The organism is Staphylococcus coagulans (assembly GCF_002901995.1).
Lineage (GTDB): Bacteria > Bacillota > Bacilli > Staphylococcales > Staphylococcaceae > Staphylococcus > Staphylococcus coagulans.
Window position 1 is genome coordinate 1 of the sequence record NZ_PPQN01000033.1, and the last position, 46,231, is coordinate 46,231.

Here is a 46,231-nt window from a genome sequence, read left to right on the forward strand (position 1 = left end):
ACCAAATATTATTCTAGCATGCTGAGGTGCCTATTTTAATACAACGGTAGAACCTTTCCGGAACCATACGCATAGCGCATGGTTTACTTTTATTCAAAAAGAAACGAGATTGGGATACCATTCCCAACCTCGTCTAGTGTCTGATATTTTATAGCCTCTCAAACGAAGCCACTTGTCATTACTCTACATCGTTATACGTAACTGTAAATAATTTTTGTCCTTTTTTCACTTCTTGATCAGCTTCAAATTCAAGTTTTCCACCGTCTAAATTCGTGACAATTAATGGTGTGACAATGCTTGGTGCGTGTTGTTCAAGATACGGAAGATCAACTTTCATAAGTGGCTGACCTTCTACAACTTCTTCATCCACTTGGACTAACGCTTCAAAACCTTCACCATTTAATTTAACTGTGTCGATACCAATGTGAATCAACAATTCCACACCATCTGTTGATCCCAGACCAATGGCATGCTTCGTTGGAAAAATAGTTTTTACTGTTCCATTGAAAGGCGCGCAAATTTCTGAATTCTGCGGAATCAATGCGACGCCATCACCCATTAGTTTTTGTGAAAATACTTGGTCCGGTACATCTGATAATGGGATGACTTTACCATCGCCAGGGGCAACAACTGAGACATTCCGTGTACCTTCAATTTGAACGACATCCGTATCGATATCATCTGTAACGGTTGTTTGAGTCGGACTTGTAATTTCACCTTTCATAATCAGTGCCATATCATGTTTAATTTGATCAGATTTTGGTCCGAAGATCGCTTGCATGTTATTGCCGACTTCCAACACCCCTGCTGCACCTAATCCTTTAAGTGCGTTGACATCGACTTTTGCTTTGTCATTTACTTCTACACGTAAACGCGTAATACATGCATCTAAATGTTTAATGTTTTCTTTACCTCCCATTGCATCTAACACATCGAAAGGTAAACGCTCTACAGTTGTACTTCTTTGCTCTTCCACTTTGTCTTCGCGCCCTGGTGTTTTTAAATTCATACGCTTAATAAGGAATGAGAATACAAAATAGTAAATAAATGCATAAGCAATGCCCACTGGAATTACACGTAAGGCATGTGTTCGATCCCAATTCAGTAAACCGTATAAAACGTAGTCGATAAAGCCACCCGAAAATGTCATCCCGATTTTAACATCTAATAAATGCATAATGAGGAATGAAGAACCTGCTAAAAAGACGTGTACTACGTATAAAATAGGTGCAACGAATAAAAATGAGAACTCAAGTGGTTCTGTAATCCCTGTTAAGAAAGCAGTCAAACCAGCTGATAACATTAAACCCGCTACTATTTTTTTACGTTCTGGGCGCGCTTGACGGTAGATTGCATAAGCAGCTGCTGGTAATCCAAACATCATGAAAGGATATTTCCCTGTTGTAAATGCACCAGCTGTAAATGCAACCCCGTCTTTCAATTGCTCCATCCAAATTCGTTGGTCCCCACGAATCGTTTCACCTGCGTGGTTCACGTAATGACCAAATTCAAACCAGAATGGCGCATAGAAAATATGATGTAAACCAAATGGAATTAAGGAACGCTCAATTATTCCAAAAATAAATGTCGTCAATACAAGGTTTTTATTTAATAAGAAGTTCGATAAACCATTTAAACCTTCTTGGATTGGTGGCCAAATAAAGCTTAGCAATATCCCCGTAATAATCGCTACAACTGATGTCACGATAGGTACAAATCGTTTACCTGCAAAGAACCCTAAAAATTGAGGCAATGTAATATTATAAAATTTGTTATAACACCATGCTGCTAATGCCCCGATAATAATCCCACCAAAAACACCCGTTTGAAGTGTAGGAATCCCTAAAATCAGTGCATGTTGTGGTAACTTATTCGCTTGGCTTAAAGTTGATGCACCATCTGCAAATGAGTAGATTTGATCGATCGTAATATGCATCACTTTTCCCATTGTTGCATTCATAATGAGATAACCGACTAATGCCGCTAGCGCTGCTACACCGTCACCGCCAGCTAATCCTAAAGCAGTCCCCACCGCAAATAACAGTGGTAAGTTATCAAAAATAACTTGCCCCGCTGACTCCATGATTGACGATATCATGACAAAGACATCATACTTTAACCATGGTGCAAGTGCGACCAACTGTTCATTGTGCATCGCATTCCCAAGTGCAAGAAGAATCCCCGCAGCTGGTAAAATCGCAACAGGCAACATCAACGCTTTACCAATACGTTGAAGTTGACCAAAAAAACGCTTGAATATCATTTAAAACACCCCTATATGTAAAAATTAGTAAATAAAAAAGACATGAGCAAATAAAGCCATATCATTATGGCTGATATTTTGCTCATGCCTGTTTTCACAGTAACACGCTATTCATTTAACCGCTTTCATTATATACGAAGTCATTCCTCTTGACAACAACATTTTTATAAATGTCACACTTTATTTTAAGCTTTATTAAGCAAGGAATAAGAGATTTTTAACGAATAATTAATAGTATTTTTGCAGGGTGCTCGGTAAAATTTGAATATAACTATCTATGAAAAGAGGAAACATCTATGAAATTGAAGCAACTTATTCTCTCAAGCGCTGTCGCAGCAAGCGTTCTAAGTTATACAAGTACGACCTTTGCAGCTGAAACCTCATCTACGCCAGCAATAGAGCACGCTACACAAAAAACGCAAGTTCAACAGTTATTTGAAAGATATAGTCAAGATAAAATTAATGACAAAGAGAACATTAATAACAACTGGGTTCTTTCTAATCATGCATTACAAGAAAATGAAATCCGCTTAGAATTAGAAGGTAAATTCGCAGTAAATAATCAGGTTTTCACACCAAAACGTACAATTACTTTAGATAAAGGGACGATTACACTTAAAGAATTAGATCATATCGTTCGATTTGCGAATGTTTCTTACGGTTTATATGAAGGCGATCAATTACCAACAGGTACGATTGTCATTCATACAAAAGACGGTAACCGCTATACATTAGAGGTTGATAAAGCATTACAATCTCATCGTGAAAATGTCAGCATCAACACAGAAGATTTGAAAAATATCACATTTGATATTAAGGCATAAAATAGAGACACACTGTCATAAAAACAAAATCCGAGATTATTTCGTTTATATTTACGAAAAATCTCGGATTTTATTCTTACAAACTATGACTTGAATTGATGCACACGTCCTTGCTTAATGGTTTGATAAACAGCAATTTCATCGTCAACGATGACCAAATCAGCGTCTTTATCTACAGCAATACTGCCTTTACGGTCATCTATTTTCAATGCTTTCGCTTGATTCAAACTCGTCACTGGCCATAAATGAGCTAATGTGTCACCTGTAAATTGCATTAAATTTTGTAAACCTTTATTCATTTTCAAAATACTGCCTGCAAGTGAGCCCGTCTCCAGATGTGCTTCGTTATCTTTAACGATAACTTTTTGACCCCCTAATTCGTAGTCGCCATCCGGCATTCCTTTCGCACGCATTGCATCGGTAATTAAATACATTTTTTCAGCGCCTTTATGTTGATATGCAATCGCAACGGACATCGGATGAGAATGCACACCATCAACAATCAGTTCCGTACTCAGTTTTCCATTCGTCCAAGCCGCACCAAACATACCTGGATTTCTATGATGGAAACCGACACCTGCGTTATAAAGATGTGTGACATGTTGAACCCCGGTATCGGCCGCTTGATTTGCCGCGTCAAAGTCTACTTCTGTATGTCCCATTGAAAAAATGATGTCGTCTCTCAATGTCTCTATCACCTCAGTAGCGCCCGCTACTTCTGGTGCAATTGTAACAATCTTAATCAATCCTTTTGCTGTCTCTTGAAATTGTTGTAACAATGCAACGGTCGGACGTTGAATAAAGGACGGGTTTTGCGCACCAATTTTGTTTTCAGAAATAAACGGTCCTTCTAAATGAATCCCTGCAATTTCGGCAGCATTTTCACGATCTTGTTGTTCATAATACGTGCGAATATTTTTTAAAGCTTTGTCGATGGCTTCTTGCGATTGTGTCATTGTCGTTGCCAAAAAGGACGTTGTTCCTTCAGATAACAACTGTTCAGCTAAATGTTTTAAGCCGTCATAAGAAGCATCCATGGCATCTTCGCCATAGCCTCCATGAATATGAATATCTATAAAGCCCGGTAAAATATGGTGCCCTTTCGCATCTATAACTTCTAAATCGCCATCATAGGATCCTTTCTCAATTGCACGAATTTTACCTTCTTCTATTACGAGATACCCGTCAGAAATGATTTCGTCTTCTGTATAAATGACGCCATTACTAATTACATATGCCATAGTATACCTTCTTCACTTAAATTTGATGCGTTTATTCATCATCGTCGTCATCATCTTGATTTAACAATGTGTTCACATTAACAATACCTTCTTGCGCTTTATTAACGTAATCTGGTTGTTCTCCAATCATTTGACCATTGATATAACTGATAATCATTGGTAGATTCATCCCAACGTATAAATCATAATCCGCACCATTCATAATCTTTTTTGCTACAGTATTAGATGGTGTACCGCCTAATAAATCCGCAAAAACGGTCACTTTATCGCCTGCTTCAATATGCGCCATAAAGTTTTTTTCAAAGTCTTCCGGCCCTTCTTGGGGTAATAAGGCGACGGTATAAAGATGGGCTTGAGGTCCAAGAATCATTTCTACACTGTTTTTAATGCCTTCACAAAAAGTCCCATGGCTAACCAGTATTAATTTTTCCATTTCCAAGTGCTCCTCTCGCTTTAAATGTTTGTAATCACACCGAGTGCAGATAATACAATTGATACAATAATTACAATAAAGATGGCACGTGTTGAGTTCATATTTTTACGACCTAACAACCAGTAAACCCCAAAAACGATAACTAGCGGTAATAATCTTGGTAAAATCATGTCCGCATTATCTTGAACCTTAACAGTGAGATCCCCGATTTTAGGTTCCCATGCAAATTTAACACGTATCATCGTTGCAACTAAAGCACCCACCATAAACACACCAAGGAGTGTGGCTGCATTCGTTAGTGATTCCAAACGATGTTGCATTGTTGTAACGAGCGAAATCCCTTCTTTATAAGCAAATTTCAGTTGTTTCCAACGAAACACGATAATCGCTAACATCGCTACAAACCAGAGTAATGCACCAAATGGATTTCCATCTTGCGCCATATTGGCTGCAATCGCACCAAATATAGTAGGCACTAGCGAACCAAAGATTGCATCCCCTACAGCAGCGAAGGGGCCCATTAAGCCGACTTTAATCCCTTTGACAGATTCTTTAGCTGCGAATTGTTCTCTTTCTTCCATCGCAATATCGATACCCGTAATAATTGTATTAAAAAAGTTACTTGTATTAAAGAATTGTGCATGCGTTTTCATCATTTCTTGAAGTTCAGGAGAATCATCTCCATAAATTTTACGCAACTGAGGTAAGATGGTAAATAAATAGCCACTTCCTTGCATACGTTCATAGTTCCAACCCCATTGAAAGAAGAAGAGACTACGCATATTGATTTGTCTAAAGTCTTTATCCGTTAATCGATACGGTGTTTGTGGTGGACGTCCTGTGAGCGGTTTGCCTGATTTAGTTTGCGTTGCTTCTACTGTATCAGAAATATGTTCTTGCGATTTATTATAATTCGTCATCGTCAATCTCTCCTTCCTCGTCCGCATCTGTCTCATTGGATACTTTCTGACTACCTGATGCGACTTTAGGTTGTGATGTGCGCTTATATTCCATCGCTGCGAGTGCAAAACCAATAGCAGCAATTGTAAGCATCGGTAATGATGAGAACGTCATATCAAATTTCTTATCTAACGTTGCAACGGATGTTCCTAAACCGCTCAATCCGCTAAAGACTGTCACAGCTAAAGCAGTGATAATAAATCCTAAAATGAAATATGGAAAGTGCTTTTTCAATGGGAGATAACGTAATAAAATCGCAAAACCTACTGCAGGTAAGACTGCACCCGCAACAGTCAGACCGTCACCTAACCATTTCAGATCACCATTCAAGTAATTCACAATATTTCTAACGACACCGCCACCAAATACAAGTGCTAAACAAACTGGAATGGCACGTGATAATGCCCATGGTATTGCACCATATAAGAAGTTACGTTCCACCCCTTTATAATCCATCTGTTCAATTTTTCGATCAATACGATGTGCAAAAAACGTATTCGTAAAGCGTGCTAAAATATCCGTTTGAATCATTAAACTTGCAACCGGTACTGCGAGTGTTGCAAGTGCTTGTTGTGGGTTCATTCCGAGTGCAACAGAGAACGCAACCGCAAGTACTGTTCCCGAGTTAGCATCAATTCTTGAAGCACCCCCGAATGTCCCAACACCTAAAATCGTTAACTGCATGCCACCACCGATAATTAAACCCGTCGTGACATCGCCCATAATTAATCCTGAAATAATCCCCGCGAAAACAGGATGACCAAAAATATTAAACTGTAAATCATCTAATATTTGATAACCTGCATACAAAGTTAATAATACGATTTGCCACCATAATATTTCCAAAGGAAACACCTCCTATTTTTTCTCTTTAACTAATGTAAAGAAGTCTACTGCCTTATCGTTTGGAACCATTTGAGAAACAATTTTTACGCCTTGTGCTTCTAACTTTTTAAAATTCTCAATATCTTCATCTGTTATATTGATTGAGTTTGTAATGGAACGTGTTTCATCTGTTTGTGACATGTTTCCTACATTTAATGTTTCAATCGCAACACCTTGATGGACCAATTCAACAAAACGATCAGGACGTTTTGCAATAATCATGACACGCTGTGAATCATATTTACCGTTTTTGATATTATTTGCAGCCTTTTCAATAGGTAAAACACTTAATTTAATCCCTGCAGGTGTCGCCAGCTTTAAAGCTTGCTTATCAATATCGCTTTGTGCCACTTCATCATCAATCACTATAAAACGACTAATATTTAATTTTGTTGCCCATAAATTTGCAACTTGCCCATGAATTAATCTACCATCGATACGAGTTCCTATAATTGCCATAATGATCTCTCCTTATATATCAGAAAATTGAGGTTTTTGAATCAGATCAATGGATTCTGCGTATTTCCCTTCAGAATCAAAGACTATGATTTCATTCTTACCTTGTTTTAAAAATGCTTTTGAAACATACAATGATTGAGAAGGGCCGACCTCCCAATAACGACCTATGTTAAACCCATTAACAAGAACAACACCCTTTCCGAAACCGCTTACATCAATGTGCGTATTATCCGGCGTTTCTAACTCAAATTCATAACGATAAAATGCTGGCTGTTGTGCTGACCATGCACGTTGAAAATGTTCATCCTTCAATTTATAAAAATCAATGTCAAATTGTTCCCAATTTTGCACAAAATGAAGATCTTGCATGAGGCCTTGTCCTAAGCCTTTACGCTGAGTCGCAGCCAATAATTTATAGCCGTAATTAACACGCCCCATATTTTCAACGAGTACATCAATTTGTGGTCGGCTTGATGCTAAAGTGACTTCAAATTGATCTCCAATTTCTTCTTGATACGCTTGATACACACATTCTTTATCAATGAAACAATGCACGCGATCTCTCGCATCAACAATTCTTAACTTTTCTTGTTCTGTTGCTTTATGAATTGTTGTTCGGTACATCATATAACCGTAACCCGTGCCCGCTTCTTCCATAGATTGCGGATAAAAACTGGTCGACTTGTTTGAAATGTCCTCCAATACTTCAAAAAGATTGACCTTGCTTTCAAGGGGTATCCCTTTCCGCGACATAAATGTTTTGACTTTCGGTTCGCGCTGTTGAACATCAGGTATGACCTCTTTTAGCATCTTTTGTAACGCAAAATATTTAGGCGTCGGGTTACCAGCTTCATCTAATGGGGCATGGTAATCATAAGATGTCACTTGTGGTAAATCTTTCGTTCCCCTTGCTGAGCAACCATTCCAAAAACCAAAATTCGTTCCACCGTGAAACATGTACAAATTCACTGAACCTAACTTAATAGCTTCTCTCACTTCTTGCGCAAGATCATCACTATCACGTTTAATAACGGCTTCACCCCAGCGATTAAACCAGCCATCCCAAAATTCCATACACATTAAAGGCCACTTTTTACCATATTCTTCTTGAAAAGCTTTCAGATTTTGGAAATTTTGTGTAGTTCGTGAACCAAAGTTTCCAGTAGGTAAAATATTGTCGGCTATCATACTCCCTGCGCGTAAACATTGATCCCATGCACCGTCTGAAGTAAAGAACGGAACCGTCACGCCTTCCTCACGCATCATATTGCCGATTGCTCGAAGATATTCATGATCTTCCCCGTATGAACCATATTCATTTTCAATTTGAAACATAATGATAGGCCCATTTTGATCAATTTGAAGTGGCGTTAATATTTTAAACAACACTTGATAATAACGACGCACATACGCTAAAAATTGAGGATCTCGAGAACGAATACGCATCGTTCGGTCGTTCAGTAACCATGCAGGTAAGCCTCCAAATTCCCACTCTGCACAAATATAAGGAGAAGGTCGCACAATGACATACAATCCTTCTTGTTGTGCAAGTTCGATAAAATGTTTTAAATCTCTATTGCCATCAAAGAGAAATACCCCTTTTTCAGTCTCATGAAAATTCCACGGCACATAGGTTTCTACTGTATTGAAGCCGAGCGCTTTCAAATTATACAAAGAATGATGCCAATCTTCTTTAGGTATTCTGAAATAATGAATGGCTCCCGATAATATTTTGAACGGCTTTTTATCTAACACAAACGTCTCATTGATTTCGAAACGACTCACATCATCACCTCATTTATAATTGAATAGATGTTGCTGTTTTCTGATTCACTTTATTGAGTGCTTTTAAATTGTTAAGTCCTTCATTTTCCAACCATGCTTTTGCTTCAGCTTCACCTTTTTCAACGAGTACACTTGTTGCTCCTTTCCAAGTAGCACGACCACAAAGTATACCGTTAAAGCGGGCACCATGATCTGCTGCAAACTGTAATGAGTCCATAAACAGTTGTGCTGACACACCACCGCTCAAATAAATATAAGGCAGGTCCGTCGCAGCGTCTTGTGCTTTAAATGCTTCGGCTGCTTCACTTTGTGAGATTAAATTTTCTGAACCAAAGCCCTCTACAAAGTTCATATTAACTGGAATTTCAACCTTCAATGTGTCCACTTGGAATCTAGGTTCACTAAACACACGCATCGCTTCATTAACTTTATGTGGCCGTACTTTGGCATATTCAGCTCCTTTTTCATCACCAATCGTGTCATCGTAAGTTAAAATTTCAAGTAAAAATGGTATATTTTCTGCTTGGCATTCTGCACCAATTCGCTCAATCACTGCTTGTTTTTTCGTATTGATATCATCAGGTTCATCTACGTCGTAGTACAGTAAAAATTTAACCGCATCTGCACCTGCATCTTTGAGGCGTTTCACACTTGCATTTTCAATTAAACGTGGTAAGCGGCCCGGTCTTGTCACGTCATAACCGGTTTGCTCATAAGATAAGATTAAACCTGACGTCGCAGCATTGGCCTGTGCTGCTTCTATGCCAAACTCTGGATCCACCAAAAAACTTGATCCGTATGGTGTTAGAACTTCCGATACCAGTTTTTTAAAAAGTGATAAATTGTGATCACTCGCTTGATCTCCAAGTAACTTTCTTAATGCGCCGCGTTGGTCCACCGCAATGGCTGCATATATCCCCTTGTCATCCACTAACCGACTTAAATCTTTTCTTCCCATTCATATCTCTCCACTTCTATTTCAGATTTAATTTGATTGACTTGTTCAATATCAATATGTCCAGTGGCTTGTTGTAATGCGTTTGACGTTCCACACGCTAAAGCTTGACGGATTAAATCTTGTGGCTCTAAATTTTCATAGACACCGTATGCAATACCTGCAACGGTTGAATCCCCAGAACCTACAGGATTGATGACTTCTTTATGTGGCAGTGTCGCGCGGTAAATTGTGTTTCCCCATTTGACCAGTGCCCCCGCTGCACCTAACGTGAGAAAAACATCCATCTTTGTAAAATAGGCATGTGTTTGTAACATTTGTGCACATTCTGCAATCGTGAGCTGTTCTTTACCAACTAACATTTCGAATTCTGTTTGATTCGGCTTAATGCACTGCACCGGCAACTCGGCTTCCAACAATAATTTGAGTTCACTTGCGTGCGTATCCACAATGTTATAACTATGTTGAAAAGCACTCAGGATGTGGGCGACATGTTCAAATTTTGAGCGCCCTTCAAATTGAGGCGAGCTCCCACTCACTGTCATCACTTTGACCTCTCGTGCGCGCTCGTTCAAAATTTCATAATAACGTCGCTGATCGTATTCAGTTATTAACGGCCCCGCTTCCAATATTTCTGTTTGACCGTTACGATCATTGATCGCTAGACTTTGTCTCGTTTCTCCATGAATTGAAGTAAATGCCGTAACGATGCCCATATCTTGTAATGCTTTAGCAATCCAGTGGCCATTAGCACCCCCTAAATAACCATATGCACAGTAATTTGCACCTAATTGATGTAAAACTTTAGTGACGTTAATCCCCTTCCCACCAGGGTTTTTGATTTTCTGTTTGACACGATTGACGCCCCCTATTTCAATAGGATCAATCATATAAGTGATATCAACAGAAGGATTAAAAGTATGTGTTGCAATCATAGGCTCAACCCTCAACCGGATAAATCGTGACACCTTTAACAACACGGTTGATAAAGCCGTCAGGACTAGGATTATCAGGATTTAAACCGAGTGCCACAGAACGTTTAGCTGCAAGCAATTGTCCAAAAATCAAATATTGTAGTGCTAATTCCATATCTGTGAGCTCTTCAGACTGAGGTAATTTGACTGTATTGTCCTCATTTGCTTGCCCATCTAAAATATAAGTTTGATAGCGATCTTTGACTTGTCCAACTTCTTGGATTAAATCTTTTTCGTATTGACGACGATAAGGCTGATTACTGCGCAACATAATAAAAATGGCGTCTGCACTCAATCCAGCTTTCGGACCATGTCTAAAGCCAAGTGTCGTTTCACGTGCAATCTCAGTTTGACCTGCCGTTAATTCATTGAGTTTCAAACTGACTTCTTTTGTGAGTTCGCCAATTAAACCTGTTCCAACATAGAACACTTTCGAAAAATCCAACTGACTCACTGTTTCAGCTTGAGATTCTAACCAATCAAAATTAGATGACGCAATGTCAAAGAATTTTGGACTTACTTTGCCACCGAATAATAAATAACTCGCGAATAACATGGATGAAAAACTTGAAGTCATCGCTAAAGACTTGTCATTCGTTTCGTCAGGTAAGATTACTTTAAAAACGTTGTTAACGCTTTCATTATAGACTCCTAAAAATCCATCTTTATTATTTGTGATAAACAAATGATAAACATGGCTCGAAAGTTGATTGGCAATCTCGACTGTCGCTTTTGTTTCTGGGCTGTTACCAGAACGCGCAAAGGACACTAACAGATATGCCGTTTGTTGATCAATATAGAGTTGTGGGTCCGTAACAAAGTGCGTTGTCGGAACTGACTCAAATTCAAAATTCGGTAAGACATCTGTATTGCGTGCCATGCGGGCTACGTCCCCCACATAAGCACTTGAACCTGCACCCGTAAAGAGTACCTTTAGTTTTTTACCTTGATTTTCTTGCTCAATTTTGGCAATGAAATTTTTAAATCGTGCTTGTTGTTCTTGTACTAAATCATATGTTTTCTTTAAAGTTGCTGGTTGTTGCTTAATTTCACGATAAGTATGTGTATCATGTAACACAACAATCCCTCCTTCACTCATTCTTTTACATTAACTTGACCGTATACTTGTATTTATGACCGCTTGCGACACTTTGTGTAAATTCAATCACCGCATCGTCCATATAGCTAAAGCGTTCAATAAACATACAACTATCTTCAACGACGCCATTCAACAGTTTGGCATCTTCGCGACTTAATTTACTCGCTGTTAAATTTTCATAGGCGTTCGTAATTTGAATCCCATAATGTTGATTGAGCGTTTCATATAGCGAAACTTCATTGAAGTCAAATTGCTCTAATCCTTCACAATAACGCATCGGCAAATAGCTAATTTCATAGATTAAAGGCACATCATTGGAAAGACGTATGCGCTTTAACTCATAAACATATTGATAAGGCGTTAACTGCATTTTCTCTTGTAAAAAAGGCGTAGATGGGATGAGCTTAATACTTAACATTTTCGTACTCGCCTTATCACCATTCTTCTCAATTTCATCTTTAAAGCTATACAGCTCATTTAAAAATTGATTATATTGACTTCCCAGTACAAATGAACCCTTACCATGTTCGCGCTTAATAATACGATCTTTTTCTAAACGCTCTAACGCTTCACGCACCGTAATACGGCTTACACCAAATTGCTCACACAGATTGCGCTCTGAAGGTATCTTATCTCCCTCCTTAAATTCTCCTGATTTTATACGCTCGTGTATCCCTTGATAAATTTGATAATACAAGGGCATTTTCTCTGACATCACTTTCACCACCTACTGGTTATAACCACTTAAAGCATAAATGTAAATTTGCTATTTTGTCAAGACTATTATGATAATCATTCACTTCCAATAATCACCCTGTGCCTTATTATTATTGTTAAATAGACATTTTTAAAATTTTACTTATCTTTCTATGCTAAAATTTTTAAAATTTTAAATATTTTTTAAGATGTTTTTCTGGTTATAACCACTTGTTATTTTCCAATTATAATTCTCACGATATAAAACCATTCAAACAAGCGTTATTGTGCAATTTTACATCTTTCATAATCTTTCATTTCCCTCAAAAACTGGTATTATTTCTCGACTTACAATAATATTAAAACGTTGTCACTACAGCGTTGGAAGGGTTTACAAAAAACAAAATAAATTATATATTCAATTCGATTACTAAAGATTAGGAGTGCTTAAAAAATGACAAATAGACAAAAACAAAATTTTAGTATTCGTAAATATGCCATTGGAACCGCTTCAGTTTTATTAGGGTTTACTGTTTATATTTCTGCGTCATCAACAGCGTCTGCATCAGAATCAACAAATAATACACCATCGTCAGAAACGCAGCCCCCCCATCAAACCTCGACTCCTTCATCATCATCTGAAGACGACACCTTCGCTACTAAACAGTTAGATGATACCGTTAATGATGATGCTACTATTCATACGCAGACAATACCTGAAGTTGCTCAAACATCAAAGAATGATACACCACAAGCATCAACAGACTCTCCTTCTCAAACAGCAAGTCAAACTCATGATAAGCCAACAGATGCACAATCAGCTCCAACAACACATTCCAACGAAGCACAATCACAGACTCAAATTAACAACGTTACATCACAACCATCGACTTTTAAGCAAGTTGAAAATGCTCAAAGTGAAGATAAAACAGCACATCCGTTTGAAACCAAACAACTAGACAAGACATCACCTACGGAAAAAACGCAAAATCGGACTGTTCAAAACGTCAAACAATCTGATGTCATTCAAGCCCAACCTTTAGTCATACATGATGCCCCTAAGCCAACTACACCTCAGAACGTCAGTACTATTGATAAACTTACTGCAACAGCACCACGACAAACACAATCAGTGGCTCAGACTAAACAAAACAATACGTCATCAAAAATGATGCAAGCTGAACCAACTGTAGATTTGTTACAGTCCAATCAAATGACAGTGAAAATTGATAAAAATTTCCCTGCTGTAAAACAATACCAATTAAAGAATGGCAAAACGGTTGACGGTCAAGTAGTAGATAACCGACAAATCATCGTAAATGGTGAAATCGTAACGCCAACCGTCTCCTACAAAAAAGTCAACGCCCATACAGCTGAATATGAATTGAGCGCGTTAGACAAAGCACATGCGATAGATGTTCATTTCACATTCCAGTTGTCTGTAGTGGATCGTACAATTGACTTAAAAATGATAGACTATAGCAACCATAATCCGAATGAGATTGTGCGTTCGTTCGGTTTTGCAGATCAATCCCTTGTCTCAGTCAACAATCAACAACGAGATGCACACCTTCAAACAACAAAAATGTCGACAAACACAATGGTCAGTGGGGATAAATCATACGACATAGACGATCAATTTGATTCTGACTTTAACGATTTAATGATGTATGGCTTTGTTTCAAATGACCAATACAGTGCCGGATTGTGGAGTAATGCGCAAATTGGTGTTGGCGGTAGCCAAGATTTTTTACGTGTGGCAGCAACTAGTGTCAAAACAGATGACGGCGTGTCAGTTGGGTTAGGTGCCGCACCATGGATACTTCAACCTTCACCAGCACATCAGGATGCAAAAACACAAGGGTTATTACCACACATTAAAATCGCCATTGCTGAAGATGAAAATCAAGATGGCAAAATCAATTGGCAAGATGGGGCTATTGCCTACCGCAATATTATGAACAATCCTTATAAGTACGAAGAAGTCCCTGAACTTGTAGGTTATCGCATCGCAATGAATTTTGGGTCACAAGCACAAAATCCATTTTTAAAAACATTAGATGGGGTTAAAAAGTTTTATTTGAATACAGATGGCTTGGGTCAATCTATTTTATTGAAAGGTTATAACAGTGAAGGTCACGATTCTGGTCATTTAGATTATGACGATATCGGACAACGTATCGGAGGCGCTAACGACTTTAACACGTTACTATCAAAAGGAGCAGATTATGGTGCACGTTTTGGTGTGCATATCAACGCTTCAGAAACGTATCCAGAATCTAAAGCATTCAATCCTGATCTATTAAAGAAAAATGAAGATGGCACTTATAGTTATGGATGGAATTGGCTCGATCAAGGTTTTAACATTAATGCTGATTACGATTTGACACATCAACGTCAAGCACGTTTTCAAGCCCTTAAAGAGATTGTCGGCGATCGCCTAGATTTTATCTATGTTGATGTATGGGGCAACCAACAATCCGGTGATAATTCCGCTTGGCCTTCTCATCAATTAGCCAAAGAAATTAATGACTTGGGCTGGCGTGTCGGCGTTGAATGGGGACACGGTATGGAATACGATTCGACTTTTCAACACTGGGCAACAGATATTGCATATGGGACTTATGAAAGTAAAGGTATCAACTCAGAGGTCGCACGTTTCATCCGTAACCACCAAAAAGATTCTTGGGTTGCTAATCATGCGCCACACTCTGGTGCAGCAGATTTTCCACTGTTAGGTGGCTATAATATGAAAGACTTTGAAGGCTGGCAAGGACGTAATGATTACAGTACTTATATTAAAAATATATTTGATGTTGATTTGCCTACTAAATTTTTACAGCATTATAAAGTGATGCGTATTGAAGATGGTCATCCTGTCAAAATGACAGCGAACGGCAAAACAATCAATTGGACACCTGAAATGACCGTAGATTTACAAAATGATGCAGGCGACAAAGTCACTGTTCAACGCAAGTCAAATGACTATGAAAACGATATTAACAACTATCGTTCACGCACAATTTCACTCAATGGCCACACTGTATTAGACGGAGAGCAGTATCTCATTCCTTGGAATTGGGATGCAAATGGGCAACCGCTCACAGGAAGTCAACAAAAGCTCTATCATTGGAATAAAAAAGGCGGCTCATCAACTTGGCAACTCCCTGATACATGGCACACGGACCAAGTCATTTTATATGAATTGACTGAAACAGGGCGAACAAACATGAAAACAATCCCTGTCGATAATAATAAAATTAAATTGGATCATATCAAAGCAGAAACACCTTATGTGATTTATCAAGTTCCACAATCTCATCAACAAGATGTCAATTGGAGTGAAGGCATGCACATTAAAGATGCTGGGTTTAATTCTCAAAAACTTGATGCATGGCAAATCAGTGGTGATGTCGAACAAGTAGGTATATATCAATCTGTAGCGCACAATGACCTACTTAAGATTGATAGCTTGAAACAAAAGACGCAGTTGACACAGCAACTGACAGATTTAAAACCCGGTCAACGTTACGCGCTATACGTTGGTGTCGACAACCGAAGTAAAGCTCAAACACAAATTGCAGTTTCAAACCATGGTCGAGTTTTAGCGACAAACCAAACGCAACAATCGATTGCCAAAAACTATGTCAAAGCGGATGCACATAATACAAGTAAAGTGTCAGAAACTTATAAAGACGGCGGTAGCTACTTCCAAAATATGTATTTGTATTTTGTCGCACCTCAAGACGGGCAAGTTGATTTCACTATCAGTCGCGAAGCAGGAGAAGGCGCCACTTATTTAGATGATATTCGTATCGTAGAAAACTCTTCAATACTCATGCATGATGGCGTTTTCCAACAAGACTTCGAAACTGTACCTCAAGGATTATTCCCATTTGTTGTTTCTGAAATTGAAGGGGTAGAAGATAACCGCACACATTTATCCGAAAAAAATGCGCCTTATACACAAAGAGGATGGAATAATAAACGTGTTGATGATGTCATTCAAGGTCATTGGTCGCTCAAAGTGAATGGTCAAGCGGGCAAAGATAAAATGGTTATTCAGACGATTCCACAAAATTTCTATTTCATACCCGGCAAAACATATGAAGTCTCATTTGATTACGAATCTGGTTCTGACGGTAGTTACGCCTTTGCAGTTGGTCACGAAGATATTTCAAAAAATCGTAATTTCAAGATTACACCATTAAAAAATACAATCGATTATCCCCATGCACAACGTGTGACATTCCGAGTTACAGGAAATGAAAATGGACAAACATGGATTGGCATATATTCGACAGACGTTCAACCTGATACAAAAGGTGTCAAAGATAACGGGCAAGTCAATTTTGAAGGCACAAAAGATTTTATTCTCGATAATTTGATTATTCGACCAGTCGATGATGTTATCGATGATACCCCTTCATCAGACAGCCCTTCACGACCGAGTGGCGATGGTTCTACTGACAACACAAGTCTTCCTGAAAACCCGACTGATCAGCAAATAAAACAGAAACCTATTGGAGGCACAACTCAAACAAGCTCACCATCCCACAACGCAACACCAGATCAACATGAATCGACATCAGACAAAGCACAATCATCAGCTTCAACAAATACTGAAAATTCATCAACACAACAGATACAAAACGGTGTCGCAACAATTTCAATGGATCAGCCTTATATCAGTACATCAACAACCATCTCATCTGAAAAACATGGGCAAGTTGCAACACTTATGACGCAAGGTACAAATACAATGATTAAAGCATCAGCTAATCAAAAGCGTGTTGAACAACTTCCAGATACAGGTGCATCATCGAAAACATCAACGACACCATTACTCATGGCAATGATTGGCTTTTTCACTACTGTATTTGGACTCCGCCACACACGCCGTAAAAAGCCAACACAGCGTTCTTAAACATTTTTAGACACGGGATGGGGCATCCAGTTCCTTTCAAAAATGGCACTTATCTTGCTAGTATTCTAATATTTACTGCCATAAGTGCTATCTCAAGGTAGGTTTGTCCCTGACCCTTTCAGAAATTCAATTCAGCCTAATTAGTCTGAATACATGTTTTGCATTTCTTTGCTAATCACTGTTAAAACGAATTTAACAAAGATATCTGCATTTGATGCATAACCCCCTCACTATGGCAGTAGTGAGGGGGTTTTTAGTGCGGCTATACCGCCTGTTTGTCGTTGCGCTTACGTAACCCATGTGTAAAAAATGCACTCTTTTTTGTATCTAATCGTAAAGTTGTCATTATCATTTATCCTAAAAACATCCCTTTGAGCAAGACACTTTCATTTTTATACGCAATATATTATCGTACTTAACAAACGGAATTAGTTCCGTTTTCAAATCTGCTTTGTTGGATATTTAGATCATCCATATGATATTGACGTTTTTTAGCGTCATCTGTTAAATATGTGTGTGTCATTTTGAAGGGAGTTAATGAAGATGTATGATTTTACGAAGTTAGAAACATTTATCGGTTTGAATAAGCCCGCTCATTTTGAACCGACATTAGAGCATTTGAATCATTATATTCGTCAATATGTGTTACATGTCCCGTTTGAAAATATCAATGTTCAAAATCGTTTACCTCTTGCTGTGAATAATGCATCCATGATTCAAAAAATAACAGAACGGCATCAAGGGGGAATCTGTTATGAAAACAATCGACTCACATACGAGTATTTGAGTCAACACGGCTATGATATGCATTTCATTGCGGCTACTGTTAATCAAGGTGAAGAAAAAGGATGGGCTGCTGAAAATGTTCATATGACAACCATTGCAACACTCAATGGAACACGTTATTTAGTTGAAACCGGCTTTGGCGAATCCCCATTAATGGCCGTTCCACTTAATGGCGAAATTGTAGAAGATACAGCAAAGCGACAAGTCTATAAAATCAAATATATTGATAATACAACATTTGACTTACTTAAAAAAATGAATGACCAATGGGTAATTCAATATCGTGCGGTTGATCGTTATTTAAAATTTAGAGACTTTGAAAATGCAATGGTTTATAACCAAACAAGTTTAGATTCACATTTTGTAACGGACCCTTTACTTGTCAAAAATTGGGAAACAGGTCATGTAACGATGACTGGAAGAAATTTAACAGTGACTGACCAAGGTAAAAAAGAAAAACATCCCGTAACTCGAGAAAATTATCGTCAATTTTTAGCTGATTATTTTAACATTACGCATACACCAATTTTATTTTTTGAACCTGAGGAAACAGAGTAGAGAGAAAGGAAGCCTTAAATATGGAATTGCCTTATATTGATAAATTGGATCGTGACTTACGTGACTTCGCCTCAACAATGTATGGCACCACACTTTCAACCGAAACTTTACAAGCTTATCGTCAACAAGTCCTTCGCCATGCCAAGACCTCAGTTGACGCTGACTTGGATGTAACGATTGATAAGCAAACTTTATCGACTGAAGCAGGAGAGGTCGATGTGTTGCTGTTCAACCCCCATCAAAGTCAACAACGACGGCCTGTTTATCTCTATATGCATGGCGGTGGCACAATCTCTGGTGGTGCACATTTGGATAATCAAGACAATGCACGTCTTGCACATGACCTCAATTGTCTCGTTGTGTCTATTGACTATCACCTTGCCCCTGAGACCGTATTTCCCGGGCAATTAAATGAATGTTATGGTGTGTTGAAATGGGTCGTTCAACATGCGGATGCGCTATATATCGATGTGTCGCGCATTGCCATTGGCGGTAGTAGCGCAGGTGGCTTACTCTCTGCTAGCTTGGCACAACTCGCACAAGACCGTCATGAAATCAATATCGTATTCCAAAATCTGCATATTCCAATGTTGGACATTGCGACAACCTATCAATGGCCCACTAATCCTTATGTAGGTCATTACGGTTGGACATATGAAATGAATGCATTTGCGTGGCAACAATATCTCGGCGAAACATTCGAGAAAACAACGCTTCCACCTTACGCAGTCCCTGCGCAACGACAAGATGTGTCACAATTACCTGCGACGCTGATTACGGTAGGTAGCTTAGATTTATTTGTCGATGAAGCAATTCAGTATGCACAACGTTTGATACAAGCAGGTGTATCGACTGAACTGCATATATACCCTGGCTTATTTCACCTTGGTGAACTTATTCCTGAAGCACGTGTGGCACGCCAAATCTATCATGATCGTGTCAATGCGTTGAAACGGGCATTTTATGACTAAAACGTGCTAAGCGTCTGAATCTGGATTGTAACTATACTTTTCAAGTGACATGCCAATGATTCAGACGCTTATTGTTTATCTCTTATATTATGTGATACTGAGCATACGATCTAAACTTTGTTTCGCATACTTCGCAGTTTCTTGGTCTACCTTAATAATTTGATCTCGGTCTCCATCCATAATCTTATCTAAACACCACGCAAGATGAGGTAAATCAATGCGATTCATTGTCAAACACGCACACATCAGTGGGTTTAACGATTCAATATGCAGATCCGTATACGTCTTTTTCAATCGCTCTACGAGATTCATCTCTGTCCCAATGAGCCAATACGACCCCTTTGGTGCATTTTTAATCTTATCGATAATATAACGTGTTGAACCTGCATAATCTGCTGCTTGAACCACATCAAACGGACATTCTGGATGCACGAGCACGTTTACTTCTGGATTTTTTTCACGCCCAATTTCAATATGCGCTTTATGAAATTTCTCATGAACAGAACAATGTCCTTTCCACAATACAATACGTAACTGATCATCACGTCCGTCGTAATCTAATTGTTTTTTAATCGGATCCCAGACTGCCATATGTTCTAAAGGTACACCTAATTCATAGGCAGTATTACGACCTAAATGTTGATCAGGCAAAAACAAAATCGTTTTACCTTGTTGCAACGCCCATTTAACAACTGATTTTGCATTACCACTTGTGACACAAGAACCTCCATGTTCACCCACAAATTTCTTAATGGCTGCTGTCGAATTAACATAAGTGAGTGGCAAAATATCTAGATGATATTGTTGTGTAAGAACATCATAGCTATGAAGCGCTTGTTGAATATTCGCCATATCCGCCATGGAACATCCTGCAGATAAATCGGGCAAATAAATATCTTGATGGTCGTCTGTGAGTATATCTGCCGTTTCTGCCATAAAATGCACACCGTTAAATACAAAATATTCCGCTTGCGTGTTTGCTTTACAAATACGTGCTAACTCTAATGAATCACCCGTAATATCAGCAAATTGAACCACTTCATCTTTTTGATAATGATGTGTCGGCATAAACAAACGGTCTCCCAATGTGTCTTTAATCGATTGAATATGATTTTCCAACTCTGCTTGTGTCATTTTCAAATAGTGTTCAGGAATAGATTTTGTCGCTGTTAACATCGGATTAAACAATTACATCACAACCTTTGCAGAAATATCAAGCGCTTTTGAAGCATAAAATAAAGCACCCATAGAAATAAAATCAACACCCGCTTCGGCATACGCGACAATATTCTCTTCGTTGATATTGCCCGAAGCCTCCGTTTGAATAAAATCTGGAACGAGATGAATATGCTGCTGTATCCACTCTGGTTGTTGATTATCAAACATAATGACATCTACACCTGCTGCTATCGCTGTTTTCAACATCGTTTCATTTTCGATTTCAACTTCTAGCTTATCCATTGGGCCTAAAAAGCCTTTAGCTTTTTCAATCGCTTCTTTCATTGAACCACTAAAATCAATATGATTGTCTTTTAACATCAAACCATCATTCAATGAACGTCGATGATTCAATCCGCCTCCAACAGTTACCGCATACTTTTCAAAGATTGCTAGTCCAGGCGTTGTTTTACGTGTATCGACAATACGTGCATCGGTATGGGCAATTTGTTGTGAGATGCGTTGTGTCATCGTCGCAATTCCAGACATGCGCTGTATCAAATTTAATACGATACGTTCCATCGTTAAAAGCGTCGGAATCGTGCCTGTAATTTCTGCGATAATCTCTCCAACCTGCACGGATGCACCATCTTTAATCTTTTGATCCACTTCAGTCGTTGGATCAAGTAATGCAAAAGCTTCTGCAATGATGACTTCTCCACAAAATATGCCCGCTTCTTTCGCTTTAATCATGAGTGTGCCTTCTGAATAGCGATCAAAAATGCGCGTCGCCAAATCTCCCTGTTGGTTATCTTCAATGTAATATTGATTGATTTTTTCTCTGACGGACAACCGATTTAACATGTTCTTGACCTCCCCTATTCATTTCTATCACTTTGTCTTGCCATTCTGTTTCACGTGTTGGATAATCTTTTCGATAATGTACACCTCTTGACTCTTCTCGTCTTAATGCGGAATGGCATATCGTCTGTAACAACTTAAGAATACTGTAATTTTGCCATGTTTCATGAGTGACTGTGCTTGTTTGGGGTGCATCATCTAATAACGTTTCAATCATTTGCAAATAGTGTGCCATCGCTTTTTGTTCACGCTCGACACCTAAAACTTCAAAGCTATATTGTTGTACTTTTTGCACATGCTGCCGCTGAATGATTGGAATATGACACACCCGTTCTTGTGGTTCCCAATTTACATGCACTAAATGCTGATTAATCACTTCCGCGCAGTTCGCTCCCATGACTAAGCCTTCTAACAATGAATTACTCGCTAAACGATTCGCACCATGGAAATTAGTACAAGCGGCTTCCCCAATCGCAAACACATTCTCGATTTGCGTTTGGCCATGAATATTTGCTTGAATCCCTCCAACCGTATAATGCGCACCAGGCGTAATAGGAATTCTTTTTTCTGCTAATGCTTGAGGCATGTCTCGTTGAATTGCTTTAAAAATGGTAGGGAAACGTTGTTCAAAATGTGCCACTTCACTGATGTCGATGTAACATTGGTGACCTTGCTGTTGTTGTTGAAAAATAGCACGACTCGTCACATCTCGAGGTGCCAAACTTTTCATAGGGTGGATATCATCCATGAATGCAACATTCTCATCATTGATTAACACGCCTCCCGCGCCACGTACAGCTTCTGAGACGAGACCATAAGCTTGATCAGGTGTCCCTAGCAATGTTGGGTGAAATTGAATCATCTCCATACTTTCTAGTGTCAATTGATGACGTAAAGCAATCACAGCACCGGTCGCCACACTCTCAGACACATTCGAATGTGTTGTAAAAACATTACTCACACCTCCAGATGCAAATACCACAGCATCTGCTTCAATCGTGCGCTGGATTTGATTTTCATCGATAGCTAAAACGCCACACACTTCATTATGACTATTTTTGACAAGGTCGATGACTTCCATCGCTTCGTGTATTGTGAAACGTGGATGACTCAAATGATGCACCATATGTTGCGCGATGTAGTAACCTGTCTGGTCCCCACCAGCATGTAAAATTCTAGGTTTCTGATGTGCGCCTTCCATACCATAAAGCAAGTGTTGTATTTCGTCTCTATCAAACGGCAAACCTTCATCTATCAACTGTTCGATAAGCGGATAACTTTGTTGGATGACCGTTTTAAGCATGTGAAGATCTCCCATTTGCGCCCCTGCTTCAAATGTATCACGTGCATGCTGTTCACCTTGATCTTCTTCATATTTTGAAAAACAGATGCCTCCTTGTGCAAAGTAACTATTATTTTGACTCAGACGGTCTTTAGTGACACAAATCACTTCAATGTCTGACTTCAAAGCGCGTATGAATGATAAAGCTGCAATACCACTACCGACAATAATAACACGCAATTTATTTACACCTCTATTTACACTAATATATACATATATGTTAACATTTATATACGCACTGATTTTGTCACAAAAAAACGATAAATGCAAGTGGAGGAAAAAAATAATGATTTATTTAGACAATGCGTCGACAACTAAACCTGATTCTGAAGTGCTATCGCTCTATCAAGAAGCACAAGCCTCAATGTACTTTAATAGCGAAAGTCTACACATTGGCGGAGAAATGATAAAAGAAACACTCCATTCATGTCGGACTTATATTCAACGCTACTTTAATACGACGAAAGAGATACTTTTTACGACAAGCGGTTCACACGCCAACTTAATCGCGATACAAAATTATTTAACGTCACACAAACAAGGGACCGTCGTGGTCTCCCCTTATGAGCACCCTTCTATATGGGCTGCACTTGCGCAATACGAACCTCAAATTACGGTCGTTCAAATGCCATTAAACGACCAAGCTGAAATTGATATCGCTGCGCTCGAACAGTTGCTCAATCAAGACACTTTATTAGTCATCGCACAGCACGTTAATTCTGAGACAGGCTACATCTTACCTATTGAAGCGATAGCGACACTGGCACATCAGTACCATATTCCTTTTCATGTGGACGGTGTTCAAGCCGTACAAAAGATTGAACGCACATCACTCGATCAAATCTGTACTTCCTATTCGTTTTCTGGGCATAAATTCCATGGGACAAAAGGGAGCGGTGTAGTCGCCATGTCTCATGCTTATGTCCGTCCTTTAAATCAACATTATTTTCATGAACAGGGAACACGTAATGGTACACTAGACTTGCCTAGTATTATTGCGCTGACGAAAGCTTTGACCTTAACATCGCATTTCGACCATTTACAACGTCTCCACCACTATGCAAAACAGCGCGCTGAAATGATTGGTTTCACAGTCTTAACGTTCACACAGCAAGCACCCCATATTTTAGGTTTAATGACACCTCACTTTGAAGGTCAATGGTTAATGCAGTCACTGTCTAGTCGGAATATATGCATTTCCACTGGAACAGCCTGTGGTCATGGGGTATTATTGAGTCAAGGCCTGATTCATAAAATCCAACATGACCAACTACAACCTGATCAATATATTAGAATTTCATTTTCAAAAGAAACGACAATCGATGAAATTGATCAGTGCTTTAGTCAAATTGATCATATTTTTAAAGGGGTGGCCACCAATGAGTCCAGCTGAAAAAAGACGCAAAAAAATAGTCGAGCTTCTTAAACAATCGGATAGACCCATTAAAGGTGGGGATCTGAGTGAAATGTTTGACGTTTCTCGACAAATTATTGTTAAAGATATTTCTCACTTAAAAACACAAGATTATCCAATTCACTCTACTAGCAAAGGTTATTTCTTCAATGATAAACCTCAAGGTAGGCCGTTTAAACGTGTCATCATGTGTGAGCATGACCACACGCAAATCGAAAAAGAATTAACATCCATTGTTGAAAATGGTGCCATGATTGATAATGTCTCTGTCGAACACCCTATTTACGGTACGATTCAAGCTGAATTGATGATTGAATCCATTGAAAACATTCAATCCTTTGTTGAGGATATGGCAAAATATCAAGGCACAATGTTAGCAGAATTAACAGACTTGATTCATTTGCATACCATTTCAGCAGATTCCGAAAAAATACTTGATAATGCCGTTCGAGACTTACAACAACAAGGTTTTATCGTTGACGTTCAATCATAATAAAAGATGACGCATTGATGATATGCGCTCAAAATAAAACCATCATGAGTTGTCACAACTTCAAACACGCGTTGTAGCTCACTTATCTATAAAAAATATGCTCCTTTCAAAGTTTCCATGCTTTCAATGTCCACTTTGAAAAGAGCATATTTTCATTTTCAAGCTCATTAAGCTCGAGGCATCAGCTGAAGACACATCTTCAAGTGCTGTATGATGGGTATCCTAAGCCTCAACTTACATAATGCCAATCAGTTTCATCCAAAGCGAGCCAATACCTAACCAAATGATAAAATAAACAATACTTAATATAAAGTTCATCGTCCACCAACGCTGTTGACTGACATAGCCTGATGCAAAAAGAATAGGTGCAGGCCCACTACTATAATGCGTTGTGGATGCAAGTAAGTTACCAAAAAAGCCAAGCATCAAAGCACTGAACAATGGTGGCGCACCCGCTGCTATTGCGATACCCAATAACGCTGCGTACATCGCACTGACGTGTGCGGTCGCACTTGCAAATAGATAATGTGAATAAAAATAGAAAATGACTAAAATTACCAATACAATCGGCCAACTGAGTCCACCTAAGCTGTGCGCGATCGCATGACTCAACCAAGGAATGAAGCCTAATTCATTCAATTGACCAGCCATAAGTACCAGTACTGAGAACCATATTAAAGTATTCCATGCCCCGGTTTCATTAAGAATATCTTTCCAATTCAACACACCTGTTAAAAGTAATAAAGATAATGCAATAAAAGCAGTGAGTGTTGTATCAATATGCACAAAACTTCCAATAATCCACAGAACAAGCGCAATGAAGAAAATTCCGATCATAAACTTTTCTTGTAATGCGATATTCCCCATTTTTTCTAATTCTTTTTCCGCCCAACTTTTGGCGTTTGGTGTTTCTTTAATCGTTGGGGGATAGATTTTATAAATAATAAACGGTACAACAATTAAAGAAATCAAACCCGGTACTAAAGCGGCTAAAAACCAGTTCATCCATGTAATTTGTACTTTAGCTGTACTCTCTGCAAGATTCTGTGCTAATGGGTTACCGGCCATAGCTGTTAAAAACATTGCTGCTGTAATCAAATTACCTTGGAACTCTGTAAAAATAAGAAAAGCCCCCATTTTGCGCTCCGTATGATCTTTCGGCGACGAACCAAATGATTCCGATAAGGATTTAATGATGGGATACATAATTCCACCTGCACGTGCAGTATTACTCGGCGTCGCTGGTGCCAAAATCAAATCCACACCGACTAATGAATAGGCTAAGCCGAGTGTTTTCTTACCAAATATTTTAACAAAATGTAATGCGATTCGTTGTCCTAGCCCTGTTTTCACAAAACCCCTTGAAATAAAAAACGCAATCGCAATCAACCAAATGCTATTGTTGCCAAACCCTTGCACAGCCGTTTTCATATCAACAATGCCACAAGCGACCATCAGTGTAAAACCGATAATTGAAACAGCGCCAATCGGCATCGGCTGTGTAATACAAGCAATAATCGTTGCTACGAAAATCGCCAACATATACCACGCTTGAGGATCCACTGCATCAGGCTTGAAAGGCATCAACACCCAAATCAATAAACCTACCACAATTGGAATAATAAATTTATGATACTTTACATTATTTTCCATAACCATCTTCCTTTTATTTTTTTAAATGATTATTATATACCAATAGTAACATAGCCCGTTCTCATAAATAAATCGACACTCTTAAAATATTCACAGTTTTTTAACAAATATAAAATTAAGAATAAAAGTGCTTATATGCTAACGTTTTTCTATACATATTATAATAATAATTCACTGATTTTCTATTAAAAATTTATTTTCTTTATATGAAAAACCTTTACCTTTTTATAAGAGTATACTATAATGATTGTGAAATTATTCACAATATAGTGGGAGGTATTCAATATGACTACAGTAGTAAAAGAACAGAAACAAGAAACAGATGTTTTTGAAATGATTCATCTGCTGGCTCAAAACGGCCAAGCTGCCCTTGAAGGACTCTCAAAAAAATCACAGGCTGAAATTGATCACATCGTTCATGAAATGAGCATGGCTGCGGTGGATCAACATATGGCACTTGCTCGCCATGCTTGTGAAGAAACAGGACGTGGTGTATACGAAGACAAAGCCATTAAAAACCTCTATGCATCTGAGTATATTTGGAACTCCATTAAAGATGATCAAACTGTCGGTATCATTGATCAAGATGACCAAAGAGGTTTGACATATGTCGCTGAACCTGTCGGCATCATTTGTGGGGTAACACCAACAACTAACCCAACATCAACGACTATCTTTAAAGCAATCATAGCAATTAAAACAGGTAACCCGATCATCTTCGCTTTCCACCCAAGTGCACAACAATCTTCAAAAGCAGCAGCCCAAGTTGTTTTAGAAGCAGCCATCCGTGCCGGCGCACCTGAACATTGTATTCAATGGATTGAACATCCATCAGTTGAAGCAACAAAACAATTAATGAACCATGAAAGCATCGCATTAGTATTGGCTACAGGTGGTTCTGGAATGGTTAAATCTGCTTACTCAACAGGTAAACCTGCTTTAGGTGTTGGACCAGGTAACGTCCCTGCTTATGTTGAAAAATCCGCTAAAATTAAACGTGTTGTCAACGATATCATCGGTTCTAAAACTTTTGATAATGGAATGATTTGTGCAACAGAACAAGCCGCAATAGTAGATAAAGACATCTATCAAGAAGTTAAAAAAGAATTCGAAGCACATCAATGTTATTTTGTGAAAAATAATGAGCTCAAAAAATTAGAAGCAGCTGTGATGAAGGAAGACCGCTCTGCAGTGCGCCCTGACATCGTAGGACGTCCAGCTGTAAAAATTGCTGAAATGGCTGGAATTAAAGTACCGGAAGGCACAAAAATGTTAATCGCTGAACTAAAAGGTGTCGGTGAAGACTATCCTTTATCAAAAGAAAAACTCTCACCTGTACTTGCTATGGTCAAAGCCACTTCAACAGAGCACGCCTTTGATTTATGTGAAGCAATGCTACATTTAGGTGGCTTAGGTCATACAGCTGTCATTCATACTGAAGATGAACAACTCCAAGAAAAATTTGGTCTTAGAATGAAAGCTTGTCGTATTCTTGTAAATACACCATCATCTGCTGGAGGTATTGGTGATATGTATAATGAATTAATTCCTTCCTTAACTTTAGGTTGTGGTTCATATGGTAAAAACTCAGTTTCCCATAACGTTTCTGCAACAGACTTAATTAATATTAAAACGATTTCAAAACGCCGCAACAATATGCAATGGGTAAAATTGCCACCAAAAGTTTATTTTGAACAAAATTCACTTCTTTATTTAGCTGAAATGGATAAAGTAGAGCGCGTTGTGATCATTTGTGACCCAGGTATGGTGGAATTCGGCTATACATCTTTAGTGGAAGGCGTCCTCAGACGTAGAAAAATTGAACCTCAAATTAAAGTATTCAGTGAAGTTGAACCGAACCCTTCTACAGATACTGTATATAGCGGTCTCGATATGATTACAACTTTTAAACCAGATACAATCATTGCGCTTGGTGGGGGTTCTGCAATGGATGCTGCGAAAGCAATGTGGATGTTCTTTGAGCACCCAGAAACATCTTTCTTTGGCGCTAAACAAAAATTCTTAGACATACGTAAACGTACGTATAAAATTGGAAAACCTGAAAACACAAAATTCATTTGTATCCCTACAACTTCAGGTACAGGTTCAGAAGTGACACCATTTGCTGTTATCACAGATAGTGAAACACATGTTAAATACCCTCTCGCTGACTATGCACTTACACCAGACATTGCAATTGTTGACCCACAATTTGTAATGAGTGTGCCAAAAAGTGTAACAGCAGATACAGGGATGGACGTTTTAACACATGCCATTGAATCTTATGTATCTGTTATGGCATCTGATTATACAAGAGGTTTAAGCTTACAAGCGATTAAACTTACTTTTGAATATTTAAAATCATCTGTCGAAAAAGGTGATAAAATTTCAAGAGAAAAAATGCATAACGCTTCAACAATGGCAGGTATGGCATTTGCCAATGCATTTTTAGGTATCTCTCACTCAATTGCACATAAAATCGGTGGAGAATATCACATTCCACACGGACGTACGAATGCAATCTTATTGCCACATGTTATTCGCTATAATGCTAGAGATCCGCAAAAACATACACTTTTCCCTAAATACGAATTTTTCAGAGCGGATACAGACTATGCAGACATCGCTAAATTCTTAGGACTCAAAGGGGATACAACAGAAGAACTTGTGGAAGCACTGGCTACGGCTGTCTATGAGTTAGGTCATTCAGTCGGAATAAAAATGAACTTAAAATCACAAGGTGTGACAGAAGAAGTACTCAATGCAACGATTGATCGTATGGCTGAATTATCTTACGAAGACCAATGTACAACTGCCAATCCAAAAGAACCTTTAATCAGTGAACTGAAAGGTATCATTCAAGCCGCTTATGATTGTGAAGCATAACGATTTTTCAGCATCACCTATTCAAATTTAAAATTCGGGGCGCCTGGGACATCGCTACACCTTTATCCGTAAACGACTCTTAACCCTCATAAAACCAATGAGGGACGCAGCCCAATTCAACTATACCCAAACTGCATTGTCCCGGGCGCCCCATTATTGTCGATGTATCAATTATCTTGCGCATATATATGTTTTTTTATAAATGATAAAATGCTACTCATATCTTTTAAAATATAATCAGCTCTATTTTGATTTACAGGCATTCTTTCTTCTTTATAAGCAATCGTTTTTATAAATGCATTTTTAGATGCTTCTATTCCATAATGGGAATCCTCAATAACAATGACTTCTGAACTTTCTAATTTCAAATAATTTAAAGCAGTGATATATATTTCAGGATTTGGTTTTGATTCTGAGAAATCTTCACCACTAACAATTAAATCGAAATAATCTAATATTTCGCACTCATTCAAAACATTTCTAATGCGTTTTTTTGTTGAAGAAGAAACAACTGCCAACTTTATATTATGTGATTTAGACCATTCTAATAAATTAATCATTTCTTTCCTGAATAAATTTTTATACGATATTTCATTGTGATGCTTTTCTTCCAATTCTGTATACTCTTTTTTAATTGACTCTATAGGTTCAGTATAATCTAAGTATTCTGCCATTTTAGAGAAAAGTCTATTATACGATAAACCAACTAATTCCGAAAAATAACTATAATCCTTGCTCTTTAGCTTTGGGTTTTTGGATTTTAAATACTTAATTTGCAGGTCATAATCTATAATTTCAGTATCTACTATGACACCATCCATATCAAAAATAATAGCTTGCAATAAAATCACCTCTCATTATTTTAAATCACTTATATCATATGATATATAGTTTGGTTCAGTCTTAAATATATTATTTCTAAACCAATTCAGGACTATCTTTTCAATATCTTCAATATTCATTTTAAGTTTAACAAAATAGATTTTTATTTCAAAGTTTCTTTAGAATTCAAACGGATGAATATCGGTTACAAATTAAATAAAAATCCGAGACTTTTCCCATTAGGTTAAAAAGCCTCGGATTTTAAATACTACAATCTAATCGTTAATCTAATTCTGGTAATTTTGAAACTAATGCTTCACGATTTGCTTCAAATTGCGGTGGTAACATTAATTTTTGACCTAATTGATCTTTAGGTTCATCACGGTCGAAACCTGGTCCAACAGTCGCAAATTCAAAAATGATATGACCACGTTCTTTAGTGTAAACTGCTTTAAAATAATTTCTATCTTTTACTTCAGTCACGTGGTAACCTTCGCCCACTAAATAGTTTTGCCAATCTTTTTGTACATTTTCATCATCCACAGACCACGCGATGTGATGTACTGTGCCTACACCCCATCGACCTTCTCTCATTGGTGTTTTTGGAATAATGATATGATGTTTGAGTTCGCCTACTGTTTCAAAGTGGAACGCATCTTCAGTATGTTCAAGCTCTACTAAGCCTAAATCGTCTACTAATTCTTTTAATGTTTCAATAGGACGAAGTGATAACAATACGGAACCATGAAAACCTAAAATACTATTCGTATCACTTTCTTCATCGCTTTCCACTAATGCTAAATCAAGACCATGTATATCTTCAAATTCAATTGTTGGTCTTTGGAATAAAGATGTTTCTGTCACTTCTACACGATGGTCTTTAAGACGTTGAATCCAATAGTCTTTAGAATTTTTAGGGATTCTAAATGCAATACGACCTACTTGGCCACTTCCGACACGACCTTCTCTGGCATTAGCCCATGGGAAGAACGTAATCACTGTACCTGGGTCTACATTATCATTTGAAAAATATAAATGATATGTGCCTGGATCGTCAAAGTTCACTGTTTTTTTAATCAAACGTAAATTTAAAACTTCTTGATAAAATTGTTTATTTTCTTTTGGATGTCCTACAATTGCTGAGATATGATGGATGTTTTTAATTGCTTCCATTTTGTCTTCCTCCTCTTTCTGTTCACAGTATTTTGTCATTACTTTTCATTGTCATCTTGAATTGATTTGTAGTAACGAGACTTATCCGATTGTCCTTGAAAGCTCTTCGTATAAAAAGGCGGATCATCTGTTTTAGTCTCATCTGTTGTTAAAATGGCTCTATTTAAATGCATGACTTCCCCGTCTTTAACAAGAGAAAAATCTCCATATAAGAAAATCTCTCCATTATCACCATAAGTGACTCTCGTTTCGTCGTGTGATTCTAACTCATTTGAAGCCAGCTCATAAGTTAACGCACCGCTTGGACAACGCTCAACCACTTCAGCGATATGTTCTGCAGTATCGTTATCCGGATTAATCCACGGTCTTTGATTGACATCGAACACATGACTTAATCCACGTACACACTCCGTCGCATGTACACATCGTTTAGGCTCAAAATAGACATTGATATCTGATCCGGTATACTTTTTCGCCAATGCAAACACTCCATTCTTGAGTTTTAAAACAACATACCTGTATCATTTCATAATTGACAGTCATTTCATTCAATACCTAGTATAATAATTATACTACAACGAATTGTAACGAAAGTAAAGCAACATGTTCTCGCTGTTAATTTTGATAACACAACACCTATACCCGAATTGCATCTAAATACACTTTACGTATAAAATGAATCTTATTTTCATTCCAAAATATAGCGTCCAATGATGATTGATGTGATCTCATACTGATCATTACCCCTCAATCCATCGCACAAGGAAAGTAAAATCAAACAAATCTTACTGACTACTGAAAAAAGAATAAGGCTCTATATATTGCTTATCAGTATATTTTGAAAGTGAGATTCATAAATAAAAGAAGTCTTATGAATTTTATATGCTCGACTGAGGTAACAGTATATTACAAAATGATAGTTATGATAAAAATATGTATTATTTAAAAACTATTATTTATTTAAATAAAGTGACATTTAGGAACGAAAATACAACACTTAAGAATTTTAGACCAAGTAAAGTTTTAAGTTTGATAATATGTGAGCGAATTCAAATAACAGGTAAAGATAAGTCAAAAAGGTCATTACTATGATAAAGAATTTAAAGTTACATCTAAAGATAAAATCGAAGAAGCATCCTTTAAAAACCTACCTCCTAAAGAACGTGGATGGTGCAAATGGGCAGTCGGTGCGTTATGTGGTACTGGTGGCGCAAGAGGATGTTGGGCAGCAACTACTGCATTAGGTATCACAACCGGTTGGGGAGGATTTACTTTAGCCACAATTTGCGATCTAATAACATCCCTGGGTGGTACCGGTGCAACTAATTACATCTGTAAATAGGGAAGGCGATTACATGACAATGTTTATAATGATATTTCTTTTTGTATACTCTATTGTAATTACGTTAATGTATTTTAATAAGAAGAAATAATAATTTATGAGATTAAAAGACTCTGAGTAACTCGGAGTCTTTTATATTATAGAACAAATGAGATGAGTTCCTTCTTAGCCTCAATAATGTATAGAAATAACTCAGCAATATAAAATATTCTTAGGATTTGATAAAACAGCAATTTCAATTTTTTAGTTTGAGAAAAAATTTTGACAAAAAACCCAGTAATTAGATAAAGTTTCAAGATAAAGTCCAATACTAGAATTTTGATCTTTTGTGTAACTAAAACTGTACAATTGTTAGTATTCTGTTATGCATATTCGTTATACAATTTTTAAAATCAAGATTGCAAAATCATAAAAGATAACAGTAAAAATTGAAAAAAGCTTCCTTAAGAATGGAGATAAAAGACTCTGTACTAAATAAGAAACAAGATTGATTCACCAGTTCCAGTTAGGATAGAGTCGCAATGTTTGGATGTACTCATAATTATAAAATAGGGTAACTTGTCCTTTGAGATTTCATTGCATTTTAAAAATGACTACTAACATCGCATAGACATTATACTATGGATGCTGTAGCCATTCTTAAGATTTTATTTACTTATTTTTAGGTATATGTGAAGCAGACATCGAGCATGTCCTAAACCCATAGTGCATGTCCCACATACACTGTCTTTCATGACTCATAACCTTTAATTAATATACAAATGATAGATGTCACACGTGAAACATTTTCTCTCTCTTTGGTTGTCTCATCCGTGCAATTTCAGTCATTTTTATATGCATTTAATTAAAGCATCATCGCTAATTTCAATTGATCTAACACACCACTTGAAGAACCTGGGAATGCAAAGATCATTTGATTTAAGTCTCTTGCAGTTAGTTTTTGGTTAACAATGAATGTTAGCAAGTTGATCAAATCAGGTGCGTCGTCACCATAAATAGCCGCACCAACTAGGCGTTTTTCGCTATCTAATACGATTGTCATTTCTTCTTCTGTTTCATTTTTGTATTCAAATACCATTCTTTTACCAAATGGAATGTCGATCACTTTGTATTCGTCGTTATTTTTCGCTTCTTCGATACCTACACCGATATTAGATAATCTTGGAAGTGAGTATAATACAGATGGAATTGCAGGGTATTGGATTGGCATTTCATTCATTTTTAAAATGTGTGATGCGATGTAATTAGATTCGAATGTCGCAGTTGGTGTCAATTTTGGAATCATTTTTTCAATAACGTCACCACTTGCGTAAATGTTAGGTACATTTGTACGTAAATATTCGTCAACTTTTACACCGAATTTAGAGTATTCAATACCTACTTCTTCTAAACCAATACCTTCAACGTTTGGCATACGTCCAGTTGCATCTAAAACGTAGTCAGATTGGATTGTTAAACCTGATTGTGTCACAACATCGTAGTTTGTACCATTTTCTTTAACAGCAACTACATTTTCGCTCATGTGGAAATGAACGCCTTCTTCTTTTAATTTGTCCATTAATTTTTCAACGTGTGCTGAGTAGAAGCCTCTTAATGGTTGATCATCCACATGAATCATGTGTGTTTCAACACCTGCTTTAACTGCGATTGAAGCGAATTCAATACTAATAATACCTAAACCAATGAAAGTAATGCTGTTTGGCATGCTTTCAAGTGATAAGAAATCTCTACTATTTTTTGTGAATTCTTTACCTTCAATATTTAATTCGTTGCTATGTTGACCTGTAGCAATAACGATATTTTCAGCTTCATAGCTTTCACCATTCACTTCAACAGTATGAGCATCTGTAATTTTACCAGCACCTTCAATAATATCGATACCCTGTTGTTCAAGTATGGCTTTCATTGTGCCTGCCATGGGGTCAATCACTGAATGTTTATAATTCATAAGATTTTCCCAGTTTACTTCTAAGTTTTCTGTATTAATAATGTTTGGGTAGTGAGAAGCTTGTTCTAATACTTCAAATGGATTTTCTAACAAGATTTTTGCGTTACAACCATAGTTTGTACATGTTCCCGCAATACGATCTTTTTCAATGATTGCGACAGATTTACCTGCATGTCTTAACGCAATTGCACCATGCCATGCAGCGTGACCACTACCTAAGTATACTACGTCATATTTTTTCATTCTTATTCATCCTTTGTAATATTTTTTAAAGTTTCCTCTAGTTTGTCCATTGTTTCTTTTGCTTTTAAGTATTCATCTAAATCAAATTTTGAGGCAATACATTCTGAAATGGCTTCATGTACCGCTTCTTGTTCTCTACGCCCTTTTTCAGTTAAACTCACCAACAAATGGCGTTTATCTGTTTCGGACTTTTCTCTCTTTATCCATCCAGCAGATTCTAAACGCTTCAACAACGGTGTCAATGTATTACTCCCTAAATCTAACCTTCTCCCTATAGACTGTAGATTTTGGGGATTTTCTTCCCATAATGTTAACAAAACGAGATATTGAGAAAATGTTAACTTAAACTGTTTGAGCTGATGCTCATAAAATTTTCCAAACAATCGATTAACGTTATAAGCAGAAAAACAAAGTTGATTTGCTAGCTTCATCTCCTCACTAGACAATTGATCTCCCCCTATTCCAATCGTGCACGATTGATTAAAGCTTAAACCATCCCCAATAAGAAATCAAATAAAAGAACTTCGTTTATTATAATTTTTTTATTGTTTTGATATATAGGCTTGTCATGACACCTGTCCGCGCGATTAATAAAAATATGACATGTTTTAATTCAATAAATAAAAAACAATGCTTGTGTGAAAAATGTCATCACATAAGCATTGTTTTGGCATTAGCACGATACAACGGAATTATCTTTGATGTAATCAATCATTCGTACAATCAGTAATCATTATAAATACTTTTCCATAATCACTTTATTCGATTCGGTAAAAGCTTCGTTATGGCTTGATACGTAACCTTCTTTTCTAGCTTCAGGATCAATGTATTGCTTTGCTAAATTCGCAGCGTTCCCAGCATCACTAAATGCACTTGCGATCAAATGGACTTTCGCATCGTGATGGACAATATCCCCACAAGCATAAATACCGGAAATGCTTGTTGACGTATTACCAAATCCTTTGATGCGATAGGAATCAAACATATCTAATTGTGCTGTCGATGCCTCTAACAACGTACTTTCTCGATCAAAGCCATGACTAATAATCACATCATCAACACTTTTTATCGTCGTGTTCCCTGTCTCTAAATTTTCAAGTTTCACTTCTTTGATTCGTTGCTGTGCTTGGTCCCCGATTAATTGTTTGATGTGTGTATTCGGCATTTTTTCTACATCTAATTTTTCTATGATTTCATTCATCGCTTCATAACCACGGATTTCATCTTTTCTATAAACTAACGTGACACTTTTCGCATAACCTGACAAATCACAGGCCCAATCTAAAGCCGAATTACCTGAACCTGAAATCAGCACATTTTTATTTTTAAAATGTTTCAAAGCTTGAACCGTATAATGTAAGTTTGTCAGTTCATATCTAGACGCATCTTTAATATCTAAATGCTTCGGTTTAATGATACCGCCGCCTATTGCAACAATAACCGCCTTTGAAGAATAAATGTGACCTTGTTCTGTAGTCACTTCAAAATGCTGCTCCTCTTTTTTAGTAATATCTATTACACGTTCTTCCAAACAGACTTCTGGATTAAAATGAAGACCTTGTTGAACGATATCTTTAATAATTTGAAAGCAAGGCTTTGGAGCAAGACCGCCAATATCCCAAATAATCTTTTCAGGATAAATATTCATTTTTCCACCTAATTTATCTTGAACATCAATGAGCCTTACCGTTAATCCTCTTAAACCCGCGTAAAAACTAGCATATAATCCTGCAGGTCCCCCACCAATAATAGTCACATCTTTCATCATAGACATCCTCCTGTTTAGTACATAAACTTCTTATATGAACTAAGTATGCTACAATTGATAATAATTATCAATATCAACGATGGCTAGGCGTGTTCAACCTTGAATGAAAAGCATGGACGTATCCTTTTGTCCGTTTTCCCTATTTTCTGACCATGCGCTTTGATGGTCTCACTTTAAAACCGATATTTATTTTTTACTCGGAATATAAAAATGGGCATGTTGATAATGAAAAGTAATATCAGAAACATCAAAAGGTTGTCCTGTAGATGTATAAAATATCTGATGATAACGTAAACAAGGTGCCCCAGCTTTTAATTGTAATAAAACCGCTTCCCTCTCATCGAGTTGATCCACATTGAAATAGATATCCGAAAAGCCAAGTCGTATTTGTAAATCGTTTTGTAAATAATTGAAAATAGAGCCTTCTGCAATCTCTTGATTTAAATACTTTACAATGCGCTTATTAAAGTAAGAATATTCGATGCACAATATCGTGCCATTCATATAGCGCACGCGTTCCAAATAGTAAACCTGCTCCCCGGGTCCTAACTTAAGTGCTTGCATCACGGACTTAGGTACCTCCATCACTAATTCTAATTTGATAACATCACTAGTTATATGGTGTTCCGCTAAATGACTTGAAAATCCGTCCGTTTTAAACACATTGATATAATCACTACTTTTAGCATTTCTAACAAAAATACCGCTACCTTGTGCTTGATAAATTCGCCCATCTTGTTCAAGCAAGGTCAGCGCTTTAATAATCGTACTTTTACTCACGTCGTACATGTCTTTAAATGCCACCACACTCGGTAATTTATCACCTGGCTGATAATTTGAACTTTCAATTAATGTATGAATTTGTTGCGCAATTTGTTCATACTTCAACAATCTGAATCCCTCTTTTCAATAGACATCAATTTATTATAGCACGCCTCTAAAAATAAGAACGAACTTTACATATTGTACCGGTACAATTATAATAACTTTGAACAATATGCTTTAGTCTATTAAATGAAAAGGTGGTATGAAAATGAGTCAATTACCTCAAAATTTCATGTGGGGCGGTGCACTCGCAGCCAATCAATTTGAAGGCGGCTATGATCGGGATGGCAAAGGACTTAGTGTCATGGATGTCATCACTGCAGGTGCTCATGGTAAGGCGAGAAGAATTACGACACACGTGGAACCTGATGCTTATTATCCTAATCATTTCGGTATCGACTTCTATCATCAATATCAAGAAGATATCGCGTTATTTAAAGAATTAGGCTTAAAATGCTTACGAACTTCCATTGCGTGGACGCGGATATTCCCCAAAGGCGATGAAGCCACTCCTAATGAAGCCGGCTTACGATTTTACGACAAAATCATAGACACCCTTATCGAGAATGGTATCGAACCTGTCATTACTTTATCTCACTTCGAAATGCCCCTCCATCTTGCGCACACCTATGGCGGATTTCGAAATCGAAAAGTCGTGGATTGCTTTGCTCGTTTTGCAGAAGTGGTCTTCGAACATTATCAAGATAAAGTCACATATTGGATGACTTTTAATGAAATTAATAATCAAATGGACGTACAAAACCCTCTGTTTTTATGGACCAACTCAGGTGTTCAACTCAAGCCTGAAGACAATCCTGAAGCAGTGTTATACCAAACTGCTCATAACCAACTCATTGCGAGTGCACGTGCGGTCAAAATTGGGAAGCAAATTAATCCAAACTTTCAAATAGGTGCAATGATATCTCATATCCCTATTTATCCTTATTCTTGTCATCCTAAAGATGTGATGGAAGCACAAATCGCAAATCGTTTGCGCTTTTTCTTCCCAGACGTGCAAGTTAGAGGCTATTATCCTCATTACGCCGTTAAAATGTTTGAAAAACAAGGTTATGATATCGGTTGGCAAGAGGGAGATGATGTTCTGTTAAGAGAAGGGACTGTCGATTACATCGGTTTTAGTTACTACATGTCTACTGCAGTGAAACATCATGCCGAAGATTTACCTAAAAATAACATTATGAATCACACTTTACCTAATGCTGTAAATAACCCTTATATCGAATCAAGCGATTGGGGTTGGGCGATTGATTCGATAGGCTTGCGCTACACACTCAATGTATTATACGAGCGCTATCAGCTCCCCTTATTTATTGTAGAAAATGGCTTCGGCGCTGTTGATCAAGTCGAAAATAATGAAATCCATGACAGCTACCGTATCGATTATTTAAAACAACACATTGAAGCTGCGATTCAAGCCGTTGATGAAGATGGCGTCGACTTGCTCGGTTACACACCATGGGGCATCATTGATATTGTGTCTTTTACGACAGGTGAAATGAAAAAACGTTATGGTTTAATCTATGTTGATCAAGATGACGAAGGACATGGATCATTAACACGTTTGAAAAAAGATTCATTTTACTGGTATCGTGAGGTCATTCAATCTAATGGAGCAAACCTATCCTCACATTGAGGCTACAACCCCGTGTTTCGCACCTATAAATCACCACACTTTTGAACCTCTATTTCTGCACACCTACTGTGCAGAAACTCATAATTTTAAAATAATAGTATAAACTTGCCCTTAATTTTAGATTTTGAAAGGCGTGGAACGGAAAAGAGAAAAGATTTCCGCTTCACGCCTTTGTTAGTATCTCTTCCTATATTTAAATTGACATGCCGTTATATCTTCTTGTCGTACAACAGATATTTTCAATCAAAACCAAAAATGAGATATATTTAAATTTAGTTTTTGACTGATTTGTGAACAAATCTATTTTAATGTTGTGATTTGATTCACAACTGAGTATAATTAAATCAAACACGAGATATATTTATTATACTAAAATCGCTTAGTATCTCTATATCTATTGGGAGGTTTTTATTATGATTAAATGGCTACAAGAAAGTAAAATTGCGAGTGTAATTTTGTTATTACTTCGTTTATATTTAGGAATTAGCTGGTTCAAAGCGGGGATTGGAAAATTGTTAGGTGGCGGTTTTAATGCAGGCGGCTTTTTACAAAATGCAGTACAGCATCCTGTTATGTCTGAAGCAGGTGTTCAATACCCGATTTATACATGGTTTCTTAAAACGATTGTCTTACCTATGACACCTTTAGTTAATGTACTCATCCCACTATTAGAAGTCATTGTAGGCTTATTATTAATCTTAGGTTTATTCACTTCAGTGGGTGTATTTGTTGGTTTAATCCTCAATTTCATGTTTTTATTCGCAGGTACTGTTTCAGTTAACCCACTTTACATCTTAATTAGTATTTTTATTTTCATGGGTGGCTATAATAGTGGCAAAATTGGGTTAGACTACTTTATTAAATCCATTTTAAGCATGAAGTTTTTCAGATTCTTTAACTATTATCCTGAAAGTCATCAGAACCATACAAAATCACTTCAATAATCTTATAAATTCATATGCATCATAAACAAGCATCAATGTGATGCATCCCTTCACATCGAAATAAAGCACCTCAAAAAATCATTTGTAAATGGTCATTTGAGGTGCTTTATTTTGTTATGCCATCTCACGTGTATGATGGTCTTTCATAAAAGTTTCTATCACAGTTTGAACGGCCTTATCCCAATAAGCATAATTATGTCGACCTCTACCATCTTTAAAGTTACAACGGATACCATTTTGTTGTAAATAATGCACAAAGTCAACGTTACTCTGATAAAGAAAATCTTCTGTGCCACACATCATTAAAAACTCAGGGATTTGTTTTTGTTTATTAACCGCTTCGTCTACCAAATAGTAAGGATCAAAAGGTGTCCCCACAACTTCTGTGACTTCACCAGCAATCGCTTTAGGCTTGAAATCAGGGAAAGTGTAATGGGCAAGTGTTTTCACATCGACAGCAGCAGAGAGTGGTGCGGCTTTCGCAAATCTTTCACCTGCCGTCAAAGCGAATTTAATCGTACCATAACCGCCCATTGAATGACCTGCTATAAAATTATCTTCTCGTGCTTTTGATAAAGGTAAAATTTGGTGCACGTAATCCCAAACTTCTAGAATATAATCATAGTAACTATGTCCGTAGACCATGTTAGTGTAAAAACTGTGGTCTGCATTGGGCATAATCACCGCAAGTTGATGCATATTGGCATAGCGTTCAATACTTGTAAAGCGTGTGTAAGCAGTGTGATCACTCGATAACCCATGCAATAGTAATAATGACGGGAATAGTTTAGGTTGTGCATTGGGTTGAACATAGCTTCTGTCATCAGGTAAAATGACCGTTAAAGATTGATGCATCCCAATCGTTTCAGATAGATAGTTGATTTCTAATCGTGCCAAAATACTCACTCCTTTATGACTCATTACGCTTTTTATCTTACGTCTTTCTTATTTTAAATGTCCACAGATTTGAAAGCTTTCAACTTTACAAATAAATATAAAGATAATACATTAAATTTGTAATAACCCTAATAGTAATAAAAAAATTAACGCATGTATTAAACAGAAAAGGTTGAGTGATTATGACAAAAATAGCGATTATCGGCCCAGGTGCGGTGGGTACAGCCATTGCATCCGCCCTTGACACACAAGATGTCACATTATTCGGTAGACAAAATAAAACTGTCACTTACGTAGACGAAGCAGTATCTGAAACGAAACAAGTCAACGTTCATGCCCTTAAAGAAGCCACTGATGTTTATGATGTTGTTTTTATCGCAGTGAAAACACATCAAATAGATACCATTTTAGATGATCTTAAAAATATCACGCATCCCGAATCACGCGTTATTCTCGCGCAAAACGGCAGTGGTTTACTTCCAAAATTAGAAGCGTACCATGCTTATCAAGCCGTCGTTTATATTAGCGGTGCTAAACAAGACAATGTTGTTAGACACTTTAAAGATTATAAAATTCATTTGCGCCGTGACGCTTTTACAGAGCAGTTAGCAGAAAAGATTCAAGATTCACAGTTATCTCTTATCTTAGAAGATGATATTGATAAAGCCATTTGGTTTAAACTCATCTTCAATCTTGGAATGAATACGTTAACCGCTTTAGGTCGCGATACAGCACGCTTATTAAAAGACCCACGTATGGAACAATTATGTCGTAATCTTTTAAATGAAGGCTTACAAGTCGCAAATGCAGCCGGCGTTATATACGAAGAGTCATTTATCGATGATGTGATGGCAGCTTATCAAATCTTTAATGATGACACAGCTACAAGTATGTATTACGACACAATGAGCGAACAACCCATTGAAGTAGAAACCATTCAAGGCTTTATCTATCGTGAAGGTCAAAAATATGGCCTCCACATCCCTTATATTGAAACAACATATACCTTATTAGCGCATCAAAATGAAACAAGATTAAGATAAAAGAAAAGGGGATGAGCAGCAATACAACTGCTCAATCCCTCTTTTTGTGATAAAACACTTATGCTTGGCTATGTTTCATTTCCAATTGATGAATTTGATGTGTCAACATTGTATTGACGGGCGTAGGAATTTGAAGTGCCTCTCCGTATTTTGCAATTTGACCATTTAAATAATCTATTTCTGTCAGACGACCATTTTTATAGTCTTGATGCATAGATGGATAATGCAAGCCTTGCTTCTCTTTTGGATAAGCCCCTTCAATTTTTTGAATTAATGCTGTTTTGTCTAATTCTACTCCTCTTGCTTTAGTGACAGCCACAATTTCATCGATAATCGGCACAATCATGTTCCGTGATTGATCATAGCTTCCGAAGTCATAAATGGTTTTATCTAAAATTGTACATAATGGGTTTAACACACTATTTAAAGTGGCTTTTGACCATATCGCTTCAAAGACATTGGCATTTACGTGAGGGTGTAAGCCAGCCTCATCCAATGCTTTGAAAATGATTTCTGTTTGCTCATCTGAATCTCCACTTGCACGATAAAATTCAATAGCGCCTTCACCTTCTAATAATAATTGCCCCGGTCCACGTAATCCGGCTGTCCACATTGTCACTGCTAAATAGATTTGTGACATCGGTACAAATTTTGATAAACGCTCATCGTGACCTAAACCATTCATCATACTTAAGATGGCTGTTTTTTCATGAATAGCTCCTGCTTCTTTCAAACGTGTTAACATTTCTTCTGATTGCATTGCTTTCGTTAAAATAATGATTAAATCATAAGTTTCTGACACTTCTTTTGATAAAACAGCTGGGATTTCAACTGTATAAGTTTTCGTCTCTGTTGTTACTTCCATACCTTTTTCGTTAATACGTTGGACATGTGCTTCCCAATTATCAATCAATGTTACATCATAGCCGGCTTCTTTAAGTGAAACCCCTATTCTTCCGCCCATAGCACCTGCGCCTGCAATTGCAATTTTATACATAAACCTTCACTCCCATATGATATTGATTCCTTTTATGCTTCAGTGTCGAATGTAAAAATAGTGGCGTCGTATAATTTTAAAACTTTCATAAAGAGATAGTGGAAAAACAAAGCTGAAACGAAAGGTACAATGACGTAACAAACTAAAACAATAAGTAAGCTACTCAACATACTTGTATCCAATAAAGCAATGGTTTTAATTGGCCCAATCAATCCTACTAAACCAAATCCTGCCGATTCTGGTACACCTTGAATATTGAAAAGGCTACTCACAAAACCTGAAACAGCTGCTGTACATACCACAGGCAACAACAACATTGGATATCGAATCATATTCGGCATCATCATCTTCATCGCACCTAATAAAATGGCAATAGGTACACCCACTTTATTCACTTTCCAAGTACCAATAGCGAGCATAATCGCACTCGCTGCAACCCCAATTGCGGCTGAACCTGCTGCTAACCCTGAGATGCCAATCGCAATCCCAATTGCTACTGTGGAAACAGGTGAAATGATAATAATTGAAAATAATACCGCTATAATGATAGACATGATGATAGGTTGCGTGTTTGTCACACTATTGACTATCTCACCTATTCCTAAAGTAATCCACTTTGTATAAGGTAAAAGTAACAACCCGATTAAACCAGCAATACCTCCAGCAATAATTGGTAAGAGGATAATATTCAAACTTCCAAGTCTGTCTTTGATGATGAGAATAATACCTACGGCGATGGCGGCGGTAATCATCGTGTTGATTAAATCACCAATCCCAACCAATACCCATTTATTCTCTGAAAATTCAGCTGCTCCAGAGCCTACAAATGCAGCTGTACCAGTAACGACTGTTTGCATTGGATTAAAACCAAACTGTAAAGCGATTAAAACCCCTGTAATAATTGGAATTGTAAATTGTATACCTTGTACCACATAAAGTAACGTAGAAAAGAAATCGTGGTATTGACTTAAATAGCTAAATAATCCACCTAAAATTGCATTGGGTATCAAACCAACGACTATTGCTAAGGCCACTCCATTTAATACATTGAATAGAAATTTCTTTGGCGTAAGTTTTTGTGTCTCTTCCATCACTGTTCTCCCTTTTTCCTCTATTTGTGAACACGCTCACATTCTTTACCCAACTCCATTATAATTGAACACTCACATAAGTCAATAGGGTTGACTATTTTTTAATATCTTTCTTATGTTTTACTTTTACACATCCCCTTGGATGTATCGTTGTATAACCTAATAACAACATCCAATTGATGACTGTCTTACACTTGCATTCTTAATTGCGTGCATACTTCATATAATTTGTGGTATATAAAGTATATAACAAAAGAAAAGGTGATGATTGTATGGCAGAAATTAAACATGGAGATAATAAGTTCTATGTAGGTGAAGACGAAAACCATTTGCAAGCTTTAATGACCTATGTCCCTGTTGGGAACAGTCGTATCATCATCGATCATACTGAAGTCGGTGACGAATTAAAAGGTCAAGGTGTAGGCAAACAATTAGTTCAAGCAGCCGTTGATTACGCACGTGAAAGCAATATTAAAATTCATGCTACTTGTCCATTCGCTAAAAGTGTTTTAGAAAAAACAACCGAATATCATGACGTCTTTGAAAAATAAAACACAGTCACAGTTGGCATTGTTAAAAGTGTCATCTGAAAATTTTTGGAACACAATAAACCCGTCCTTGCATTCAATAAAATGCATGAGACGGGTTTATTTGTGACTTTGCGCTTGATTTGTTGATTATTGTCGTTTAATAAGGTTGTTGTTGGATTTGATTATTTTGCATTTTTAATGGGATTTCATAGTATTGGCAGTTTTCCCATGATAAATAATCTTTGAAAATGTGGAAACCTTGATTAAAAAATTGATTCAATAATTTTAATGTTTCTTGTGATACTTCAGGCAATTCATAAATCAGCTCAGTAAGCGTTTGATCAAAGTAAGCATCTTCAATTAAAGGTTGGTCGAACTTGAAGTTAGCGTCTACAAATGGGTAAGGTAAGACGAAGAATGTCGGACCTTCAAAACGATCGTCACCAAACCAAAAACCAAATTCTATAAAGTGTTCATCAAAAGCAGCATATTCAATGACTTGAGACGGTTTGAATGTTTCATGTATCGCGTTATAGTTAATAATTGATGAAATATCAAATGTACCCCAGAAAAGCCCGGGTTTAACTTTGCGTGCACGGAAAGGTGCCACAAAAAAGGATAACGCGCGTGTTGCGAATTTCATTAGATTTAATGCTTGTTTGCTCTTCTCAGGATCATAGTGACAGTGATGTGCATCTTGATTGAAAGGCGTTTGATCTTCGACTTCTTGTGGGGTTTGATTGATTTTTACATCAATTTCAAATTTTTGAAGTAACTGATGAATGCCTTCATAGTACTGTTGAATACTTGTCCCATTTTCTAAAGGGATGCTATCTCTTCCTTGATCTGTTTCAACAATAATGCGATGTTGTACTAAATCGACTTGGATATTATACGTATGTGCACCATAGAATAAAATACCTGTCGAAAAACCACTCGGGGTAATATCTAAAACTACATGTGCCCATTGCGGCTCTTGGAATGCGCTCGCGAGCTTATGTTTACCTAATATTTGAGCCAATCGATGCAATGTTTCTTTTTCTTCTTTCCAATCTGCAAGTTTTAACACATTATCGCCTCCGTAAATTGTTATTTGGGTCGTGCCGCTTACTTTTATTATATAAAATTTCCTACCTTTTTAATAACAATTGTCATTCAACTGGTTTTTATGTCCATTTAACAACATTAAAATGCGCGTCAAACCCTACTTTCATCGTTTGACACGCATCATTATTATTGTAATTTTTGAAGATAACTGCGACCAAATTCTGGAAGCGGTACACCAAAGTTATCTGCAATGGTTGCCCCAATTGAACTAAACGTTGTATCCG

The 46,231-nt window shown here is 37.3% G+C and carries 38 protein-coding genes and 1 pseudogene; 12 read left to right on the forward strand and 27 right to left on the reverse strand.

The genetic code is table 11. The features are described 5' to 3' along the window. Window positions 1-178: 178 nt before the first annotated feature. Window positions 179-2,260 carry a glucose-specific PTS transporter subunit IIBC gene (gene ptsG / locus CD118_RS07705; protein ID WP_103356536.1) on the reverse strand — a complete coding sequence of 694 codons (2,082 nt, stop codon included), beginning with the start codon at window positions 2,258-2,260 and terminating at the stop codon, window positions 179-181. A 299-nt stretch (window positions 2,261-2,559) separates the two neighbouring features. Between ptsG and CD118_RS07710 the strand changes: the two genes are divergently transcribed. Further along, window positions 2,560-3,087 (forward strand): exotoxin beta-grasp domain-containing protein, encoded by a 528-nt coding sequence (locus CD118_RS07710; RefSeq protein WP_060829271.1) that lies wholly within the window; start codon window positions 2,560-2,562, stop codon window positions 3,085-3,087. An 83-nt stretch (window positions 3,088-3,170) separates the two neighbouring features. Here CD118_RS07710 and nagA read toward each other — a convergent pair whose 3' ends face one another. From nagA to CD118_RS07760, 10 genes are read right to left on the reverse strand one after another with little or no spacing between them, the layout of a single operon-like run. After that, entirely contained in the window at window positions 3,171-4,328 is a 1,158-nt protein-coding gene (nagA, locus tag CD118_RS07715; RefSeq protein ID WP_060829270.1) for an N-acetylglucosamine-6-phosphate deacetylase, read from the reverse strand. Window positions 4,329-4,359: 31 nt separating this feature from the next. After that, complete coding sequence (locus tag CD118_RS07720; protein WP_060829269.1) at window positions 4,360-4,761, reverse strand: PTS sugar transporter subunit IIA; 402 nt, start codon at window positions 4,759-4,761, stop codon at window positions 4,360-4,362. Window positions 4,762-4,781: 20 nt separating this feature from the next. Next, complete coding sequence (locus CD118_RS07725) at window positions 4,782-5,681, reverse strand: PTS system mannose/fructose/sorbose family transporter subunit IID (RefSeq protein ID WP_060829268.1); 900 nt, start codon at window positions 5,679-5,681, stop codon at window positions 4,782-4,784. Continuing rightward, a complete protein-coding gene (locus CD118_RS07730; RefSeq protein ID WP_060829267.1) occupies window positions 5,668-6,567 on the reverse strand; it encodes a PTS mannose/fructose/sorbose/N-acetylgalactosamine transporter subunit IIC in 900 nt (299 codons plus the stop codon). The genes CD118_RS07725 and CD118_RS07730 overlap by 14 nt, the downstream gene beginning before the upstream one ends. Window positions 6,568-6,579: 12 nt before the next feature. Beyond that, the gene (locus CD118_RS07735) at window positions 6,580-7,065 is read right to left on the reverse strand and encodes a PTS sugar transporter subunit IIB (RefSeq protein ID WP_103356517.1); all 486 of its coding nucleotides are present in this window, start codon (window positions 7,063-7,065) and stop codon (window positions 6,580-6,582) included. Between the two features lie 12 nt (window positions 7,066-7,077). Next, window positions 7,078-8,850 (reverse strand): glycoside hydrolase family 35 protein, encoded by a 1,773-nt coding sequence (locus CD118_RS07740; protein WP_103356518.1) that lies wholly within the window; start codon window positions 8,848-8,850, stop codon window positions 7,078-7,080. Window positions 8,851-8,863: 13 nt separating this feature from the next. Then, entirely contained in the window at window positions 8,864-9,808 is a 945-nt protein-coding gene (locus tag CD118_RS07745) for a tagatose 1,6-diphosphate aldolase (protein ID WP_103356519.1), read from the reverse strand. Further along, window positions 9,790-10,740 (reverse strand): 1-phosphofructokinase family hexose kinase, encoded by a 951-nt coding sequence (locus CD118_RS07750; protein WP_103356520.1) that lies wholly within the window; start codon window positions 10,738-10,740, stop codon window positions 9,790-9,792. The genes CD118_RS07745 and CD118_RS07750 overlap by 19 nt, the downstream gene beginning before the upstream one ends. Window positions 10,741-10,744: 4 nt before the next feature. After that, entirely contained in the window at window positions 10,745-11,857 is a 1,113-nt protein-coding gene (locus tag CD118_RS07755) for an SIS domain-containing protein (RefSeq protein WP_103356521.1), read from the reverse strand. 25 nt (window positions 11,858-11,882) lie between these two features. Continuing rightward, window positions 11,883-12,593 (reverse strand): GntR family transcriptional regulator, encoded by a 711-nt coding sequence (locus CD118_RS07760; protein WP_103356522.1) that lies wholly within the window; start codon window positions 12,591-12,593, stop codon window positions 11,883-11,885. A gap of 435 nt (window positions 12,594-13,028) precedes the next feature. On the opposite strand from CD118_RS07760, the gene CD118_RS07765 reads away from it, so the two are divergent. The 3 genes from CD118_RS07765 (at window position 13,029) to CD118_RS07775 (ending at window position 19,816) form a co-directional block, all read left to right on the forward strand. After that, window positions 13,029-17,501, forward strand: a complete 4,473-nt coding sequence (locus tag CD118_RS07765; RefSeq protein WP_103356523.1) for an endo-alpha-N-acetylgalactosaminidase family protein — start codon at window positions 13,029-13,031, stop codon at window positions 17,499-17,501. A gap of 543 nt (window positions 17,502-18,044) precedes the next feature. After that, entirely contained in the window at window positions 18,045-18,845 is an 801-nt protein-coding gene (locus CD118_RS07770; RefSeq protein ID WP_169925597.1) for an arylamine N-acetyltransferase family protein, read from the forward strand. 20 nt (window positions 18,846-18,865) lie between these two features. Next, window positions 18,866-19,816, forward strand: a complete 951-nt coding sequence (locus CD118_RS07775; RefSeq protein WP_103356525.1) for an alpha/beta hydrolase — start codon at window positions 18,866-18,868, stop codon at window positions 19,814-19,816. Between the two features lie 87 nt (window positions 19,817-19,903). On the opposite strand, the gene nadA is transcribed toward CD118_RS07775, so the two are convergent. Genes nadA through CD118_RS07790 form a run of 3 tightly spaced genes read right to left on the reverse strand, consistent with a single transcriptional unit; the run spans window position 19,904 to window position 23,357 of the window. Then, on the reverse strand, window positions 19,904-21,004 hold the full coding sequence (gene nadA, locus CD118_RS07780) for a quinolinate synthase NadA (RefSeq protein WP_050329751.1): 1,101 nt from the start codon (window positions 21,002-21,004) through the stop codon (window positions 19,904-19,906). Then, entirely contained in the window at window positions 21,005-21,838 is an 834-nt protein-coding gene (nadC, locus tag CD118_RS07785; RefSeq protein WP_060829256.1) for a carboxylating nicotinate-nucleotide diphosphorylase, read from the reverse strand. After that, window positions 21,789-23,357 carry an L-aspartate oxidase gene (locus CD118_RS07790; protein WP_060829255.1) on the reverse strand — a complete coding sequence of 523 codons (1,569 nt, stop codon included), beginning with the start codon at window positions 23,355-23,357 and terminating at the stop codon, window positions 21,789-21,791. The genes nadC and CD118_RS07790 overlap by 50 nt, the downstream gene beginning before the upstream one ends. A 106-nt stretch (window positions 23,358-23,463) precedes the next feature. On the opposite strand from CD118_RS07790, the gene CD118_RS07795 reads away from it, so the two are divergent. Both CD118_RS07795 and CD118_RS07800 read left to right on the forward strand, forming a co-directional pair. Further along, entirely contained in the window at window positions 23,464-24,570 is a 1,107-nt protein-coding gene (locus CD118_RS07795) for a cysteine desulfurase family protein (RefSeq protein ID WP_103356526.1), read from the forward strand. Then, window positions 24,557-25,084 (forward strand): transcription repressor NadR, encoded by a 528-nt coding sequence (locus tag CD118_RS07800; protein WP_060829253.1) that lies wholly within the window; start codon window positions 24,557-24,559, stop codon window positions 25,082-25,084. Before CD118_RS07795 ends, CD118_RS07800 begins: the two co-directional genes overlap by 14 nt. Window positions 25,085-25,318: 234 nt before the next feature. Here the strand turns inward: CD118_RS07800 and CD118_RS07805 are convergent, their stop codons facing one another. Next, window positions 25,319-26,737 carry an anion permease gene (locus tag CD118_RS07805; RefSeq protein WP_103356527.1) on the reverse strand — a complete coding sequence of 473 codons (1,419 nt, stop codon included), beginning with the start codon at window positions 26,735-26,737 and terminating at the stop codon, window positions 25,319-25,321. Window positions 26,738-27,022: 285 nt separating this feature from the next. Here CD118_RS07805 and adhE point away from each other — a divergent pair, with 285 nt between their 5' ends. Next, window positions 27,023-29,623 (forward strand): bifunctional acetaldehyde-CoA/alcohol dehydrogenase, encoded by a 2,601-nt coding sequence (gene adhE / locus CD118_RS07810; RefSeq protein ID WP_103356528.1) that lies wholly within the window; start codon window positions 27,023-27,025, stop codon window positions 29,621-29,623. Between the two features lie 167 nt (window positions 29,624-29,790). Here adhE and CD118_RS07815 read toward each other — a convergent pair whose 3' ends face one another. The 3 genes from CD118_RS07815 to CD118_RS07825 form a co-directional block, all read right to left on the reverse strand. Further along, a complete protein-coding gene (locus CD118_RS07815; RefSeq protein ID WP_103356529.1) occupies window positions 29,791-30,465 on the reverse strand; it encodes an HAD family hydrolase in 675 nt (224 codons plus the stop codon). Between the two features lie 262 nt (window positions 30,466-30,727). Then, window positions 30,728-31,618: a VOC family protein gene (locus CD118_RS07820; protein WP_103356530.1), complete on the reverse strand. Its 891-nt coding sequence runs from the start codon at window positions 31,616-31,618 to the stop codon at window positions 30,728-30,730. A gap of 38 nt (window positions 31,619-31,656) precedes the next feature. Then, window positions 31,657-32,097 (reverse strand): (4Fe-4S)-binding protein, encoded by a 441-nt coding sequence (locus tag CD118_RS07825; RefSeq protein WP_060829249.1) that lies wholly within the window; start codon window positions 32,095-32,097, stop codon window positions 31,657-31,659. Window positions 32,098-32,675: 578 nt separating this feature from the next. Between CD118_RS07825 and CD118_RS07830 the strand changes: the two are divergent. After that, a pseudogene (locus CD118_RS07830) lies at window positions 32,676-32,960 on the forward strand (halocin C8-like domain-containing protein); the annotation flags it as partial. Between the two features lie 844 nt (window positions 32,961-33,804). Here the strand turns inward: CD118_RS07830 and CD118_RS07835 are convergent. The 4 genes from CD118_RS07835 to CD118_RS07850 all read right to left on the reverse strand — a co-directional run bounded on the left by CD118_RS07835 (window position 33,805) and on the right by CD118_RS07850 (window position 37,810). After that, window positions 33,805-35,151: a dihydrolipoyl dehydrogenase family protein gene (locus tag CD118_RS07835; protein WP_103356531.1), complete on the reverse strand. Its 1,347-nt coding sequence runs from the start codon at window positions 35,149-35,151 to the stop codon at window positions 33,805-33,807. A gap of 2 nt (window positions 35,152-35,153) precedes the next feature. Then, window positions 35,154-35,597: a MarR family winged helix-turn-helix transcriptional regulator gene (locus CD118_RS07840; protein WP_103356532.1), complete on the reverse strand. Its 444-nt coding sequence runs from the start codon at window positions 35,595-35,597 to the stop codon at window positions 35,154-35,156. A 287-nt stretch (window positions 35,598-35,884) separates the two neighbouring features. Further along, window positions 35,885-36,916, reverse strand: coding sequence for an NAD(P)/FAD-dependent oxidoreductase (locus CD118_RS07845; RefSeq protein ID WP_103356537.1), 1,032 nt, complete (start codon window positions 36,914-36,916; stop codon window positions 35,885-35,887). Between the two features lie 189 nt (window positions 36,917-37,105). Beyond that, on the reverse strand, window positions 37,106-37,810 hold the full coding sequence (locus CD118_RS07850) for a GntR family transcriptional regulator (RefSeq protein ID WP_060829247.1): 705 nt from the start codon (window positions 37,808-37,810) through the stop codon (window positions 37,106-37,108). A gap of 142 nt (window positions 37,811-37,952) precedes the next feature. Between CD118_RS07850 and CD118_RS07855 the strand changes: the two genes are divergently transcribed. After that, window positions 37,953-39,398, forward strand: a complete 1,446-nt coding sequence (locus CD118_RS07855) for a 6-phospho-beta-glucosidase (protein WP_060829246.1) — start codon at window positions 37,953-37,955, stop codon at window positions 39,396-39,398. A 413-nt stretch (window positions 39,399-39,811) separates the two neighbouring features. Then, entirely contained in the window at window positions 39,812-40,342 is a 531-nt protein-coding gene (locus tag CD118_RS07860; protein ID WP_060829245.1) for a TQO small subunit DoxD, read from the forward strand. 114 nt (window positions 40,343-40,456) lie between these two features. On the opposite strand, the gene CD118_RS07865 is transcribed toward CD118_RS07860, so the two are convergent. Further along, complete coding sequence (locus tag CD118_RS07865; protein WP_103356533.1) at window positions 40,457-41,239, reverse strand: alpha/beta hydrolase; 783 nt, start codon at window positions 41,237-41,239, stop codon at window positions 40,457-40,459. Window positions 41,240-41,421: 182 nt separating this feature from the next. Here CD118_RS07865 and CD118_RS07870 point away from each other — a divergent pair, with 182 nt between their 5' ends. Then, a complete protein-coding gene (locus CD118_RS07870; RefSeq protein WP_060829244.1) occupies window positions 41,422-42,282 on the forward strand; it encodes an oxidoreductase in 861 nt (286 codons plus the stop codon). Window positions 42,283-42,340: 58 nt separating this feature from the next. On the opposite strand, the gene CD118_RS07875 is transcribed toward CD118_RS07870, so the two are convergent. Together CD118_RS07875 and CD118_RS07880 are read right to left on the reverse strand one after the other, a co-directional pair. Next, a complete protein-coding gene (locus CD118_RS07875) occupies window positions 42,341-43,279 on the reverse strand; it encodes a ketopantoate reductase family protein (protein ID WP_103356534.1) in 939 nt (312 codons plus the stop codon). A 32-nt stretch (window positions 43,280-43,311) separates the two neighbouring features. Further along, window positions 43,312-44,370 (reverse strand): PTS sugar transporter subunit IIC, encoded by a 1,059-nt coding sequence (locus CD118_RS07880; protein ID WP_050329735.1) that lies wholly within the window; start codon window positions 44,368-44,370, stop codon window positions 43,312-43,314. Window positions 44,371-44,642: 272 nt separating this feature from the next. Here CD118_RS07880 and CD118_RS07885 point away from each other — a divergent pair, with 272 nt between their 5' ends. Next, the gene (locus CD118_RS07885; protein ID WP_103356535.1) at window positions 44,643-44,921 is read left to right on the forward strand and encodes a GNAT family N-acetyltransferase; all 279 of its coding nucleotides are present in this window, start codon (window positions 44,643-44,645) and stop codon (window positions 44,919-44,921) included. 136 nt (window positions 44,922-45,057) lie between these two features. Here the strand turns inward: CD118_RS07885 and CD118_RS07890 are convergent, their stop codons facing one another. Together CD118_RS07890 and CD118_RS12215 are read right to left on the reverse strand one after the other, a co-directional pair. After that, on the reverse strand, window positions 45,058-45,969 hold the full coding sequence (locus CD118_RS07890) for a DUF5996 family protein (protein ID WP_060829239.1): 912 nt from the start codon (window positions 45,967-45,969) through the stop codon (window positions 45,058-45,060). A gap of 164 nt (window positions 45,970-46,133) precedes the next feature. After that, window positions 46,134-46,231 (reverse strand): hypothetical protein (locus tag CD118_RS12215; protein WP_228446447.1); only part of this gene is annotated, 98 nt, incomplete at its 5' end.

What these genes read in the sequence shown, in the direction of transcription:
- CD118_RS07710 (WP_060829271.1), top strand. Translation starts at nt 2,560, where the DNA reads ATGAAATTGAAGCAACTTATTCTCTCAAGCGCTGTCGCAGCAAGCGTT.
- nagA (WP_060829270.1), bottom strand. Translation starts at nt 4,328, where the DNA reads ATGGCATATGTAATTAGTAATGGCGTCATTTATACAGAAGACGAAATC.
- CD118_RS07720 (WP_060829269.1), bottom strand. Translation starts at nt 4,761, where the DNA reads ATGGAAAAATTAATACTGGTTAGCCATGGGACTTTTTGTGAAGGCATT.
- CD118_RS07725 (WP_060829268.1), bottom strand. Translation starts at nt 5,681, where the DNA reads ATGACGAATTATAATAAATCGCAAGAACATATTTCTGATACAGTAGAA.
- CD118_RS07735 (WP_103356517.1), bottom strand. Translation starts at nt 7,065, where the DNA reads ATGGCAATTATAGGAACTCGTATCGATGGTAGATTAATTCATGGGCAA.
- CD118_RS07745 (WP_103356519.1), bottom strand. Translation starts at nt 9,808, where the DNA reads ATGGGAAGAAAAGATTTAAGTCGGTTAGTGGATGACAAGGGGATATAT.
- CD118_RS07750 (WP_103356520.1), bottom strand. Translation starts at nt 10,740, where the DNA reads ATGATTGCAACACATACTTTTAATCCTTCTGTTGATATCACTTATATG.
- CD118_RS07760 (WP_103356522.1), bottom strand. Translation starts at nt 12,593, where the DNA reads ATGTCAGAGAAAATGCCCTTGTATTATCAAATTTATCAAGGGATACAC.
- CD118_RS07765 (WP_103356523.1), top strand. Translation starts at nt 13,029, where the DNA reads ATGACAAATAGACAAAAACAAAATTTTAGTATTCGTAAATATGCCATT.
- CD118_RS07770 (WP_169925597.1), top strand. Translation starts at nt 18,045, where the DNA reads ATGTATGATTTTACGAAGTTAGAAACATTTATCGGTTTGAATAAGCCC.
- CD118_RS07775 (WP_103356525.1), top strand. Translation starts at nt 18,866, where the DNA reads ATGGAATTGCCTTATATTGATAAATTGGATCGTGACTTACGTGACTTC.
- nadC (WP_060829256.1), bottom strand. Translation starts at nt 21,838, where the DNA reads ATGTTAAATCGGTTGTCCGTCAGAGAAAAAATCAATCAATATTACATT.
- CD118_RS07795 (WP_103356526.1), top strand. Translation starts at nt 23,464, where the DNA reads ATGATTTATTTAGACAATGCGTCGACAACTAAACCTGATTCTGAAGTG.
- CD118_RS07800 (WP_060829253.1), top strand. Translation starts at nt 24,557, where the DNA reads ATGAGTCCAGCTGAAAAAAGACGCAAAAAAATAGTCGAGCTTCTTAAA.
- CD118_RS07805 (WP_103356527.1), bottom strand. Translation starts at nt 26,737, where the DNA reads ATGGAAAATAATGTAAAGTATCATAAATTTATTATTCCAATTGTGGTA.
- adhE (WP_103356528.1), top strand. Translation starts at nt 27,023, where the DNA reads ATGACTACAGTAGTAAAAGAACAGAAACAAGAAACAGATGTTTTTGAA.
- CD118_RS07820 (WP_103356530.1), bottom strand. Translation starts at nt 31,618, where the DNA reads ATGGAAGCAATTAAAAACATCCATCATATCTCAGCAATTGTAGGACAT.
- CD118_RS07835 (WP_103356531.1), bottom strand. Translation starts at nt 35,151, where the DNA reads ATGAAAAAATATGACGTAGTATACTTAGGTAGTGGTCACGCTGCATGG.
- CD118_RS07845 (WP_103356537.1), bottom strand. Translation starts at nt 36,916, where the DNA reads ATGAAAGATGTGACTATTATTGGTGGGGGACCTGCAGGATTATATGCT.
- CD118_RS07855 (WP_060829246.1), top strand. Translation starts at nt 37,953, where the DNA reads ATGAGTCAATTACCTCAAAATTTCATGTGGGGCGGTGCACTCGCAGCC.
- CD118_RS07860 (WP_060829245.1), top strand. Translation starts at nt 39,812, where the DNA reads ATGATTAAATGGCTACAAGAAAGTAAAATTGCGAGTGTAATTTTGTTA.
- CD118_RS07870 (WP_060829244.1), top strand. Translation starts at nt 41,422, where the DNA reads ATGACAAAAATAGCGATTATCGGCCCAGGTGCGGTGGGTACAGCCATT.
- CD118_RS07875 (WP_103356534.1), bottom strand. Translation starts at nt 43,279, where the DNA reads ATGTATAAAATTGCAATTGCAGGCGCAGGTGCTATGGGCGGAAGAATA.
- CD118_RS07880 (WP_050329735.1), bottom strand. Translation starts at nt 44,370, where the DNA reads ATGGAAGAGACACAAAAACTTACGCCAAAGAAATTTCTATTCAATGTA.
- CD118_RS07885 (WP_103356535.1), top strand. Translation starts at nt 44,643, where the DNA reads ATGGCAGAAATTAAACATGGAGATAATAAGTTCTATGTAGGTGAAGAC.